Annotated in this window: 46 protein-coding genes; 32 read left to right on the top strand and 14 right to left on the bottom strand. The window is 67.4% G+C overall.

The features are described 5' to 3' along the window. Window positions 1-121: 121 nt before the first annotated feature. Window positions 122-991, top strand: coding sequence for a hypothetical protein (locus ACK4ZD_RS11230; protein WP_409661853.1), 870 nt, complete (start codon window positions 122-124; stop codon window positions 989-991). A gap of 14 nt (window positions 992-1005) precedes the next feature. Here ACK4ZD_RS11230 and ACK4ZD_RS11225 read toward each other — a convergent pair whose 3' ends face one another. Further along, window positions 1006-1845, bottom strand: coding sequence for an HDOD domain-containing protein (locus ACK4ZD_RS11225; protein WP_409661851.1), 840 nt, complete (start codon window positions 1843-1845; stop codon window positions 1006-1008). 162 nt (window positions 1846-2007) lie between these two features. Between ACK4ZD_RS11225 and ACK4ZD_RS11220 the strand changes: the two genes are divergently transcribed. Beyond that, a complete protein-coding gene (locus ACK4ZD_RS11220; protein ID WP_409661849.1) occupies window positions 2008-2724 on the top strand; it encodes a hypothetical protein in 717 nt (238 codons plus the stop codon). Between the two features lie 25 nt (window positions 2725-2749). Continuing rightward, window positions 2750-3928 carry an MFS transporter gene (locus tag ACK4ZD_RS11215; protein ID WP_409661846.1) on the top strand — a complete coding sequence of 393 codons (1179 nt, stop codon included), beginning with the start codon at window positions 2750-2752 and terminating at the stop codon, window positions 3926-3928. A 146-nt stretch (window positions 3929-4074) separates the two neighbouring features. Here ACK4ZD_RS11215 and fusA read toward each other — a convergent pair whose 3' ends face one another. The 7 genes from fusA to ACK4ZD_RS11180 all read right to left on the bottom strand — a co-directional run bounded on the left by fusA (window position 4075) and on the right by ACK4ZD_RS11180 (window position 11845). After that, window positions 4075-6126 (bottom strand): elongation factor G, encoded by a 2052-nt coding sequence (gene fusA, locus ACK4ZD_RS11210; protein ID WP_409661856.1) that lies wholly within the window; start codon window positions 6124-6126, stop codon window positions 4075-4077. A gap of 130 nt (window positions 6127-6256) precedes the next feature. Then, complete coding sequence (locus tag ACK4ZD_RS11205; protein ID WP_409661843.1) at window positions 6257-7510, bottom strand: acyl-CoA dehydrogenase family protein; 1254 nt, start codon at window positions 7508-7510, stop codon at window positions 6257-6259. Between the two features lie 74 nt (window positions 7511-7584). Beyond that, complete coding sequence (locus tag ACK4ZD_RS11200; RefSeq protein ID WP_409661841.1) at window positions 7585-9132, bottom strand: acyl CoA:acetate/3-ketoacid CoA transferase; 1548 nt, start codon at window positions 9130-9132, stop codon at window positions 7585-7587. Window positions 9133-9197: 65 nt separating this feature from the next. Continuing rightward, the gene (locus ACK4ZD_RS11195) at window positions 9198-10322 is read right to left on the bottom strand and encodes a MupA/Atu3671 family FMN-dependent luciferase-like monooxygenase (protein WP_409661838.1); all 1125 of its coding nucleotides are present in this window, start codon (window positions 10320-10322) and stop codon (window positions 9198-9200) included. Between the two features lie 125 nt (window positions 10323-10447). Then, entirely contained in the window at window positions 10448-10954 is a 507-nt protein-coding gene (locus ACK4ZD_RS11190; RefSeq protein WP_409661835.1) for an Hsp20/alpha crystallin family protein, read from the bottom strand. A 34-nt stretch (window positions 10955-10988) separates the two neighbouring features. Next, entirely contained in the window at window positions 10989-11390 is a 402-nt protein-coding gene (locus tag ACK4ZD_RS11185) for an Hsp20/alpha crystallin family protein (RefSeq protein WP_409661833.1), read from the bottom strand. A 17-nt stretch (window positions 11391-11407) separates the two neighbouring features. Continuing rightward, window positions 11408-11845, bottom strand: a complete 438-nt coding sequence (locus ACK4ZD_RS11180) for an Hsp20/alpha crystallin family protein (protein WP_409661830.1) — start codon at window positions 11843-11845, stop codon at window positions 11408-11410. A 135-nt stretch (window positions 11846-11980) separates the two neighbouring features. On the opposite strand from ACK4ZD_RS11180, the gene ACK4ZD_RS11175 reads away from it, so the two are divergent. From ACK4ZD_RS11175 to ACK4ZD_RS11135, 9 genes are all read left to right on the top strand, one after another. Next, window positions 11981-13525: a sigma-54 interaction domain-containing protein gene (locus tag ACK4ZD_RS11175; protein WP_409661827.1), complete on the top strand. Its 1545-nt coding sequence runs from the start codon at window positions 11981-11983 to the stop codon at window positions 13523-13525. Between the two features lie 222 nt (window positions 13526-13747). Then, window positions 13748-14950, top strand: coding sequence for a substrate-binding domain-containing protein (locus ACK4ZD_RS11170; RefSeq protein WP_409661824.1), 1203 nt, complete (start codon window positions 13748-13750; stop codon window positions 14948-14950). Between the two features lie 127 nt (window positions 14951-15077). Then, the gene (locus tag ACK4ZD_RS11165; protein WP_409661821.1) at window positions 15078-16565 is read left to right on the top strand and encodes a fibronectin type III domain-containing protein; all 1488 of its coding nucleotides are present in this window, start codon (window positions 15078-15080) and stop codon (window positions 16563-16565) included. A 48-nt stretch (window positions 16566-16613) separates the two neighbouring features. Next, window positions 16614-17372, top strand: a complete 759-nt coding sequence (locus tag ACK4ZD_RS11160; protein ID WP_211286905.1) for an ABC transporter ATP-binding protein — start codon at window positions 16614-16616, stop codon at window positions 17370-17372. After that, a complete protein-coding gene (locus ACK4ZD_RS11155) occupies window positions 17369-18124 on the top strand; it encodes an ABC transporter ATP-binding protein (RefSeq protein ID WP_409661818.1) in 756 nt (251 codons plus the stop codon). The genes ACK4ZD_RS11160 and ACK4ZD_RS11155 overlap by 4 nt, the downstream gene beginning before the upstream one ends. A 14-nt stretch (window positions 18125-18138) precedes the next feature. Then, complete coding sequence (locus tag ACK4ZD_RS11150) at window positions 18139-19179, top strand: branched-chain amino acid ABC transporter permease (RefSeq protein ID WP_409661815.1); 1041 nt, start codon at window positions 18139-18141, stop codon at window positions 19177-19179. 10 nt (window positions 19180-19189) lie between these two features. After that, the gene (locus ACK4ZD_RS11145; protein WP_409661812.1) at window positions 19190-20269 is read left to right on the top strand and encodes a branched-chain amino acid ABC transporter permease; all 1080 of its coding nucleotides are present in this window, start codon (window positions 19190-19192) and stop codon (window positions 20267-20269) included. Window positions 20270-20293: 24 nt separating this feature from the next. Continuing rightward, window positions 20294-21154, top strand: a complete 861-nt coding sequence (locus tag ACK4ZD_RS11140) for an alpha/beta fold hydrolase (RefSeq protein WP_409661809.1) — start codon at window positions 20294-20296, stop codon at window positions 21152-21154. Between the two features lie 40 nt (window positions 21155-21194). After that, window positions 21195-21467, top strand: coding sequence for a hypothetical protein (locus tag ACK4ZD_RS11135; RefSeq protein ID WP_409661807.1), 273 nt, complete (start codon window positions 21195-21197; stop codon window positions 21465-21467). Window position 21468: 1 nt separating this feature from the next. Here the strand turns inward: ACK4ZD_RS11135 and ACK4ZD_RS11130 are convergent, their stop codons facing one another. The 3 genes from ACK4ZD_RS11130 to ACK4ZD_RS11120 are packed head-to-tail and all read right to left on the bottom strand — an operon-like array spanning window position 21469 to window position 23784. After that, window positions 21469-22290 carry a glycosyl transferase gene (locus tag ACK4ZD_RS11130; protein WP_409661804.1) on the bottom strand — a complete coding sequence of 274 codons (822 nt, stop codon included), beginning with the start codon at window positions 22288-22290 and terminating at the stop codon, window positions 21469-21471. A gap of 50 nt (window positions 22291-22340) precedes the next feature. Further along, window positions 22341-23114 (bottom strand): hypothetical protein, encoded by a 774-nt coding sequence (locus tag ACK4ZD_RS11125; RefSeq protein ID WP_409661802.1) that lies wholly within the window; start codon window positions 23112-23114, stop codon window positions 22341-22343. Between the two features lie 13 nt (window positions 23115-23127). Further along, the gene (locus ACK4ZD_RS11120; protein WP_409661799.1) at window positions 23128-23784 is read right to left on the bottom strand and encodes a TetR/AcrR family transcriptional regulator; all 657 of its coding nucleotides are present in this window, start codon (window positions 23782-23784) and stop codon (window positions 23128-23130) included. Window positions 23785-23918: 134 nt separating this feature from the next. On the opposite strand from ACK4ZD_RS11120, the gene ACK4ZD_RS11115 reads away from it, so the two are divergent. The 19 genes from ACK4ZD_RS11115 (at window position 23919) to ACK4ZD_RS11025 (ending at window position 37858) form a co-directional block, all read left to right on the top strand. Beyond that, window positions 23919-24872: an ABC transporter ATP-binding protein gene (locus ACK4ZD_RS11115; RefSeq protein ID WP_409661797.1), complete on the top strand. Its 954-nt coding sequence runs from the start codon at window positions 23919-23921 to the stop codon at window positions 24870-24872. After that, window positions 24869-25657, top strand: a complete 789-nt coding sequence (locus tag ACK4ZD_RS11110; RefSeq protein WP_409661794.1) for an ABC transporter permease — start codon at window positions 24869-24871, stop codon at window positions 25655-25657. Before ACK4ZD_RS11115 ends, ACK4ZD_RS11110 begins: the two co-directional genes overlap by 4 nt. A gap of 24 nt (window positions 25658-25681) precedes the next feature. Further along, complete coding sequence (locus ACK4ZD_RS11105) at window positions 25682-25945, top strand: BolA family protein (RefSeq protein ID WP_409661791.1); 264 nt, start codon at window positions 25682-25684, stop codon at window positions 25943-25945. A gap of 107 nt (window positions 25946-26052) precedes the next feature. Beyond that, window positions 26053-27318, top strand: coding sequence for a UDP-N-acetylglucosamine 1-carboxyvinyltransferase (gene murA, locus ACK4ZD_RS11100; RefSeq protein WP_409661788.1), 1266 nt, complete (start codon window positions 26053-26055; stop codon window positions 27316-27318). A 14-nt stretch (window positions 27319-27332) separates the two neighbouring features. Further along, entirely contained in the window at window positions 27333-27974 is a 642-nt protein-coding gene (gene hisG / locus ACK4ZD_RS11095; RefSeq protein ID WP_409661785.1) for an ATP phosphoribosyltransferase, read from the top strand. A 3-nt stretch (window positions 27975-27977) separates the two neighbouring features. Beyond that, window positions 27978-29300 (top strand): histidinol dehydrogenase, encoded by a 1323-nt coding sequence (gene hisD / locus ACK4ZD_RS11090; RefSeq protein ID WP_409661782.1) that lies wholly within the window; start codon window positions 27978-27980, stop codon window positions 29298-29300. Next, window positions 29297-30373, top strand: a complete 1077-nt coding sequence (gene hisC, locus ACK4ZD_RS11085; protein WP_409661780.1) for a histidinol-phosphate transaminase — start codon at window positions 29297-29299, stop codon at window positions 30371-30373. The genes hisD and hisC overlap by 4 nt, the downstream gene beginning before the upstream one ends. Before the next feature lie 3 nt (window positions 30374-30376). After that, a complete protein-coding gene (hisB, locus tag ACK4ZD_RS11080; protein WP_409661777.1) occupies window positions 30377-30982 on the top strand; it encodes an imidazoleglycerol-phosphate dehydratase HisB in 606 nt (201 codons plus the stop codon). 11 nt (window positions 30983-30993) lie between these two features. Then, the gene (hisH, locus tag ACK4ZD_RS11075) at window positions 30994-31638 is read left to right on the top strand and encodes an imidazole glycerol phosphate synthase subunit HisH (RefSeq protein WP_409661774.1); all 645 of its coding nucleotides are present in this window, start codon (window positions 30994-30996) and stop codon (window positions 31636-31638) included. A 98-nt stretch (window positions 31639-31736) separates the two neighbouring features. After that, the gene (gene hisA, locus ACK4ZD_RS11070) at window positions 31737-32483 is read left to right on the top strand and encodes a 1-(5-phosphoribosyl)-5-[(5-phosphoribosylamino)methylideneamino]imidazole-4-carboxamide isomerase (protein WP_409661771.1); all 747 of its coding nucleotides are present in this window, start codon (window positions 31737-31739) and stop codon (window positions 32481-32483) included. A 9-nt stretch (window positions 32484-32492) separates the two neighbouring features. Then, window positions 32493-33254, top strand: a complete 762-nt coding sequence (gene hisF / locus ACK4ZD_RS11065) for an imidazole glycerol phosphate synthase subunit HisF (RefSeq protein ID WP_409661769.1) — start codon at window positions 32493-32495, stop codon at window positions 33252-33254. Between the two features lie 41 nt (window positions 33255-33295). Beyond that, entirely contained in the window at window positions 33296-33685 is a 390-nt protein-coding gene (hisI, locus tag ACK4ZD_RS11060; RefSeq protein ID WP_409661766.1) for a phosphoribosyl-AMP cyclohydrolase, read from the top strand. 5 nt (window positions 33686-33690) lie between these two features. Beyond that, the gene (locus ACK4ZD_RS11055) at window positions 33691-34056 is read left to right on the top strand and encodes a phosphoribosyl-ATP diphosphatase (protein ID WP_409661763.1); all 366 of its coding nucleotides are present in this window, start codon (window positions 33691-33693) and stop codon (window positions 34054-34056) included. After that, a complete protein-coding gene (locus tag ACK4ZD_RS11050; protein WP_409661760.1) occupies window positions 34053-34475 on the top strand; it encodes a DUF4870 family protein in 423 nt (140 codons plus the stop codon). The genes ACK4ZD_RS11055 and ACK4ZD_RS11050 overlap by 4 nt, the downstream gene beginning before the upstream one ends. Window positions 34476-34479: 4 nt before the next feature. Beyond that, window positions 34480-34827, top strand: a complete 348-nt coding sequence (locus ACK4ZD_RS11045) for a histidine triad nucleotide-binding protein (RefSeq protein WP_409661757.1) — start codon at window positions 34480-34482, stop codon at window positions 34825-34827. A gap of 65 nt (window positions 34828-34892) precedes the next feature. Then, window positions 34893-35132 carry a Sec-independent protein translocase subunit TatA gene (gene tatA / locus ACK4ZD_RS11040; RefSeq protein ID WP_409661754.1) on the top strand — a complete coding sequence of 80 codons (240 nt, stop codon included), beginning with the start codon at window positions 34893-34895 and terminating at the stop codon, window positions 35130-35132. A 37-nt stretch (window positions 35133-35169) separates the two neighbouring features. After that, complete coding sequence (gene tatB, locus ACK4ZD_RS11035) at window positions 35170-35661, top strand: Sec-independent protein translocase protein TatB (RefSeq protein ID WP_409661752.1); 492 nt, start codon at window positions 35170-35172, stop codon at window positions 35659-35661. Then, window positions 35658-36455, top strand: a complete 798-nt coding sequence (gene tatC / locus ACK4ZD_RS11030) for a twin-arginine translocase subunit TatC (protein ID WP_409661749.1) — start codon at window positions 35658-35660, stop codon at window positions 36453-36455. Before tatB ends, tatC begins: the two co-directional genes overlap by 4 nt. A gap of 200 nt (window positions 36456-36655) precedes the next feature. Continuing rightward, window positions 36656-37858: a maltoporin gene (locus ACK4ZD_RS11025; RefSeq protein ID WP_409661747.1), complete on the top strand. Its 1203-nt coding sequence runs from the start codon at window positions 36656-36658 to the stop codon at window positions 37856-37858. A 137-nt stretch (window positions 37859-37995) separates the two neighbouring features. On the opposite strand, the gene ACK4ZD_RS11020 is transcribed toward ACK4ZD_RS11025, so the two are convergent. After that, window positions 37996-39150, bottom strand: a complete 1155-nt coding sequence (locus tag ACK4ZD_RS11020; protein ID WP_409661745.1) for a trypsin-like peptidase domain-containing protein — start codon at window positions 39148-39150, stop codon at window positions 37996-37998. A gap of 109 nt (window positions 39151-39259) precedes the next feature. Here ACK4ZD_RS11020 and ACK4ZD_RS11015 point away from each other — a divergent pair, with 109 nt between their 5' ends. After that, on the top strand, window positions 39260-40009 hold the full coding sequence (locus ACK4ZD_RS11015) for a Nif3-like dinuclear metal center hexameric protein (RefSeq protein WP_409661742.1): 750 nt from the start codon (window positions 39260-39262) through the stop codon (window positions 40007-40009). A 42-nt stretch (window positions 40010-40051) separates the two neighbouring features. On the opposite strand, the gene ACK4ZD_RS11010 is transcribed toward ACK4ZD_RS11015, so the two are convergent. Both ACK4ZD_RS11010 and ACK4ZD_RS11005 read right to left on the bottom strand, forming a co-directional pair. After that, window positions 40052-40462 carry an SET domain-containing protein gene (locus ACK4ZD_RS11010; RefSeq protein WP_409661740.1) on the bottom strand — a complete coding sequence of 137 codons (411 nt, stop codon included), beginning with the start codon at window positions 40460-40462 and terminating at the stop codon, window positions 40052-40054. Between the two features lie 5 nt (window positions 40463-40467). Further along, the coding region (locus ACK4ZD_RS11005; protein ID WP_409661737.1) for an MFS transporter at window positions 40468-40649 on the bottom strand (182 nt) is incomplete at its 5' end.

Raw genomic sequence — 40649 nt, 5'->3', positions numbered from 1 at the left:
GACCTGAACCCGGCGCTCATGCCGCGCTTCGCGGCTCAACGATCTCATGTCAGTTGCTTGCATGAATCCGAGTTGGGGGCGGTGCAGATAAATTCAAGTGCACAAGGGCCGAATCAATAAGGTGCGTTATCACGGCGCCGTGCCGATGTGCGGCGTGATGGGCGATACCGAGCTGTTCGACTACTTCTCGGCGTATCAGGCGGCAGCGCAGTATTTCGCCGGCGTGCCGCGCTACCCGACCACCTACTGGGCCGACATCAACGCGATGGTGCGCAGCCGGCTTTTCACGACGTTCAATCAGACCCAGATCGTCCCCACGGCCGATGGCGAGAAGCTCAAGGGGGTGGTGATGAATCTCACGGGAGGCAACCGACCCATCTTCGAGCAGGGCTTCGCCAACGCGGGCTTGCAGCAGGTGGTCTGGGGCACCTTCGGCGGCGATGGCACGATCAACGGCATCCTCAATGCCAGTGTGCTGGACACGCGCAATATGGTCTTGCAGATCGACAGCGACCCGGCGCTGAGCACGGAGGAAACCCAGCTCAATGACACCTTGCTGCGCGCAACGCCGGCGCCCGAGGCCAACCGGTTGCGCCGCGACGGGCTGCGCTGGATCCCGAAGGTCAACGGCCAGTTCAGCATCCCGGTGGTGTCGCTGCATACGCTGGGTGACATGTACGTGCCGTTCAGCATGCAGCAGATCTACAAGCGCCGTGCCGACGCCAATGGCTCGGGGGGCTGGTTGGTGCAGCGCGCCATCCGAGCCCCCAGCCACTGTGATTTCACGGTGGCCGAACAGGTCGCCGCCTTCGACGACATGGTGGCCTGGGAGCAGAACGGCACGCGGCCCCAGGGGGATGAGGTGCTGGACGCGACGGTCGTGGCCGACCCGGCCTATGGATGCCGCTTCACGATCAATGCCGGTGGGCCGTATGACAATCCCACCACTGTGGCCGTGCGCACGCTGATGCCCGCCTGCCCGACCCCTTGAGCGGCCCCGCGTTCTCAGACCTCGTCCAGGTCACGCACCTTGCGCAGCGTGGCCTCGGGCGAGAGGTTGAGCAAGGCGGCGATATCGGCGATGTCGTCCGGCAGGGCGGCGTTGTCCCAGCCCTGCTGGGTGTGGCGGGCCAGGCGGATCGCCAGTGTCACGGTGCGGGCCTGCAGGTCGTGGGCGGCAGCGTGTTCGTCGGTGAGCCGGCGCCACACGCGCGGCAGGCGCCAGGCGCGCATCAGGGCTTGCTCGAGATCGGCCAGGTGGATGTGCAGCACGTCCATCTGCGCCCGCGCCGAGCGCAAGGTCGGGTCGTGCCGCTGGCGGCGGCGGATCTCCAGCGCCAGGTCGGGGGCATGGCACCACAGCAGCATTTCGGCGAAATCGTGCAGCAAGGCAGCGTGATAGAGCGCCGGCGCGTCGCTGTCCATGCGGTGCACGGCAAAGCCGAGGGCAAATACTGCTGCGCGAGCGGCGCGACGCAGTACTTCGTGCAGACCGTCCAGGGCGTGCGGTCGGCTCGCCAGCAGTTCATCGGTGGTGATCAGCTGCTCAAACCCTGCGAAAAACGGACCCACGCCCAAGTAGACCAGGGCTGCGGTGACGCTCTCGGCACCGATCTCCCCGTCGTCGTCGTCGGTCTGTGGGCTCACGGCGGCCAAACGGCGAAAAATCTTGAGGGTCATGAGCGGGTCACCGGCCAAGAATTCGGCGATACGGTGGGCATCGAGGTCGTCTTGTCGATCCTTCAGCCAGTCCATGGCGTCGGCCGTGCGGGGCAGCACGGGGACTGGCGCCTGGGCGAAATGTGCGGTCCAGGCCTCCAGGGAGGGTAAGGCGGTGGTGATCATGGAAGGCCTCCTGCTCGGGATATCGGCCAGCGATGGCGGATCTTGAGCCTAGGGATGGCGCTGTCTCTCAAGTGTCACAGGATGGCGTTCGAGCGCGGACAATGGGTACGAAAGGCCGATGGCGAGGTCCATGTGGCGAGCCGTCGATCGTGGAGTGGGGGTATGAGGTTCAAATCATGGGGATGGGTCTTGGCGGCGATGGGGGCGGCGGTGATGCTGGCCGCCGTGCAGGGGCTTGTCTCGAAAGAGGGCATCGCGCCTGTAGGCGAGCCGGTGGTGTCGGGGCTGTCGCCGTCGCAGCTGCAGCAGTGGCAGCAGGCCAGAGAGCGCATCGCGCAGGCCGTGGCGGACATGGAAGCGGCCTCGGCGCGTCAAGACCCGCAGGCGATGGCGCAGGCGCGCTCGGCCATGAATGCGGCCATGGGCATCGGAGTGCGCCCGACCTTGGCCCCCAGTCGGATCGAAGCGCTGTTGCCGGAGCGTCTGGGTGAACTGCCGCGGCAGCCGGCCGATGTGTTCGGGGACGACACCTTGGGCGCTTCCAGTGTCTCGGTCAGTGTGCGCTATGGCTCGACGGCCGAACGACGTCTCGATTTGTCATTGAGTGATACGGGGGGCTTGTCGTCTTGGGCGGCTTTGGTGGAATGGGAGCGTGCTGCGCGGACGGCCATCGCGGCGGGGCGGCGCGAGTCCGTGCGATGGGAGGATCGCCGCGTCATCCGGGAGGTCTTTGGCGCGCCCGATGTGTCGCCGCAAGTGAATGTGGTGCTGGCCAATGGGTTGGTGATCGAGGCGATTGGCGACGGCTTGACGCTGGCTGAGCTGAGGGCCGCTCTGGAGGATCTGGATCTGGCGGCGTTGGAGGGGCTGCAGCCCTGAGCCGTTTCGGCGTATCGTGCGGGTCATGCCCGCACCTGCCCTGCCTGGGGCCGCGCCGGCCCATGTGCTGCCCGTCATCGTGCTGGCCCAATGGGCCGGCACCTCGCTGTGGTTCGCTGTCAATGCCGTGATGCCCGAGCTGCAGCGCGACTGGGGGCTCGGGAGCGCGGCGGTGGGCGCACTCACCTCGGCGGTGCAGCTGGGCTTCATCATGGGCACCCTGGTGTTCGCGGTGCTGTCGGTGGCCGACCGTTTCTCTCCGCGGTGGGTTTTCCTGGCCTGCGCGGTGGCGGGGGCCGCCTGCAACGCCCTGGGGGCGCATGTCGCCGGCTCGCTCGAGGCCCTGCTGGTGCTGCGCTTTGCCACGGGCTTTTTCCTCGCGGGCATCTACCCCGTGGGCATGAAGATCGCCGCCAGCTGGTACCCACAGGGCCTCGGCGCGGCCCTGGGCTGGCTGGTGGGTGCGCTGGTGCTGGGTACGGCCAGTCCCCACTTGCTGCGTGCGCTGGGAACCGATTGGCCCTGGCAGCAGGTGATGGACGTGGTGTCGCTGCTGGCACTGGGCGGAGGGCTGCTGCTGGCCGCCACCGTACCCGACGGCCCCCATCTGCCGCGCGCTGCGCGGCTGCAATGGCGTGCCCTGGGGGCGCTGTGGACGCACCGGCCCGTGCGGGCCTCGGCCTTCGGCTACTTCGGCCACATGTGGGAGCTGTACACGTTCTGGGTGCTGGTGCCGGCCATCGTCGGCACCCGGCTGGCGGGGGCACCCGCCTCGGCCGCGGCCTTCGCCGTGATCGCGCTGGGCACCCTGGGCTGCGTGGCCGGCGGCCTGCTGGTGCGCCATGTCGGCAGTGCCCGCGTGGCCAATGTGCAGCTCGCCGCCAGCGGCCTGTGCTGCCTGCTGGCGCCCTGGATGCTGCATGCCCCGGATCTCGTCTTTGCCCTGTGGCTGGCCGTGTGGGGCACCACCGTGGTGGGCGATTCCCCCCAGTTCTCGACGCTGACCGCCCAGAACGCCCCCCGCGAAGCCGTGGGCAGCCTGCTCACGCTGGTCAACAGCATCGGCTTTGCGGTCTCCATCGTCAGCATCCAGCTCTTTGCGATGCTGGCCGCGCGCTTCGACCTGGCCACGCTGCTGCCCTGGCTGGCCGTCGGGCCGGTGCTGGGTTTGTGGATGATGCGGGGGTTGGAGCGTCTCCGCTGAAGACGCCCGTGTCGAAAGCGTTGGCCTGTTTTCGGCGCGTGAGGGCCGACCCGCGGTTGTCGTCCGAAGCCCACCCCATGCCCTTTGACGGGGGCGGCTGATCTACGGCGGATTCGACGTCGTCTTGAACGCTTGACCTGGTGCGTTCATTCCTCGTCGCGAGGCCGGAACTGGCCGACGAGCTGGTGTTGCACCGAGGGGGGCACGGGCTCGTAGTGCGAGAACTCGACGATGTAGCTGCCGTGGCCTGCGGTGAGGGCGTGCAGTCGGGTTTGGTAGCCGTTGAGCTCGGACAACGGGGCCTGGCCCAGCACGACCAGGGTGCCGGGTGAGAGGGCGCGCGTGCCGTTGATCTGGCCGCGCTTGGCGGCCAGGTCGCCGGTGATGTCGCCGATGTGAGCCTCGGGCGCCGCCACCTCGAGCTTGACGATGGGCTCCAGCACGATGGGGCTGGCCTTGAGCATTGCATCGACGAAGGCCTTGCGGCCGGCGGTGATGAAGGCGATCTCCTTGGAATCGACCGAGTGGTGCTTGCCGTCGTAGACGACGACGCGCACGTCCTGGACCGGGTAGCCGGCGATGACGCCGCCGTCCAGGGCCTGGCGCACGCCCTTCTCGACCGCCGGGATGAAGACGCTGGGGATGGCCCCTCCCTTGACCTCGTCGATGAACTCGAAGCCCGCTCCGCGCGGCAGGGGTTCGATGCGCAGGAAGACTTCGCCGAACTGGCCGGCCCCGCCGGTCTGCTTTTTGTGGCGGTGGTGGCCCTCGGCGGCCTGGGTGATGGTTTCGCGGTAGGCGATGCGTGGCGGCCGCGTGACCACCTCGCATTTGTAAAGATCGGTCATGCGCTCGAGCAGGATGCGCAGGTGCATCTCGCCCAGGCCGTACACCACGGTCTCGTTGGTGGCGGCCACGTGCTCCACCTTCAGGCAGGGGTCCTCCTCGACGAGCTTTTGCAGCACCTCCCACATGCGCTGCTCGTCGCCGCGTCGTCTGGGTTCGATGGCCAGACCATGCACGGGCACCGGGAAGGGCAGGGGCTCGAGGTGGATGTGGCTGTCTTCGGCGGCGTCGTGCAGCACCGCGTCGTAGTGGATCTCGTCGACCTTGGCCACGGCGGCGATCTCGCCCGGGCCGGCGCTGGGGATCTCGACATGGTCCTTGCCGTGCACGGCAAAGAGGTGGCCCACCTTGAAGGGCTTGCGGCCGTCGCCCACGTAGAGCAGGCTGTCCTTGGTGACGGTGCCCTGGTGCACGCGGAAGAGGCCGAGTTTGCCCACGTAGGGGTCGCTGACGACCTTGAACACATGGGCCAGCACATGCCGGCCGGCGTCGGGCTCGGCCAGCACGCGCCGGGCCTGCGGCCCTTCGCCTTCGAGGAAGTGCGGCGGGTTGCCCTCGCCGGGGTGCGGCATCAAGGCGGCCATCACGTCGAGCAGCTCGGCCACGCCGGCGCCGTTGCGCGCCGAGGTGAAGCACACCGGAACGAGGTGGCCTTCCCGCAGGGCCTGTTCCAGCGGGGCGTGCAGTTCGCGCGGGTCGACGTCGCCGTCGTTGAGGTAGCGCTCGACGAAGTCGGGGTCGACCTCCACCACCTGCTCGACCAGTGCGCGATGTGCGGTCTCCACCGACGAAAAATCCGCCTGGCCGGACGGATTGAAGAAGCAGTCGACCACCCGGGTGCCGCCGCCGGCCGGCAGGTTGAGCGGCAGGCACTCCTTGCCGAAGGCTTCCTGGATCTGCGCGAGCAGCCCGGGCAGGTCGAGGCGTTCGGCGTCGATCTTGTTGACGACGATCAGTCGGCACAGGTCGCGCTGGCGAGCCCAGTCCATCATGCGGATGGCCAGGGGCTCGATGCCGGCGGCGGCGTTGAGGACGATCGCGGCGGTCTCCACCGCCTCGAGGGCGGGCAGCGCCTGGCCGAGGAAGTCGGGCAGCCCCGGAGTGTCGAGCAACTGGATCAGCGCCCCGCCGTGCTCGAGCCTGACGATGCTGGTGTTGAGGGAGTGCTGGAACTTGCGCTCCAGCGGGTCGAAGTCGGACACGGTGGTTCCGCGTTCCAGGCTGCCGGGGGCATTGATGCGGCCGGCGCGGTGCAGCAGGGCTTCGACGAGGCTGGTTTTGCCCGACGCGCTTTGCCCCACCAGGGCCAGGTTGCGGATCGTGGCGGTCCGGGAGGACGGTGGGGTGGACATGGCGCTGTCCTCCTGGGGCAGGACGCCCGCGGTGAGAGCTGGGTCGGCCACAGGCCGCCCCGTGATCTCGAAAGGGTAAGGCATCGGCTCGTGGCCGGCAAGTGGCGGTCGTGTGGTTTCCTGGGCGGGCTCAAGCCGGGGGACACCAGCGGCGCAGGTGCGCCGCATTGGCGCCGCGTCGCGTCTGGGCCTGCCGCAGTTCCTCGCGGGCCAGGCTGCGCAGATGCACCTCGTCTGGGCCATCGAGCAGGTGCAGCGCCCGGCCCCAGGCCCAGGCGCGGGCGAGCGGGGTGTCGGGCGATAGTCCCATGGCACCGAAGACCTGGATGGCCCGGTCGAGCACCTGGGTCTGCAGTTGGGCCGTCACCACCTTGAGGGCTGCGATCGGGCCGCGCGTTGCGCGGGGGTCGTCCTGATCCAGGCACCAGGCGGCATGCAAGGCCAACCATCGGGCCTGGTCGATCTCGATGCGGCTGCGGGCGATCCATTCCTGGATGTTGGCCTGATCGGCCAGCCGCGCGCCGAAGCTGCGGCGCTCCAGTGCGCGCTCGCACATCAGCTCCAGCGCCAGCTCGCACTGTCCGATGGCGCGCAGGCCGTGGTGCAGGCGCCCCGGCCCGAGGCGGGCCTGGGCCAGTGCAAAGCCTGCGCCGGGTTCGCCCAGGATCTGGTCGGGGTGGACGATCACGTTGCGCAGCACGAGTTCGGCGTGACCCTCGGGAGCCAGATGGTCCATCACCGGGATGTTGCGCTCGATGTGCAGGCCCGGGGTGTCCCGCGGCAGCAGCACGATGGAATGCCGGCGGTGGGCGTCGCCGCTCCCATCGTGTCGGGCCATGACCATCACCAGTCGGCACAGCGGGTGCGTGGCGCCGGTGATGAACCACTTGCGGCCGTTGAGCACCAGGTGCTCCCCCTCGGGCCGCAGGGAGGTCTCGAGCTGGGTGGGGTCTGACGAGGCCACATCGGGCTCGCTCATCGCAAAGCACGAGCGGATCGTGCCGGCCAGCAGCGGATCGAGCCATTGCTCGCGCTGCGCAGGGTTCGCAAAGCGCATCAGCAGTTCCATGTTGCCGCTGTCGGGCGCATTGCAGTTGAAGACCTCGGCCGACCACGGCACGCGCCCCATCGCTTCGGCCAGCGCAGCGTAGTCGAGGTTGCTCAGTCGGGTGCCCGGCTGGCGGTCGTCCAGGCTGGGCAGGCACAGGTTCCACAGGCCAGCTCGTCGGGCCTGCGCCTTCAGCGGCTCCAGCACGTCCAGCGGATGCACGCCGGCGTCGGCGTAGCGATGCCAGTCAGCCATCGACGGCAGCACGAGGTCGTCCATGAAGCGCTGCAGGCGCTGCAGCCACTCCTGGCTGCGGGGGCTGGGTGCGAAGTCCATGGGGCATTCTGGGACGCACCGGCCGGCCTCGCCTGTCGCGGGGGCGACGCGGCGCGTGCCGTGCTTGCGCCAGATCAAGCCTGGCACATCGGGGCGTCGGTGAAGATGCGCGGGTCCATGATGCGCAGGTCTTCGGCCACGGCCACCTCGGCGCCGCAGGCATCGAGCACGTCGCGTTGAAGGTCCAGCCCCGGGGCCACCTCGGTGAGCGTGAGCCCGGCCTCCCGCAGTTCGAAAACGGCGCGTTCGGTGATGTAGAGAATCTGGCGCCCCAGACTGCGCACATAGGGGCCGTTGAAGCTGAGGTGGCCCACCTTGGGCACCAGCTTCCTCACACGCCCTTCGCGCACGATGCGCAGCCGCCCGCCGCCGGCTTCGACCTCCAGTCCCTCGGCGGTGAGCGTGCCCATCAGCACCACGCGGCGGGCGGTCTGGGTGATGTTGATGAAGCCGCCCACGCCCGCGATGCGGCTGCCAAAGCGGCTGACATTGACGTTGCCTTGCGGGTCGAGTTCGGCCAAGCCCAGGAAGGCGATGTCGATGCCGCCGCCGTCGTAGAAGTCGAACATGGCGGCGTGGTCGATGATGGCCTCGGGGTTGGTGCTGGCGCCGAAGCTCAGGAGCTGCGCCGGCGTGCCGCCCACAGGGCCGGCTTCCACCGTGAGGGTGAAGTCGCTGTGGCCTTCCTCGCGGGCGATCACGCCCAGGCCGGCCGGCATGCCCACGCCCAGGTTGACCACGGGGTGGCGCAGCTTCTTCAGTTCGAGGAAGGCGCGGCGCTGCACGATCTTGCGCAGATCCAGCGGCGCGGGCTCGAAGGCGCGCTCGGGCTCGCGCACCTCGCCGGTGTAGGCGGGGTTGTAGGCCTCGCCGAAGGTCATCCAGTGGTCGGCGGGGTCTTCGGTGATCACGACATAGTCCACCAGGATGCCGGGCACGCGCACGAGGTTGGGGTTCATGCTGCCCGCACGGGTGAGGCGCTTGACCTGGGCGATCACGATGCCGCCCGAATTGCGAGCAGCCTGGGCGATGGCCAGCAGATCCTGATGGAAGGGCTCGTGCTCGGTGGTGAGGTTGCCGTGTTCGTCGGCGGTGGTGGCGCGGATGAGGCCGCAGTGGATGGGAAAGCTGGGGTAGAGCAGCTGCTCCTGGCCATTGAGGGTGAGCAGCTGCACGAGGTTCTCGGTGGTACGCGGCGTGAGCCGGCCGCCGTCGTGGCGCGGGTCGACGAAGGTGTGCAGGCCGATGCGCGTGATCACGCCCGGCTTGCCGCCGGCAATCGCTCGGAAGAGGTGGGCGATCACCCCCTGGGGCCAGTTGTAGGCCTCGATTTCGTTGCGCTCGACCAGCTCGCCCAGGCGGGGGGCCGAGATCCAGTGCCCGCCGATCACGCGCTTGACCAGGCCGGCATGGCCGAAGTGGTTGACGCCGCGTCGGCTGCGATCGCCCTGGCCGGCGGCGTACACCAGCGTGAGGTCGCGTGGTGCGGCCTCGGCCTCGAAGCGGCGCTCGATCGCCGCGGTCACCGCTTCGGCGTGACCGGCGCCGACGAAACCGGCGGTGGCGACCGTCCAGCGGTCTTGGATCAGGGCGGCGGCCTGGGCTGCAGTGATGACTTGCATGGCGGACGGAGTCGGGAGGCAGCAAAGCCCCCAAGTATCACGCTACCCGGCCTGCGCGACCTCACCTAGACGGCCGCCAGCTCCGCCTCGCTGACGTTGGCCAGCTCGAAGAGCTCGGCCAGCCGGGGCAGGGCCGCCAGCACCTCGTCAGCGGGGAGGCCGAAGTCGATCAGGCAGGCGATCTCGTCCACGCCGATGGATCGCATGCGGTCCAGGCGGTCGAGGCAGTCGTCCACCGTGCCCAGCAAGGAGCTGGTCTGGTAGTAGCGCTCGAAGGAAAAGGCCAGCGCATCGTCCACGTCCTGAGCTGTGAGGGCGCCTGCGTCCACGGCGCAGCGCTGTTGGAAAAAGGGGACGGCGCCGGTGTAGCGGCCCACGAGCTGGGCCGAACTCGCCAGGTAGTGCAGCATGGGGGCGCGCACCGTGCGGCGCACGGCGTCGTCGTCGTCGCCCACGTAGGCATGTAGCATCAGCGCGACTTCGCCGTGCCCGGGGTGGCCGGCCTCGGCCCAGGCCCGCCGGTAGACGGCGATCTTCCCGGCCAGGGCATCCAGGCTCTGGCCCAGCAGATGGGTCAGCACGTTCATGCCGAGGCGGCCTGCACGTGCGAAGGTGTCGGGGTTGCCGGCCGCCGTGATCCACACGGGCAGCTCGGGCTGCACGGGCCGCGGCAGGGTGCGCAGGCTCACGGTATCGCCTAGCGGGTTCACCGCCTCGAAGGGGTCGCCGCGCCACAGGCTGCGCAGTGCTTCCAGGCGCTCGAACAGCAGTTCGCCGCGGCGTTCGTAGGTGCCCGGCGGGGCCAGCACGAAATCGTTGGGGAACCAGCCCGAGGCGACGCCCAGATCCACGCGGCCGCCCGAGAGCACGTCCACCAGCGCCCATTCCTCGGCCACGCGGGCCACGGGATGCAGCGGCAGCACGACACTGCCCGAACGGATGCGCACGTTCGAGGTGAGAGCAGCGAGCGCAGCCGCTGTCACCGAGGGGTTGGGCGACAGCCCGCCGAAGGCATGGAAGTGACGCTCGGGCGCCCACACGGCGCAAAAGCCGTTGCGGTCGGCAAAGCGGGCGCTGTCGAAGAGCAGGCGGCGCTTGTCGGCCGCGCTGGCGCCGCCTTCGTCGCTGGCGAAGTAGTACAGGCTGCACTTGAGCGGGCGATCGGCCGTTTCGGGATCGGTGGGGGGCATGGCAGCGGCTCCGAGGAATCGGTGAGCGCGATCACACCAGCGCGGCCACACCCCGGGTTTGATGCAGGGCAAAGTGCGCCGCCCCGCCCCCCGATTCGTGTGGGGCAGGCGGGGCGCCGCCGCCCTCAGCTCACCTTGAGCTGGATGCGCCGGGCCGCGCCAGGACGGGCCTTGGGCAGCTCGATGCGCAGCACGCCGTCGCGATAGCGCGCTTGGGCCTGATCGGCCTTGACCGGCACGGGCAGCGGCACCGTACGCTCGAAGCTGCCGTAGGCACACTGCAGCACGCGCCAGCGGCCATCGCTGGACTCCTGCTCGAAGCGCTTCTCGCCGCGCACGACGAGCACGTCGTCACGCACCTCGATGTCGAAGTCCTTTTTGTCCATGCCGGGCACCTCCAGGCGCACGACCAGGCGGCGCTCGTCCTCGAAGACGTCGCCACCAATCAGCGCCCAGCCGTGCGAGGCGATGAAGCTGGCGTCGTCCACGCGGCTGCGATCGGGCAGATGGGCTTCGTCGCCGGCGCGGAACCGGGTGAGGGCGCCACGTGCAGAGTCGCGCAGGCGCGACCACCCCTCGGAAAGACTGTCCCACAGCGAGTCGAAGCCTTCACGAAGGTCTTTCATCGTCATGTCGGGCCTCCATTCGATGTCGGACGCTCAGGGGTCAGGCCACGCGCACCTCGACGCGGCGCGGCTGGGCGTGCTCGGCCTTGGGGATGCGCACCCGCAACACCCCGTGAGTGAGCTCGGCGCTGACCTTGTCGGGGTCGAGCTCCTTGCTCAGCGTGAAGGTGCGGCGGAAGCGCGAGAGCTGTACCTCGGCATGGCTGGGCGTCATCCCCTGAGGCAGGGCCAGCTGCATCTCGCCTTCCAGGCTGAGGGTGTCACCCTCCACCCGCAGGTTCAGGCGATCCCTGGGCACGCCCGGCAGGTCGGCGTACAGCGTGATGCCGGTGCTGTCCTCGATCACATCCACCGGCGGCACGAGCGCAGGCTCACTGCGGTCGTTGCCAACGTTGCGCACGGCGGTGTCGCCGGGGGTGGTCACGGCAGTGGTCGTGTTCATGGCGTCACTCCTTGCGTTCATTGAACTTCGATGCGCCGCGGCTGGGCGCTGGCCTTGCGTGGGATGCTCACCTGCAGCACGCCATCACGGTAGCTGGCATTCACGCCAGCCGGGTCGATGTCGTCAGGCAGGCTGATCACGCGGCGGAAGCGTCCTGCGAAGCGCTCGTTGATGTGCAGCGTCTGTTTCTCGTCGTTGGCGTCGGCCAGGGGTGCGCGCTCGCCGGCCAGCGTCAGCACGCCGCGGTCGAGGTTGACCTCGATGCGCGCCGGATCCAGGCCGGGCGCGAAGGCATAGACCTCCACTGACGTGGGCGTGCTGCCGATATTGAGCGCAGGAAAGCCCCCACGGCCGAAACCGCGGATGCTGGGCGACAGATCGAAGACCTGCTGCATCTCACGCTGCAGGCGATCCAACTCGGCGAACAGGTCGCGTGGAAAGAGCGAGCGATACATGGTATGTCCTCCGTCGATCGGAATCGGCCTTGAGGCCTTGCCTCCGATGTAGGGATGGCACCGGGGCGTTTCAAGGGCGTCGGGGATGCGGCCCCGGCAAAGCCCGCAGCCGCAGGGCCGGCCCGAGCGGGTAGCATGCGCGTGATGTCTGCCTCCCGAGTGCTCGATCCCCTGGACGCCGCCAGCGACCTGCCGCGCGATGCCCGCAGCGTGCTGGAGATGGCCGCACGCTCGATGTTCCAGCTCTTTGCCGAGACGGCCGAGGGCATGATGGTCGTGGACCGCAGTGGCCGTGTGGTCTGGATCAGCGAAGGCTACAAGCAGTTCCTGCCGGCCCTGGGTCTGAAGGACGAAGCCGAATTCGTTGGGCATCCCGTCGAGGAGGTGGTGCCCAACACCTTGATGCACGAGGTGATCGCCACGGGGCGACCGATTCTCGTGGACCTGCTCACCAACAAGGCGGGCACCTTCCTCGTCAGCCGCATCCCGTTGCGCGACGAGGCGGGCGAGGTGATCGGTGCGCTCGGCCTCGTGCTGATGGCCCATCCCGAGAGCACGATGCAGCCGCTGATGAAGAAGTTCGCGATGCTGCAGCGCGAGCTCGACGATGCACGCAAACAACTGGCCGAGCAGCGGCGGCCCAAGTACACCTTTGCCAGCTTCATCGGCACCAGCCCCGAGGCCATGGAGGTCAAGCGCCAGGCCCGCCGCGTGGCCAGCACCGACAGCACCGTGCTGCTCCTGGGCGAAACCGGCACTGGCAAGGAGCTGCTGGCGCATGCGATTCACGCCGCCTCGTCACGGGCGGCTCGGCCTTTCATTGGCGTGAACATCGCAGCGGTGCCCGAAACCCTGCTGGAGGCCGAGTTCTTCGGCGTGGCCCCGGGTGCCTATACCGGTGCCGACCGCAAGGGCCGCGACGGCAAGTTCAAGCTCGCCGACGGCGGTACGCTCTTTCTCGATGAGATCGGCGACATGCCTGCCCCCCTGCAAGCCAAGCTGCTGCGCGCGCTGCAAGAGCAAGAGATCGAACCCCTGGGCTCCAACCAGGTGATCAAGATCGACGTGCGGGTCATCGCCGCCACCAGCCGCGACCTGCCGGCACTGGTGGCCCAGGGCCGGTTCCGCGAGGATCTCTACTACCGGCTCAACGTGGTGCCCATCCGCATCCCGCCCCTGCGCGAGCGCCTGGGCGATCTGGAGGCCTTGGTCGAAGCTCTCGAGGAGGACATCGCCCGGCGCAGCGGCATGCCCCACCGGGAGGTGACGCCTGCCGCCCTGGCCATCCTGCGTCGCCACCCCTGGCGGGGCAATATCCGAGAGCTGCGCAATGTGCTCGAGCAGGTCAGCCTGCTTACCGACGACCTGCGTTTGGAGGCGCGCCACTTCATGCACCTGCTGTCCCCCGGCGAGGCAGCGGCCCAGTCCGCGCCGACCGCCGAGGGTGGGGGCGAGCCCCGCGTCTCCACCCGCGAGCCGGGCGGGTCTGGCGTGCGCCCGCTGGCCGAGGCCGTGGCCGAGCTCGAACGCCGCGCCATCGCCGAGGCCCTGCGCGCCACCGATGGCAACAAGCTCGCGGCGGCCCGCCTGCTACGCATCTCGCGGGCCACGCTGTACGAAAAGCTGGCCGCCTGGCCCGAGTTGCGCGCACCGTCTTGGAATCAGACACTGTCTGAATAGTAGACAAGCCGGGCCGAAACCACTGTCTGGGTCTCGGACACTTTGGTTTCTCAGCGGTTTCGGGTTAACCCTGATTTCGATTGGAAAAACCAATGGCGACAAGGGCTTGAAGACGGGGGGTGCGCAGGCACGCGCCTTGCAAAAGGGGGGTGTCCGGCCCGAATCCCCCGGGGCGGTGGCTAGGTGGCGGAGGGATCCGCCCCGACAACTTCAGGAGACACCATGACTGCGCATCCCATCCGTCGCGCCCTTCTCAGTTGGGCCGTCACAGCGCTGGCCGCGCTCGGCCCGGGCCTTGCCCAGGCCCAGGGCAAGGACATCCGCATCGCCCATGTCTACAGCAAGACCGGCCCGCTGGAGGCCTACGGCAAGCAGACCCAGACCGGCTTGATGCTGGGGCTGGAGTACGCCACTGGCGGCACCATGCAGGTGGCGGGTCGCAAGATCGTGGTGATCGAAAAAGATGACCAGGGCAAGCCCGACGTGGGCAAATCGCTGCTCGCTGCGGCCTATGCCGACGACAAGGTCGATCTGGCCGTGGGGCCGACCTCCTCCGGCGTGGCCCTGGCCATGCTGCCCGTGGCCGAGGAGTACAAGAAGATCCTGCTGGTCGAGCCGGCCGTGGCCGACTCCATCACCGGTGAGAAGTGGAACAAGTACATCTTCCGCACCGGCCGCAACAGCTCGCAAGACGCCATCTCCAACGCCGTGGCGCTGGACAAGGAAGGCACCGTGATCGCCACGCTGGCCCAGGACTACGCCTTTGGCCGCGACGGCGTGGCCGCCTTCAGGGGGGCGATCCGCAAGGCCAAGATCGTCCATGAGGAGTACCTGCCGACCAACACCACCGACTTCACCGCCGGGGCGCAGCGCCTGATCGACAAACTCAAGGACCAGCCGGGCCGTAAAGTGATCTTCATCATCTGGGCCGGTGCCGGCAATCCCTTCAAGATCGCCGACCTCGACCTCAAGCGCTACGGCATCGAGATCGCCACCGGTGGCAACATCCTGCCGGCGATGGCCGCCTACAAGCAGTTCCCGGGCATGGAAGGCGCCACCTACTACTATTTCGGCATCCCGAAGAACCCGGTCAACGAGTGGCTGGTGGCCAACCACTACAGCAAGTTCAAGAGCCCGCCCGACTTCTTCACCGCCGGGGGTTTCTCGGCTGCCATGGCCATCGTCACCGCACTGAAGAAGACCAACGGCGACACCAACACCAACAAGCTCATCGCCACGATGGAAGGTATGAGCTTCGACACGCCCAAGGGCCAGATGACCTTCCGCAAGGAAGATCACCAGGCCATGCAGAGCATGTACCACTTCCGCATCAAGGACGATCCGGCCTTCGCTTGGGGCGTGCCTGAGCTCGTGCGCGAGATCAAGCCTGGCGAGATGGACGTGCCGATCCGTAACAAGCGTTGAGCCCATGCGGGCTGCGGCTCCGCCGCAGCCCGCCCCCAGAGGCAGCTCCACCGTTTCGAGCAACCCCGGACACACGGGGCAGGGGGGGGAATTCACCCACCCACACCCACAACGAGGAGACACAACGATGACGTCCAGGACGATGGCCTGGTTGGTGGCGACGGCCGCCTTCGCCTGCGGCCCGGCGCTGGCCCAACAGGCTCTGCCGAGACTCAACATCGACAAGAGCAAGATCAGCGTGTCCGGCTTGTCCTCCGGCGGCTTCATGGCCCACCAGCTCGGTGTGGCGCACTCGTCCACCTTCATGGGCGTGGGCGTGTTCGCCGGTGGTCCCTACATGTGCGCGGGGCACAACCACTACACCGCCTGCATGTACAACGCCACGATCAGCGACAGCCAGCTCTCTGCGATGCAGTCGAGCATCAACAACTGGAGCGGCTCGCAGATCGATCCCAAGGCCGGCATCGCCAGCCAGAGGATCTACATGTTCGTGGGCACGAGCGACAGCGTCGTCGGGCCCAACCCCATGGACGCCTTGCGCAAGCAATACACGAACAACGCCGTGCCGTCGGGCAACGTCGAGTACGTCAAGCGCAGCGGCGCGGCCCATGTCTTCCCCACCGACTTCGACGCCCCCGGCAACAACAGTTGCGGCAGCTCGTCATCGCCCTACGTCAGCAATTGCGGCTATGACGGGGCCAAGGCCGTGCTGACCCGCATCTATGGCACTCTCAACCCCCGCAACAACAGCCCGGCGGCCAGCAACTACATCGAGTTCAGCCAAAGCAGCTTCACCAGCAATCCCGGCATGGCGTCCACCGGCTGGGTCTACGTGCCTTCGGATTGCGCCAGCGGCGCCCAGTGCAAGCTGCACGTGGCCCTGCATGGGTGCTTGCAAAGCTACTCGCAAATCGGCGACAAGTTCATCACGAACACCGGCTACACCCGCTGGGCCGACACCAACCGCATCGTCGTGCTGTTCCCGCAGACGAAGGTGGACAACACCAGCCGCAGCACGGCCGCCAGCGGCTCGCTATCCAACCCCAATGCCTGCTGGGACTGGATCGGCTGGTACGGCAGCCACTTCGCCCACAAGGGCGGATCCCAGATCAGCGCCATCAAGGCCATGGTGGATCACCTCGCCAGCGGCGCCCCCAGTTCCTCGTTGCCGGCGCCCACCGGCGTGAGCACCTCGGGCGCGACCGAAACGTCCATGGTGATCTCCTGGGCCTCGGTGCAAGGAGCAGCGGGCTACCACGTCTATCGCAACGGCGCGAAGAAGACCACCAGTGCCGTCACCGGCACCAGCTACACCGACACCGGACTGAGCGCGGCCACCACCTACCAGTGGACGGTCACGGCCGTCGATGGCAACGGGGCTGAAAGCGCCCAATCCGCGCCGGCCAGTGGCACCACCACCGGCACGGCCCCGCCCCCGGCCACCTGCTACACGGCCAGCAATTACGCCCACACCACCGCGGGCCGGGCTTATGCGGCCTGGGGATACACCTATGCGAACGGCTCCAACCAGTACATGGGCTTGTGGAACATCTACACCACCACGACCCTGAAGCAGACTGGACCCAACCACTACGTCATCGGCACCTGCCCTTGAGGGCCGATTCGATCCATCGACACAGAAAGTGAAGCAGCAATGAGCGGCGTGCTCGAAACGCAGGATCTCACGATCCGCTTCGGCGGACACGTGGCCGTGGACCGCGTCAGCTGTGCCTTCCAGCCCGGCACGCTGACGGCCATCGTCGGGCCCAACGGCGCGGGCAAAACGACCTATTTCAACCTCATATCCGGGCAGCTCAAGGCGACAAGCGGCAGCGTGCGGCTCGATGGGGAGGAGATCGGTCACCTGCCCGCGCCGTTGCGCACCCGGCGCGGGCTCGGACGCGCCTTCCAGCTCACCCAGTTGTTTCCCAACCTCACGGTGCTGGAGAACGTGCGCCTGGCCGTGCAGTCGCGCCACGGCGGCGCGCTGCAGCTGCTGCGCGTGTGGCTCGACCAGAAGGGCTACATCGATGAGGCCTATGCCCGGCTGGAGGCGGTGCGTCTGGCCGACAAGGCCCATGCCACCGCGTCCAGCCTGCCGCATGGCGACCAGCGCAAGCTGGAAGTGGCGCTGATGATGGCACTGGACCCCAAGGTCTACATGTTCGACGAGCCCACGGCTGGCATGAGCGTGGACGAAGTGCCGGTGGTGCTCGAACTCATCCGCTCGCTCAAGGAGCGGCGCGACAAAACCATCTTGCTGGTCGAACACAAGATGGACGTGGTGCGCGAGCTGGCCGACCGCATCATCGTGCTGCACAACGGCCAACTCCTGGCCGACGGCGAGCCGGCCCATGTGATGAACCTGCCCATCGTGCAAAGCGCGTACATGGGCACTGCCGACGTGGCGGAGGCCGCATGAACCCGAACGACATCGTGCTCAGCCTGTCGGGCGTGCACACCCACATCGGCGCTTATCACATCCTGCACGGCGTGGACTTCGACGTGCCGGCCGGGCAGGTCACCATGTTGCTGGGCCGCAATGGCGCGGGCAAGACCACCACGCTGCGCACCATCATGGGCCTGTGGGCCGCGCAGCAGGGCAGCATCCGGTTCAAGGGCGAAGCCATCGGCGGGCCCGGCGTGAAGCTGGGCACCCCCGACATCGCGCAGCGCGGCATCGCCTACGTTCCCGAGAGCATGGGCATCTTCAGCGACCTCACGGTCAAGGAGAACCTGCTGCTGGCTGCGCGTGGCGCCCAGACGGTCGACGATCTCGACACACAGCGTCTGGATTGGATCTTCGGGCTCTTCCCCGCGCTGAAGAAGTTCTGGCTCTACCCTGCGGGCAAGCTCTCGGGTGGCCAAAAGCAGATGCTGGCCGTGGCACGCGCCATCGTCGAGCCGCGCGAGCTGCTGCTCATCGACGAGCCCAGCAAGGGCCTGGCGCCGGCCATCATCCAGAACCTCATCGGTGCCCTGCGCGAGCTGAAGTCCACACAGACCACCATCTTGCTCGTCGAGCAGAACTTCGCGATGGCCAAGGCCCTGGGCGACCAGGTGGCGGTGATGGACGACGGCCGCGTCGTGCACCGTGGCGCCATGGCCGAACTCGCCCAGGACGAAGCACTCCAGCGGCGCCTGCTGGGCCTGTCGCTGGCAGCCCATCAGTGAACACGAGGCTAGCGATGACCACCACCACTCCTGCAGTCGGCGCCACGGTGGGCGCCACCGACGCTGCGGCCGTGCCGCGCGCCCGCTTCGACCTCATCCCCTTGGCCCTGGTGCTGGCGCTGGCCGGTGTGGCCCTGCCGCTCATCGGCTCCGTGCCCACCTGGCTCACGCTCACGATTGCTGGCCTGGCCATGGGCATGATCATCTTCATCATTGCCTCGGGCCTCACGCTCGTCTTCGGCCTGATGGACGTGCTGAACTTCGGCCATGGCGTCTTCATTGCTCTGGGGGCCTTCGTGGCCACCTCGGTGCTGGGTGGCATGGGCGACTGGACGGCCAGCGACTCCCTGTTTCGCAACCTCACGGCCATCTTCCTTGCCATGGTGGTGGCCATGAGCGTGGCCGGCGCCGTGGGCTATGCCTTCGAGCGCTTGGTCGTGCGGCCGGTGTACGGCCAGCACCTGAAGCAGATCCTCATCACGATGGGCGGCATGATCATCGGCGAGGAAATCATCAAGGTGATCTGGGGGCCGCTGCAGATTCCGTTGCCGCTGCCCGAAGGCTTGCGCGGCTCGGTGCTGCTGGGCGATGCGGCCATCGAGAAGTACCGTCTGTTTGCGGTGGTCATCGGTGCCGTCGTCCTGGGGGCCATGCTCTTCGTGCTCAACCGCACCAAGATCGGCCTGCTCATCCGCGCCGGCGTGCAAGACCGCGAGATGGTCGAGAGCCTGGGCTACCGCATCCGGCGCCTCTTCATCGGGGTGTTCGTCGTGGGTTCGGCCCTGGCCGGACTGGGCGGCGTGCTGTGGGGCCTGTACCAGCAGATGGTGATCCCGCAGATGGGCGCGCAGATCAACGTGCTGCTCTTCATCGTGATCATCATCGGCGGCCTGGGCTCCACGCTGGGCTGCTTCGTGGGGGCGTTGCTCGTGGGGCTGATGGCCAACTACACCGGCTTCCTGGCGCCCAAGGTCGCGCTCTTCTCCAACATCGGCCTGATGGTCGCCATCCTGCTGTGGCGCCCCCAGGGCCTGTACCCGGTCACGAACCGCTGAGAGGCCGACCATGCTCAAACGCCTGCTCTCCCATGACCTGCCGCGCAGCCGCTGGCTGGCCCTGGCTCTGGTGGTCATCCTGCTTGCGCTCTTCCTCACCCCCTTCATCTTCCCGGGCAGTAAGTCGCTCAACGTGGCGGCCAAGATCCTCATCTTCATGGTGCTGGTGGCCAGCTACGACCTGCTGCTGGGCTATACCGGCATCGTGAGCTTCGCCCACACGATGTTCTTCGGCATCGGCGCCTACGGCGTGGCCATTGCCTCCAGCCGCATGGGTGCCGGCTGGGATGCGCTGGCCGTGGGCATCGTCTGCGCGCTGGTTCTGTCATTGGTCCTGTCGTTCGTGATCGGCCTGTTCAGCCTGCGCGTGAAGGCCATCTTCTACGCGATGATCACGCTCGCCGTGGCCTCGGCCTTCCAGACCCTGGCCTCGCAGCTCTCGGAAATCACCGGCGGCGAGGACGGCCTGACCTTCCGCATGCCCGAGTGGCTGAGCCCAAGCTTCGAGCCCTTCGAGAACGAGTTCTTCGGGGTGCTCATCGACGGGCGCATCATCAGCTATTACGGTCTCTTCCTTCTCACCCTGGTGCTGCTGGGCCTGATGCTGCGCATCGTCAACTCGCCCTTCGGCCGCGTGCTGCAGGCCATCCGCGAGAACGACTTCCGCGCCGAGGCCATCGGCTACCGCACAGTGGTCTATCGCACGCTGTCGAACGTGCTGTCGGCTCTGTTTGCCACCTTGGCCGGGGCCATGCTGGCCATCTGGCTGCGCTACAACGGCCCTGACACCTCGCTGAGCTTCGAGATCATGCTCGACATCCTGCTCATCGTCGTGATCGGTGGCATGGGCACGATCTACGGCGCGGTGATCGGCGCGGTGCTCTTCGTGCTGGCCCAGAACTACCTGCAGGATCTGATGCGTCTGGGCGAGGGGGCGGTGGGCGGCCTCCCGCTCGTCTCCGAACTCGTCTCGCCCGATCGCTGGCTGCTATGGCTGGGCGTGCTGTTCGTGCTGTGTGTCTACCACTTCCCCTCCGGCATCGTGGGCAGGCTGCGTCAGCGCGCCCTGCAGCAGGCCCCACGCGCCTGATTCCCTGAAGCAAGCGAGATCCCCATGCCGTTCACATCCCACTACCTGAACTGCGCCGGCCGTGAGATCCACTACACCGAGTGGGGCTCGCAGCACCGCGAGACCGTGATCGCCTGGCATGGCCTGGCGCGCACTGGCCGCGACATGGACGAGGTGGCCGAGCACCTGTCTTCGCGCTACCGTGTCATCTGCCCCGACACCCTGGGCCGTGGGCTCTCGCAATGGAGCCCCGATCCGGTCAACGAGTACAAACTCTCGTTCTACGTGGAGATCGCCACGGCGCTGGTCGACCAGCTCGGCCTGGAGCGTTTCCACTGGCTGGGCACCTCGATGGGGGGGGCGATTGGCACGCTGGCGGCGGCCACCACGCTGCGGGGGCGCATCCGGCGCCTGATCCTCAACGACAACGGTCCCCAGCTGGCCGCGCCGGCCCTCGAGCGCATCCGCGCCTATGCCGGCCAGCCACCGGCCTTCGAGCGCGTGACCGACCTCGAAGCCTTCCTGCGGGTGGTCTACCAGCCCTATGGCTGGCTGTCCGATGCGCAGTGGCGGCGCATGGCCGAGACTTCGGCACGCCGCTTGCCTGATGGCCGCATCACGACCCACTACGACCCGGCCATGGCCCAGCAGTTCGTGCACCACCCGAACGACTATGACCTGTGGGAGGCCTACGACAGCCTGGATCTCCCCGTGTTGTGCCTGCGGGGCGAAAGCTCCGACCTGCTGCTGCCCGAGACGGCCGAAGAGATGCGCACCCGCGGCCCGCGCGCCGTCGTCGTCACCATCCCTGGCTGTGGCCACGCGCCAGCTCTGAACGTCCCTGAGCAGTGGGAATTGGTCGAACGCTTCTTTGCGGCCGGCGATCCGCAGGCCAGCGCAGCCTGAACCGCCCTCCTTGGGGTATCCTGGGGGACCGGAGGAGCCCATGAAACGACGCATCCAACGTCTGTCCCCCCACCAAAACGGCAAGGTGGCCGCGATCACGATGGCGCTCGTGTCGTTGATCGTCTTGGTGCCGCTGACCCTGCTCTTCTGGGGCGGCATGCCGCATGGCGGCCGCCCCCCCTTGATGATGGTCGTGTGGATGCCGCTGTTCTATCTGGTGATCGGCTATCTCGGCACGGCGCTGGCGTGCTGGGTCTACAACCTGGTGGCCGGCTGGGTAGGCGGTATCGAGTACGAAACGCAGGACGTCTGAATCACTCTCGCCAGTACTCCGCGATCCAGGGCACGGGCTTGACGTAGCGGGTGGCATGGCGCCATCGCTGCTTCAGGCTCAGGCCGGGGCGCAGAGCCCCGCGCAAATGTTCCAGTGGGGAGGGGTATTCCGGGGCGTCGGCCGTCCAGCGGCCCACGGCCACGTCGCCAGGGTTGGGGCCGCCGGGGAAGGTCACGATGCGCGCCCCCCGGGGCAACCGGGCCGGCATGACATAGCGCAGCGGGAAGGGCGGCAGGCAATGCAGGCGGAAATGCCGCGTCCAGCCTTCCGGCCAGAGCTTGATGCCGCCGGGCACGGAACTGGTGATGTAGTGCTGCTCGAAGCGATGGCGGTCGGCCACGCCTTGCGGGTCGGCGCGGAAGTTGGCCAGGATGTGCGGGTAGCGGCCCACGGGGAAGCGGAACACCGAGGTCTGGCCCAGGCGCTGCAGAGGCTTGGCCCAGTTGCGCGCCAGGATCACGTCATCGGGGTCGCCGTAGCTGAAGTAGTCGTCCAGTGAGCCGACGATCACGGAATCGAGATCCACAAAGAGGGCCGGGCCGCTCAGGTCGCCCAGGGTTTCGCCCCACAGCACCACCTTGCGCCACTTGCCCATCGTGTGCTGGGGATGGGGACAGCCCAGCTCGGGCAGGTCGAAGGCCTCGACCTCGGGCCGCAGCCCGCGCTTGTCGTCAGTGAAGCACACCACGCGGAAGGGGCCGGTGATGTGTCGCGACACCATGCCGTAGAGCCGGTTGACGTATTCCGGCCCATAGAGGGTGCCCCACTTCACACAAATGATTTGTTTGGGCGTGGACGTCATGGACGGGAGTTTGAAGGAAGGCCGAGCATCTTAACGGGGCGGCCGCCGGCTCACTCTTCGAGCTCGGCCTTGGCCATCTCCACGTCGAGCCGCTCCATGGCGTCCATGGGCTCGCAGGCGGCAGCTTCGGCATAGAGCTTCTCGGCTTCCTTCATCTTCTTGTCGCCTTCGAGCATGACCAGGCCGTTGGCGTATTCCACCCGCGCAATGGCCGAGTGCGGGTTGAGTTTCAGGCCTTCCTTGAACATCTTCAGGCCCACGTCTTTGCTGGCGCCTTGCGTGCGGGCCAGCAGGCTGCCCACCTTGTCGATGACCTCGGCATGGAAGGTGCCCAGAGCAATGTGGGCGTCTGCGTGCTTGGGCTGCAACTGAAGAGTGGTCTCCAGCGCTGTCTTGACCTTCACGCCCAGGCCCTGCGCCAGCGCCTTGGCCACACTGATGCCTTGGCCGTAGCGGCCCAGGGCATAGGCCTGCCAGTACCAGCCCGCCGGGTTGTCGGGCTCGGCTGCTTGCTGGGCCTCGGCGCGTTCGGCCACTTCCATGAACAGGGCCAGGCGGGTTTTCTCGTGCTTCTCTAGATAAGTCGCGTAGATGGCCTGGGCCTTGTTGGCCACCGTGATGCCGGCGCCACCGGCTTTCAGGCCGGCATCGCGGGCCTTTTGGAACTCTCCGGCGTGGTACAGCGCCCACGCCTCCTGAACGGCTTCGTCCTTAGGCCAGGGTTCCGCATCGCCCGCATGCAGCCGCGCCCAGAGCTTCTTCAGCGCCGTCAAGCCGTAGGTGTAGGCGGCGTTGTCATAGGGAAAGGCGGTCCATTTGGCCATGGGGTGTCTCCGGTCAGGGGGCTTGGTAGCGGCCCACCAGGCCCAGCAGGTGGGTCTTCTGGTCGGGCTCGAGGTAGGGCAGCAGCAGGCTCAGCACATGGAAGGCCCCGCGCAGCAAAGCCGCGCCGGCGCTTTCGGGCTCCAGCGCGTGGCGCGGGTCGCGCACGTATTCGTAGCTGAGCCAATAGGTGAGCACCACCACCATCGCGGTGGACACCGACTCGGCCTCGCGGCCGTCCATGCGCAGGGACTGGTGGCGCGACAGCGCATCGAGCACCGTGCGCACCGCGCGCGACTTGTTCTTCAGCACGAACTGGAAGTGCGTCTCGAGCCGGCGGTTCTTGCTCAAGAGGTCGTTGAGGTCGCGGTAGAGGAAGCGGTACTGCCAGATCAGCTCGAACAGCATGTGGAAGAAGAGCCAGGCATCTTCCACGTTGCGCACGTTGTCGGCTGCATGCAGCAGCTCGTGGAGGGCGCGTTCGTAGCGGTCGAACAGGGCATTGATCAGCTCGTCCTTGGCCGGGTAGTGGTAATAGAGGTTGCCCGGGCTGATGTTCAGTTCGGCCGAGATCAGCGTGGTCGAGACATTGGGCTCGCCGAAGCGGTTGAAGAGATCGAGCGTGACTTCCAGGATGCGCTCGGCCGTGCGGCGCGGCTTTTTGGCTTGCATGGTGGCTCCGGGGCATGGGACGCCCCTGCGCCTGCATGCCCGCCGCCAATCTAGCAAATCCGGGCGGGGCCGCAAGCGGGGTCTGTCCGCACGGCCTGCACGCGAAGGCAGCCCTGCCTACAATCGATCAACTTATGTCCGCCGTCAGTTTCCAGCAAGTCAGCAAGACCTACCGCACCGCCCGGGGCCCTGTGCAGGCCCTGCGCGAGGTGAGCTTCGACATCGAGCCCGGCGAGTTCTTCGGCCTGCTGGGGCCCAATGGCGCCGGCAAGACCACCCTGATCAGCATCCTTGCGGGCCTGAGCCGGGCCAGCAGCGGGCGCGTCACCGTGCATGGCCACGATGTGGTGGATGACTACGCGATGGCGCGCCGCCAGCTGGGCATCGTGCCGCAGGAACTGGTCTTCGACCCTTTCTTCAGCGTGCGCGAGGCCTTGCGCATCCAGTCGGGCTACTTCGGCGTGCGCCGCAACGACGACTGGATCGACGAGCTGCTGGACAACCTGGGCCTGGCCGACAAGGCCCATGCCAACATGCGCCAGCTCTCCGGCGGCATGAAGCGCCGCGTGCTGGTGGCCCAGGCCCTGGTGCACCGCCCGCCGGTGATCGTGCTCGACGAGCCCACCGCCGGTGTGGACGTGGAGCTGCGCCAGACGCTGTGGCAGTTCATCGCGCGGCTGAACCGCGAAGGCCACACGGTGCTCCTGACCACGCACTACCTGGAAGAGGCCGAGGCTCTGTGCCACCGCATCGCCATGCTCAAGGCGGGGCAGGTGGTGGCGCTGGACCGCACTTCGGCCCTGTTGTCGGGCCGGGCCAGCACCATGCTGCGTTTCAAGACCGACGACCCCCTGCCGCCTTCGCTGGCCGACGTGGCGCGCGTGACCGGCCGCGTCGCCCAGATCAAAGCCCACGATGCCTTGGAGGTCGAGGAGATTTTGTCCACCTTGCGCCTGCATGGCGTGGCCGTGGAGGATCTCGAGATCGGCCGGGCCGATCTCGAGGACGTGTTCCTGGAGATCATGCAGGCCGACACTGCACCGGTCTTCCTCGACCATCCAAGCCCGCTCGAGGAGGTGCCCGCTTGAAGCCGCTCGACCCCTCGGCCGTCACGCCGACCGCCGGTGTGCGTACGCTGCTCTACAAGGAAGTGCTGCGCTTTTGGAAGGTCAGCTTCCAGACGGTGGCCGCGCCCGTGCTCACGGCGGTGCTGTACCTGCTGATTTTCGGCCACGTGCTCGAGGAGCATGTGCAGGTGTATGACGGCGTCAGCTATACCGCCTTCTTGGTGCCGGGACTGGTGATGATGAGCGTGCTGCAAAACGCCTTTGCCAACAGTTCCTCGTCCTTGATCCAAAGCAAGATCACCGGCAACCTCGTCTTCCTGCTGGTCACACCGCTGTCGCACCGCGACTGGTTCCTTGCCTATGTCGGCGCCTCGGTGATCCGCGGTCTGCTGGTGGGGCTGGGGGTCTTCGTGGTCACGCTGGGCTTTGCCGTGCCGCCCTTTGCGCAGCCCGGCTGGATCCTGGTGTTTGCCGTGCTGGGGGCGGGCATGCTGGGCTCGCTGGGTCTGATCGCCGGCCTGTGGGCCGAGAAGTTCGACCAGATGGCGGCCTTCCAGAACTTCCTGATCATGCCGATGACCTTTCTGGCCGGGGTGTTCTATTCGGTGCATTCCCTGCCGGCCTTCTGGCAGGCAGTGAGCCACCTCAACCCCTTTTTCTACATGATCGACGGCTTCCGCCGGGGCTTTTTCGGTGTCAGCGACGTCTCACCGTGGCTCAGCCTGGCGGTCGTTGGAGTCAGCTTTGCGGCGGTGGCGGCCGTGGCCCTGCATCTGCTCAAGACCGGGTACAAGATCCGGCATTGAGGAATACGGGATAATTCTTCAACCATGGCCGACCCGACCCCTCAGGAAGTGCGCACCTACATCGCCCAGGGGCTCGCCTGCGAGCACCTGGAGGTGGACGGTGACGGCCGCCATTTCTTCGCCACCATCGTGTCGGCCGAATTCGAAGGGCTGTCCCGCGTGGCACGTCACCAGCGCGTCTATCGCGCGCTGGGCGATAGAATGCGCGAGCAAATCCACGCCCTGTCGATGAAGACGCTCACTCCGGCCGAGTGGTCCGCCACCTCGGCTTCCACCCACCACCATTGATCGGCAACCCGCTGCCGCGGCACGGGTTGCAGGCCCCTGGGCGCGGCTGGCGTGCAAACGGGGACTGCCGGGACCGGCGCGGCGCGGGGGCCTGAAGAAGCCCACGCATGGACAAACTCCTCATCCGCGGCGGCCGCCCTCTGTCGGGCGAGATCACCATCTCGGGCGCCAAGAACGCCGCCCTGCCCGAACTGTGCGCGGCCTTGCTCACGGCAGAACCCGTCACGCTGGACAATGTGCCGGCGCTGCAGGACGTGGCCACCATGCTCAAACTGCTGCGCAACATGGGGGTGAGGGCCGAGCGCGATGCCGACTGCCCGGACCGTGTCTGGCTCGACGCCAGCACCGTCACCTCTCCCGAGGCCCCCTACGACCTGGTCAAGACCATGCGGGCGTCCATTTTGGCCCTGGGGCCGCTGCTGGCACGCTTCGGCGAGGCCACGGTCTCGCTGCCCGGCGGCTGCGCGATCGGCTCGCGCCCGGTGGACCAGCACATCAAGGGCCTGCAGGCCATGGGCGCCGACATCCGCGTCGAGCATGGCTACATCCTGGCCAAGGCGCCGGCCGGCGGCCTGCGCGGTGCGCGCATCACCACCGACATGGTCACCGTCACCGGCACTGAAAACCTTCTGATGGCCGCAGTGCTGGCGCGGGGCGAGACGGTGCTGGAAAACGCCGCCCAGGAGCCCGAGATTCCCGACCTGGCCGAGATGCTCATCGCCATGGGCGCGAAAATCGAGGGTCACGGCACGAGCAAGATCCGCATCCAGGGCGTCGAACGCCTGCACGGTGTGACCCACCGCACCATCCCCGACCGCATCGAGACGGGCACCTTCCTGTGTGCCGTCGCCGCCGCCGGCGGTGAGGTGCTGCTGCGCCGGGCGCGCGCCGACCACCTCGACGCCGTGATCGACAAGCTGCGTGAGGCCGGCGCCCGCATCGAGGCTGGAGCCGACTGGATCCGCGTGGCCGCCTCGGGGCGCCTGAAGGCCCAGTCCTTCCGCACCAGCGAATACCCCGCTTTCCCCACCGACATGCAGGCCCAGTTCATGGCGCTGGACTGCGTGGCCGAGGGCACGGCCCGGATCACCGAGACCATCTTCGAGAACCGCTTCATGCACGTCAACGAACTCGTGCGCCTGGGCGCGCGCATCGAGGTGGACGGCCATACGGCCGTGGTGCATGGGGTCGAGAAGCTCTCGGGCGCCACCGTGATGGCCACCGACCTGCGCGCCTCGGCCAGCCTGGTGATCGCCGGCCTGGTGGCCGAGGGCGAGACGGTGGTCGACCGCATCTACCACCTCGACCGCGGCTATGACCACATGGAAGCCAAGCTGCGTGCCGTGGGCGCCGACATCGAAAGAATCCAATGACCCAGGACGCTTCCATGATCACCCTGGCGCTGTCGAAGGGCCGCATCTTCGACGAGACCCTGCCGCTGCTGAAGGCCGCGGGCATCGAGGTCGGGGAAGACCCCGAGAAATCGCGCAAGCTCATCCTGAGCACCAACCGGCCCGACGTACGCGTGGTGCTGGTGCGTGCCACCGACGTGCCCACCTACGTGCAGTACGGCGGCGCCGACCTGGGTGTGGCGGGCAAGGACGTGCTGCTCGAGCATGGCGGCCAGGGCCTGTACCAGCCGCTGGACCTGAACATCGCCCGCTGCCGCATGAGCGTGGCCGTGCGTGACGACTTCGACTACGCCGCCGCCGTGAAGCAGGGCTCGCGCATCCGCGTGGCCACCAAGTACACCACGGTGGCGCGCCAGCACTTCGCCGACAAGGGCGTGCACGTCGATCTCATCAAGCTCTACGGCTCGATGGAGTTGGCGCCGCTCACGGGCCTGGCCGACGCCATCGTCGACCTGGTCTCCACCGGCAGCACCCTCAAGGCCAACCACCTCGTCGAGGTCGAGCACATCATGCCGATTTCCTCGCGCCTCGTTGTCAACCAGGCCGCGCTCAAGCTCAAGCGCGCAACCCTGAGCCCCCTCATCGACGCCTTTGCCACCGCCATTCCCAAGGAGTGAATGATGTCCGTCCAGATCCGCCAGCTCGCCACCACCACGCCGGACTTCGAAGCCGAGTTCCAGCGCGTGCTGCATTGGGCGGCGCAGACGGATCATGCGATCGAGACCCGCGTGGCCGAGATCCTGGCCGACGTGCGCCAGCGCGGCGACGCGGCCGTGCTGGAGTACACCGCCCGCTTCGACGGCCTGAACGCGGCGTCGGTGGCCGCGCTGGAGCTCAGCCCGGCCGAGCTGAAGGCGGCCTTCGAGGCCATCCCGGCCTCGCAGCGCGAGGCCCTGCAGGCCGCCGCGCAGCGCGTGCGGGCCTATCACGAGCGCCAGCTCGAGGCCTGCGGCCGCTCCTGGTCCTACCGCGACGAGGACGGCACCCTGCTGGGCCAGAAGGTCACGCCGCTCGACCGCGTCGGCATCTACGTGCCCGGCGGCAAGGCGGCCTATCCGTCGTCGGTGCTGATGAACGCCATTCCCGCCCACGTGGCCGGGGTGGGCGAGATCATCATGGTGGTGCCCACGCCGAAAGGTGAAAAGAACCTGCTCGTGCTGGCCGCTGCCCACGTGGCCGGTGTGAACCGCGCCTTCACCGTCGGCGGGGCCCAGGCCGTGGCCGCCCTGGCCTACGGCACGGCCACCATCCCGAAGGTGGACAAGATCACCGGCCCGGGCAATGCCTACGTGGCCAGCGCCAAGAAGCATGTCTTCGGCACCGTGGGCATCGACATGATCGCCGGGCCCAGCGAGATCCTGGTGCTGGCCGACGGCAGCACGCCGGCCGACTGGGTGGCCATGGACCTCTTCAGCCAGGCCGAACACGACGAACTGGCACAGAGCATCCTGCTGTGCCCCGACGCCGGCTACATCGCGCAGGTGAAGGCCGCGATCGACCGCTTGCTGCCCGGCATGCCGCGCCGGGACATCATCCGCGCCTCGCTGGAAGGCCGCGGCGCCTTGATCCTCACGCGCAGCATGGAAGAAGCCTGCGAGATCAGCAACCGCATCGCGCCCGAGCACCTGGAGGTGTCGTCGCGGGAGCCCGGCCGCTGGGAGCCGCTGCTGCGCCACGCCGGGGCCATCTTCCTGGGGGCCTACACCAGCGAAAGCCTGGGCGACTACTGTGCCGGGCCCAACCACGTGCTGCCCACCTCGGGCACGGCGCGCTTTTCGTCGCCGCTGGGCGTGTACGACTTCCAGAAGCGTTCCAGCCTGATCGAGGTGAGCGAGCAGGGCGCCCAGGTGCTGGGGACCATCGCCGCCGAACTGGCCTACGGTGAGGGGCTGCAGGCCCACGCCCGGGCGGCCGAGTTCCGACTGAAGGGGGGTGTGCGATGAGCCGCCTCGACACCGTGATGGCGCGCTGGCTGCGCCAGGACGTGCAGGGCATGCATGCCTATGCGGTGCAGGACAGCACCGGCATGATCAAGCTCGATGCGATGGAGAACCCCTTCCGTTTGCCGCTGGCGCTGCAGCAGGCGCTGGGCGAACGTCTGGGCGCCGTGGCGATCAATCGCTACCCCGGCGCGCGCATCGACACGCTGCGCGAGGCATTGGCACGCCATGCCGGTCTGCCGGAAGGCTGTGCGTTGATGCTGGGCAATGGCTCGGACGAGCTCATCAGCCTGCTGGCCATGGCCTGCGACGTGCCTGGCGCCACCATCGTGGCCCCCGTGCCCGGCTTTGTGATGTACCAGATGTCGGCGCAGCTGCAAGGTCTGAAGTTCGTGGGCGTGCCGCTTTCGGCCGACTTCGAACTCGACGAGGCGGCGATGCTGGCGGCACTGGAAGAACACCAACCGGCGCTGCTCTACATCGCCTACCCGAACAACCCCACGGCCAACCTCTTCGATGACCGCATCGTCGAGCGGTTGATTGAGGCCGCGCCGGGTCTGGTGATCATCGACGAGGCCTACCAGCCCTTTGCCAGCCGCAGCTACATCGACCGCCTGGCCCGCCATGAGCACGTGCTGCTGATGCGCACGATGAGCAAGTTCGGCCTGGCCGGCGTGCGCATCGGCTACATGATGGGGGCGGCCCGGCTGATCACCCAGATCGACAAGGTGCGCCCGCCCTACAACGTGAGCGTGCTCAACGCCGAGGCGGCGCTGTTTGCGCTGGAGCATGCCGACGAGTTCGCTCGCCAGGCGGCTGTGCTTCGCGAGGAGCGCGCCCGGCTGATCGAAGCGCTGAAGGCTCTGCCCGGTGTGACCCCCTTCCCCAGCGAGGCCAACATGGTGCTCGTGCGCGTGCCCGACGCCGACCGCGCCTTTGCCGGCCTGAAGCAGCGCGGCGTGCTGGTGAAGAACGTTTCTAGAATGCATCCCTTGCTTGCCGCTTGCCTGCGCCTGACCGTGGGCACGCCCGACGAGAACCAGCGCCTGATCGCCGCCCTGCGGGAAAGCCTGTAAACCATGAGCACTACTGCCATGCCGCGCGTCGCCGACGTCACGCGCAACACCAACGAAACGAAGATCCGCGTGGCCGTCAACCTCGACGGCAGCGGCCAGGCCAAGCTGCACACCGGCATCGGCTTTTTCGACCACATGCTCGACCAGATCGCCCGTCACGGGCTGATCGACCTGGAGATCGAGTGCCAGGGCGACCTGCACATCGACGGCCACCACACGGTGGAGGACGTGGGCATCACCCTGGGCCAGGCCGTCGCCAAGGCCGTGGGCGACAAGAAGGGCATCCGCCGCTATGGTCATGCCTATGTGCCGCTGGACGAGGCGCTGTCGCGGGTGGTGATCGACTTCTCCGGTCGGCCGGGCCTGCACATGCACGTGCCTTTCACGGCCGGCATGATCGGCGGCTTCGACACCCAGCTCGCCTTCGAGTTCTTCCAGGGCTTTGCCAATCACGCCCTGGTGACGCTGCACATCGACAACCTCAAGGGCGTGAACGCGCACCACCAGTGTGAGACGGTCTTCAAAGCCTTTGCACGTGCCTTGCGGGCCGCGCTCGAACTCGACCCACGCAGCGCCGGCGTCATCCCTTCCACCAAAGGCTCGCTCTGAGTAAGCGCACCATGAGCACCGTGGCTGTCGTCGACTACGGCATGGGCAATCTGCGATCGGTGTCGCAGGCCGTGCTCCATGTGGCGCAGGGTTCGGGCCTGGAGGTGATCGTCACCTCGCGCCCCGAGGAGGTGTACGCCGCCGAGCGCGTCGTGCTGCCCGGCCAGGGCGCCATGCCTGATTGCATGCGCGAGCTGCGTGATTCCGGACTGCAGGAGGCCGTGCTGCATGCAGCCGCCCACAAGCCGCTGATGGGTGTGTGCGTGGGCATGCAGATGCTGCTGTCGCGCAGCGAGGAGGGGCCCACCGACGGCTTGGGCTTGATTCCCGGCGAGGTGGTGCGCTTCCAGCTCGAAGGTCAGATCCAGCCCGATGGCAGCCGCTACAAGGTGCCGCAGATGGGCTGGAACCAGGTCTGGCAGGCCCGGCCGCACCCGATGTGGGCCGACGTGCCCGATGGCGCCTGGTTTTACTTCGTGCACAGCTTCTACGCGCGCCCGGCCGATGCGGCCCACAGTACCGGGGAAACCGAGTACGGCGTGCGCTTTACCTGTGCGGTGGCCCGGGATAATATTTTTGCGACGCAATTCCACCCCGAGAAAAGCGCCGATCACGGCTTGGCCCTGTATCGCAACTTCCTGAGCTGGAAGCCCTGACATCGCCCGAGACCGTCGCCCCTTCCCCGAGCGCCGCTGCGGTGCCCGAGCCCTCTTCCGTCATCCCGCCTCCACCCCACCCCCACTCGACTTCGGCTATGTTGCTGATCCCCGCCATCGATCTCAAAGACGGCCAATGTGTGCGCCTCAAGCAGGGCGACATGAATGATTCCACCACCTTCGGCGAAGACCCGGCGGCGATGGCACGCCGCTGGGTCGATGCCGGGGCGCGCCGCTTGCACCTTGTGGATCTCAACGGGGCCTTTGCGGGCAAGCCGGTGAACGAACCGGCGATCAAGGCCATTCTGGCCGAGGTCGGGGACGAGATCCCCGTGCAACTGGGTGGCGGCATTCGCGACCTCGACACCATCGAGCGCTACCTCGACGATGGCCTGAGCTACATCATCATCGGCACCGCGGCGGTGAAGAACCCTGGCTTCTTGAAGGACGCCTGCACCGCCTTCGGCGGCCACATCATCGTGGGCCTGGACGCCAAGGACGGCAAGGTGGCCACCGACGGCTGGTCCAAGCTCTCGGGCCATGAGGTCGTCGACCTGGCCAAGAAATTCGAGGACTACGGCGTCGAGGCCGTGATCTACACCGACATCGGCCGCGACGGCATGCTCACCGGCATCAACATCGACGCTACCGTGAAGCTGGCCCAGGCCCTGAGCATCCCGGTGATCGCCTCAGGTGGCTTGAGCAGCCTGGCCGACATCGAAAAGCTGTGTGCGGTCGAGGACGAGGGGGTCGAGGGCGTGATCTGTGGCCGCGCCATCTACACCGGCGCGCTCGACTTCGCCCAGGCCCAGAAGCGCGCCGACGAACTCAACGGCGGCGCCTGAAGCAGATCCATGCTGGCCAAACGCATCATCCCCTGCCTGGACGTCACCGGTGGCCGTGTCGTCAAGGGCGTCAACTTCGTCGAGCTGCGCGATGCCGGCGATCCGGTCGAGATCGCCGCGCGTTACAACGAGCAGGGCGCCGACGAGCTCACCTTCCTGGACATCACGGCCACCAGCGACGGGCGTGACCTGATCCTGCCCATCATCGAGGCGGTGGCCTCCCAGGTTTTCATCCCGCTCACCGTGGGCGGCGGCGTGCGCACCGTGGACGACGTGCGCCGCCTGCTCAACGCCGGGGCCGACAAGGTCAGCTTCAACTCGGCCGCTGTGGCCAACCCGCAGGTGATCCGCGAGGCCTCGGCCAAGTACGGGGCGCAATGCATCGTGGTGGCCATCGATGCCAAGGCCCGCGCCGACGGCAGCGGCTGGGACGTCTACACCCATGGCGGACGAAAGAACACCGGCCTGGACGCCGTGGCCTGGGCCCGGCAGATGGCCGAGTATGGTGCTGGCGAGATCCTGCTCACCAGCATGGACCGCGACGGCACCAAGAGCGGCTTCGACCTGGCGCTGACCCGGGCTGTGAGCGATGCGGTGAGCGTGCCAGTGATCGCCTCGGGCGGCGTGGGCCATCTTGAGCACCTGGCCGACGGCATCCAAAAGGGTGGAGCCGACGCCGTGCTGGCCGCCAGCATCTTCCATTACGGTGAATACACCGTCGAGCAGGCCAAGGCCCTGATGGCTTCAAGGGGAATCCCGGTGCGGACTTGATGCCGCGTGGGGCTGTCACCCATGGTTGCTACACTGTGCCGATGAGCTGGCTCGACGACGTGAAATGGAACCAGGACGGCCTGGTGCCGGTGATCGCCCAGGAGGCGCACACCAAGGACGTTCTGATGTTCGCCTACATGAACCGAGAGGCCCTGGCCGAGACGGCCCGCCGCGGCGAGGCCGTCTACTGGAGCCGCTCGCGCGGCCGCCTGTGGCACAAAGGTGAGGAGTCCGGTCACATCCAGAAGGTGCACGAGATCCGCCTGGATTGCGACGCCGACGTGGTGCTGCTCAGCGTCACCCAGCTCGGCCATGAGCCGGGCATCGCCTGCCACACGGGCCGGCATTCCTGTTTTTTCCAGGTTCTGCGCGATGGACAGTGGGTCACGGTCGATCCGGTCCTGAAAGATCCGCAGAGCATCTACCGGTGAAGGTCATGGGGGCTGCGCACTCTGTCTCGTCCCAAGACGTCCTGGCCCGCCTGGCCGAGGTCATCGAGTCGCGCAAGGGCGGCGACCCGCAGGCTTCCTACGTGGCTCGGCTCTTCCACAAGGGCACCGACGCCATCTTGAAGAAGGTGGGCGAGGAAGCCACCGAGACCGTGATGGCTGCCAAGGACGGGGACCGGCAGAAGATCGTCTACGAGGTGGCCGACCTGTGGTTCCACTCGATGGTCGCGCTGGCGCAGTTCGGGCTCAAGCCGTCGGACGTGCTGGCCGAACTGCAGCGCCGCGAGGGCCTGTCCGGGCTGGAGGAGTTCGCCGCCCGAACGGCCCGTGAACGTCGGGAGTCCGGTGCATGAGCGCCCCGTCCGACCCCGGTGAACATTCGCCGGTGAGCGAGATCTTCGGCCCGGGCGGCCGCCGCGACGACTCGCTGCGCACCCTCGGCCACCTCAGCTATGCCCTGCACGCCATCGTCGCCGTGGGGGCGGTGATCCCGTCGTTCCAGCCCAGCGTGCTGCTGCTGGTGGCGGCCTTCATCCTCGACCTGATCAAGCGCAACGAAGCGGCCGGCACCTGGCAGGCCTCTCACTTCCGCTGGCGCATCCGCAGCGTGCTGTGGGCCGCTGGCCTGTATCTCCTCACGCTGCCGCTGTGGTTCCTGCTCATCGTGCCGGGCTGGATCGCCTGGTGTGTGATCTCCATCTGGTTCCTCTACCGCGTGGTGCGCGGCTGGCTGGCCCTGAACGACCGCAAACCCATGCCTTTGCCGACCTGACCCCATGAGCCAAGATCCGAACTGCATCTTCTGCAAGATCGTTGCCGGCCAGATCCCCTCGAAGAAGGTCTACGAGGACGAGGAACTGCTGGCCTTCCATGACATCCGGCCGCATGCGCCCGTTCATTTCCTGATCATCCCCAAGCTGCACGTGCCCTCCCTGTGGGAGGTGGGGCCCGAGCACCAGGCCCTGCTGGGGCGCATGCTCACGCTGGCCCCGCGCCTGGCCCAGGAACAAGGCGCGGGCAACGGGTTCAAAACCCTGATCAACACCGGGCCCGACGGCGGTCAGGAGGTCTACCACCTCCATGTCCATGTCATCGGAGGCCCACGCCCCTGGCGCGTGGGATGAGGCCCCGGCCCCGCGAGGGGGCAGGGCAAAGCCGTAGAATCGTCAGACCTTCCTAGGAGTACATCATGGGTACCTTCAGCATCTGGCACTGGTTGGTCGTGCTGTTGATCGTCGTGCTGGTGTTTGGCACCAAGAAGCTCAAGAACATCGGCTCGGACCTCGGCAGCGCCGTCAAGGGCTTCAAGGACGGCATGCGCGACGGCTCCAGCAGCGGCGAGGCTACCGCCCCGGCGCAGCAGGTCACCGCCGAGAAAACCCAGAACGCCGGCACCACGATCGACGTCGAAGCCAAGACCAAGTCCTGAGCTGCAGTCGCCGCAGGCTTCGTGAGGGCACGCGTCCATGATTGATTTCGGCTTCGACAAGCTGGCCCTGATCGGGGCGGTGGCGCTCATCGTCATCGGCCCCGAGCGGCTGCCCAAGGTCGCCCGCACGGTGGGCCACCTGCTGGGCAAGGCGCAGCGCTACGTGGCCGACGTCAAGGCTGAGGTCAACCGCTCCATCGAGCTCGAAGAGCTCAAGAAAATGAAAACCGAGTTCGAGGACGCTGCCCGCAATGTCGAGCAGACGGTCTCGCAGGAGGTCCACGCCGTCTCCAGCGACTTCGACAAGGCCTGGTCGGAGGCCACCGCAGGCCTGTCTTCGTCCTCCGGCAGCCCTTGGGAGCCCTCGCCCCCGGTGTACAAGCCTCCCCGTAAAAATTGGCGCATCAAGCGCAGCGCCGTGCCCCAGTGGTACCGCCAGCGCCACGGCGTGCGCTCCAGGGTGCAGTCCGGGGCCGCGCGGGTGGCACGTTTTCGGCCTCCGAGAGTCTCCTCCAAGGCAGGTCCGTGAGCCAGGATCCCCAGCAAGACCGTCCCGACGAACTGGACGGCACCGAGCAGCCCTTCGTCTCCCACCTGATCGAGTTGCGTGACCGCCTGATCCGGTCGCTGATCGCGGTGGGCATCGTCTTTGGCCTGCTGTTCCTGTGGCCCAGCCCCTCGGGCCTGTACGACCTGCTGGCCGCGCCCCTGGTGGCCCACCTGCCGCAGGGCTCGACGATGATCGCCACCAACGTGATCTCGCCCTTCATCGTGCCGCTGAAGATCACGATGATGACGGCCTTCCTGATCGCCTTGCCCTATGTGCTTTACCAAGTCTGGGCCTTCGTTGCGCCGGGGCTGTACTCGCACGAGAAGAAGCTCGTGCTGCCGCTGGTCATCTCCAGCACCATCTTGTTCCTGCTGGGGGTGGCCTTTTGCTACTTCTTCGTCTTTGGCCAGGTCTTCAGCTTCATCCAGAGCTTTGCGCCCAAGAGCATCACGGCGGCGCCCGACATCGAGGCCTACCTCAGTTTCGTGCTGACGATGTTCTTGGCCTTCGGCCTGACCTTCGAAGTACCCATCGTCGTGGTGGTGCTGGTGCGCATGGGGGTGGTCGGCATCGACAAGCTGCGCAGCTTCCGCAGCTACTTCATCGTGCTGGCCTTCATCATCGCCGCCATCGTCACGCCGCCCGATGTGATCTCCCAGCTGGCCCTGGCCATCCCGATGTGTTTGCTCTACGAGGCCGGCCTGTGGGCCGCCCAGGTGTTCGTCAAACACACCCGCGCCCCCGACGCAGAAGAAGACCTCGCGGCCAAGTAGCGCTGCACCTCCTTCAAAACCCCGTCTGTCCTGGCGACCCGCATCCCGCCGCAGCGGTCGTTCGGGCGCGCCTGCCCGCCCTCAGTGTTAACCATGTATTAAGACTTTAAGAATAATTAAATAATCGTGCCGGCCTTCAGGGCGATCCTGTCCGGAAGGTTCCCCAACCAGAGCAACCAGAAGCACGAGGAGTCTTAACAATGGATAAACAAGTTCGCCGTCTCGCGGGATGCATGGCCTTGGCCGCAGCAGCCGGCTTCGTGGCCCCCCAGGCCCTGGCCCTGGAGAGTCACGGCTATTTCCGCGCCGGCCCTGGGGCCACGAAGAAGGATGCCGCCCGCGCCTGTTACGGCCTGCAGGGCCCGGGCCTGAAGTACCGGCTGGGCAATGAGTGTGATTTTTACGGGGAGTTCTTCCTCAGCGAAAGCTTCAAGGTCGGCGATGTCGACACCAAGATCCAGTTCACGCCCAATCTCTACAACGCCGGTACCGACACCAACGATGCGAAGTTGGGGCTGGCCGAGATGTTCGTCGAGGGCAAGGGCTTCGACATCGCGCCGCAAGCCAGTTTCTGGGTGGGTAAGCGCTACCATGCCCGTGCCGACGTGCATATCGTCGATACCTTCTTCACCCTCCAAGATGGGGTGGGGGCCGGCATGCGAGGCCTCTCCGCGGGACCGGGCAAGTTTTCACTGGCCTACTTCCGCACCGACGACGGTGTGGGCGGCACGGCGGGCGACCAGCCGGGCCACCGTGTGAGCGCCGAGTGGTATGAGCTGCCCGTCAATGCCGGCGGCAAGCTGCGCCTGGTGGGGACCTACACCAAGGGCAGCTTTTCGGGCGGCCAGGACGGTGTGGCGCTGACGGTGCAGCACAACCAGGAGAACTTTCTGGGCCTGGGCGGGGGCAACACCCTGTGGCTGCAGTATGCGCAGGGCTCGGCCAACCTCAACACCGGCTTCGGCGATCTGTCGGCGGGCTCGGGCCGCAAGGGTTTCCGGATCGTTGACGCCATCACCTGGCAGCGCGGCGCCTTCGGCGGGCAGGCGATGGCGCTGTGGCAGACCGACCGCCTCGAGGGCGGCGACAAGGTCAACAGCCTCTCGCTGGGCGGCCGGGCCTCCTATGCCCTGACCCGGCACTTCAAGATGGTGGCCGAGCTGGGGCATTCCCAGCGCAAGCCCGATGGGGGGGCAGCCCAGAAGCTCACCAAGTTCACGCTGGCGCCCACCCTGAGCACCGGCCCTGGGTTCTGGACCCGTCCGGAGCTGCGCCTGTATGTCACTACCGCCAAGTGGAATGATGCGGCCAATGCAGCGGCCGGAGCCGGCGGTGTGACAGGCATCGGGGATGGCAAGACCTCAGGCACTAGCTTTGGCGCTCAGGTCGAGGTGTGGTGGTGATGGATGGAACCCGGATCCGGCAATCCGACCGCTCGCGTGCGCGTGCGCGTGCGCGTGCGCGTGCAGCGGCGTGTGGGCGCTGCCCCGATCGAGCCGCCCGCGGGCGCGCTCAACTGCCGGACCTAGGTTGAAGCGGCTCAGCGGCTCCGCGCAGCAGGCGCGACGCTTGGCCGCTGACCGACCCGCACTTGCACCGTCGTGCGTTGCTCGCCGCGCTGGATCGAGAGGGTCGCCAGGCTGTCCGGGCGCAGCGCGGCAACGGCGTTGAGCAGCTGAGCCGTGTTGCCGACCGCTTGGTCCGCCACGGCCAAGACCACGTCGCCGGGCCGGATGCCCGCTTGCTGCGCCGGGCCTCCTTGGAGCACGCCGGTGATCAGCACCCCCTCGCGGATCGGCAGGTTGAAGGTCTGGGCGAGTTCAGGCGTGAGATCCTGGGGTTCCACGCCGATCCAGCCCCGCGTCACGCGGCCGTCGCGGATGAGGCTTTCCATCACCTGCCGCGCCGTGTTGGCGGGGATCGCAAAGCCGATGCCCATGCTGCCGCCCGAGCGCGAGTAAATGGCGGTGTTGATCCCCATCAGGTTACCCGCCACGTCGACCAAGGCGCCGCCGGAGTTGCCGGGGTTGATGGCCGCATCGGTCTGGATGAAGTTCTCGAAGGTGTTGATGCCCAGCTGGTTGCGGCCCAGGGCACTGACGATGCCCGAGGTGACGGTCTGGCCCACGCCGAAGGGATTGCCGATGGCCAACACGACGTCGCCGACCTGCAGTGCCGCGACGTTGCCGAAGCTGATGGCAGGCAGGTCGGGCAGGTCGATCTTGAGCACGGCCAGATCGGTCTCGGGGTCGGTGCCCACGACTTGGGCGCTGGCCTTGCGGCCGTCCACCAGACTGACCTCGATGTCGTCGGCGCCCTCGATGACGTGGTTGTTGGTGAGCAGGTAGCCCTCGGGCGCCACGATGACACCCGAGCCCAAGCCGGTCTGGGGCTGGTCATCCGCCGGGTCGCCGAAGAAGAAGCGGAACCAGGGGTCGTTCAAATGGGGGTTGCCCACCGGGGCCTTGCTGGTGGCGATGTTGACCACCGAGGGCGAAGCTCGCTTGGCCGCTGGCGCCAGGCTGCCAGGCGCGTGGTCCTGATTGAGCAGGACGGGCGTCTCGGTGATCGTGATGGTGGGGATCACGCTGCCGGGGGGCCGACGCAGCCATTCGGGCTTGAGCGTGGCCACGACGAAGAGCACCGCCACCGCCACCGTGACGGCTTGCGAGAAAATCAGCCAGGTTCTGCGCATACAGTGAATGAAAGGACGCCCGATGAGCTGCCTGCAATCCGGCACGGGCCCCACCGGGGGCCTGCACGCTGCAAGCCTGGTCCCGGGCGGCAGGGGGGAGGCCTGAGGCATGATCCACCGCGATGAATTCGGCGCGCAGGTGCACGCCTTGCTGGAGGCGGATCGTTTCCGTGATTATGGGCCGAACGGTCTGCAAGTCGAGGGCCGCCCCGAGATTCGCAAGCTCGTCAGCGGCGTGACGGCCAGCCTGGCCCTGATCGAGGCGGCGGCCCGGGAAGGAGCCGATGCGATCCTCGTGCACCATGGTCTGTTCTGGCGCGGTCAGGATGGACGGGTGACGGGCTGGATGAAACGACGCTTGCAGGTGCTGCTAGGCCATGAGATCAACCTCTACGCCTACCATTTGCCGCTGGATGCCCATCCGCAATGGGGCAACAACGCCCAACTGGGGCTGAAACTCAAGCTGTCGGTGCAGGGGCGCTTCGGTGAGCAGGATCTGGGCTTTCTGGGGGTGCCGGCCCAGCCGCTCACCGTGGCCGCCCTCTCGGCCTTGTTGCAGTACCGGCTGGGTCGCGCGCCGGTGGTGGTGGAGGGGGACGGCCGACCCATCCGCCGGGTGGCCTGGTGCACCGGCGGGGCCCAGGGCTATTTCGAGGCGGCGATCGCGGCTGGCGCCGACGCCTTCCTGACCGGCGAAATCTCCGAGCCCCAGGCTCACTACGCCCGCGAGACCGGGGTGGCCTACTTCGCTTGCGGCCATCATGCCACCGAACGCTTCGGGGCGGCCGCGCTAGGGAGCCATTTGGCCGAGCGCTTCGGCCTGGAGCACCAGTTCATCGACATCGACAACCCAGCCTGAGATCCGATGCCCGAGCGTTGCCCCGGCGGTCGAGGGCCTGGCCTACAGGCGCCCGATGCAGCCGGGCGCCCCACAGCGGCAGACCATGCCGCCTGGGTGATGGGTTTCGCCGTAGTGAGCGGTGAGTTCCTCGCCCGGTGCGATGGCGCGCAGGGCATAGAACTCCACCCGGCCCTGGCGGATGCGCAGCACGGTGTTGGGCCGGCACGAATGGTTCGTGTAGCGCATCGGGTCGGTGGACCTTGACGCATCGATGGCTTTGCGGTCGGACACCTCCACCATCATGATGCGCTGCAGGCCGCGCACACGGCGCCGCGCTTCCGACACGCTGATGGACTCGCCGCGCAACTCACCGATTTTCTTGTAGGCCGGGATGGGTTCAGCGGCAAAGACGCCGCGGCCGTCGATGCGGCTGGCCGCGACGATCACGGCGAATTTCAGGGCGTTGTGCACGGCTGTCAGCGGGGCTCCAAGGTCTCGGCGATGCGTCGCGTGACCCGTGGGGGCTCTTGCCCCAGATGGAAGGCCAGGCGGCGCTCACGCAGGTGCACGTCGGCAGCGGTCACGCGGTCGAAGCGCCGCAGGTGCTCGACCCAGGACTCGTCGATGAAGTACTCGGTGTACAGGCCCGGGTCGTTGA

This window comes from Caldimonas sp. (assembly GCF_046291045.1).
Lineage (GTDB): Bacteria > Pseudomonadota > Gammaproteobacteria > Burkholderiales > Burkholderiaceae_C > Caldimonas.
The sequence above is the reverse complement of the archived record's forward strand: the minus strand, read 5'-3'. Positions and strand labels throughout refer to the sequence as shown.

Bases quoted from the DNA above. Each gene is read 5' to 3' on its own strand.
- ACK4ZD_RS11205 (WP_409661843.1), bottom strand. From the start codon at position 7,510: ATGGACTTCGCACCCAGCCCCCGCAGCCAGGAGTGGCTGCAGCGCCTG.
- ACK4ZD_RS11215 (WP_409661846.1), top strand. From the start codon at position 2,750: ATGCCCGCACCTGCCCTGCCTGGGGCCGCGCCGGCCCATGTGCTGCCC.
- ACK4ZD_RS11105 (WP_409661791.1), top strand. From the start codon at position 25,682: ATGGCCGACCCGACCCCTCAGGAAGTGCGCACCTACATCGCCCAGGGG.
- ACK4ZD_RS11185 (WP_409661833.1), bottom strand. From the start codon at position 11,390: ATGAACACGACCACTGCCGTGACCACCCCCGGCGACACCGCCGTGCGC.
- ACK4ZD_RS11050 (WP_409661760.1), top strand. From the start codon at position 34,053: ATGAGCGCCCCGTCCGACCCCGGTGAACATTCGCCGGTGAGCGAGATC.
- ACK4ZD_RS11150 (WP_409661815.1), top strand. From the start codon at position 18,139: ATGACCACCACCACTCCTGCAGTCGGCGCCACGGTGGGCGCCACCGAC.
- ACK4ZD_RS11135 (WP_409661807.1), top strand. From the start codon at position 21,195: ATGAAACGACGCATCCAACGTCTGTCCCCCCACCAAAACGGCAAGGTG.
- ACK4ZD_RS11225 (WP_409661851.1), bottom strand. From the start codon at position 1,845: ATGATCACCACCGCCTTACCCTCCCTGGAGGCCTGGACCGCACATTTC.
- hisH (WP_409661774.1), top strand. From the start codon at position 30,994: ATGAGCACCGTGGCTGTCGTCGACTACGGCATGGGCAATCTGCGATCG.
- hisA (WP_409661771.1), top strand. From the start codon at position 31,737: ATGTTGCTGATCCCCGCCATCGATCTCAAAGACGGCCAATGTGTGCGC.
- hisC (WP_409661780.1), top strand. From the start codon at position 29,297: ATGAGCCGCCTCGACACCGTGATGGCGCGCTGGCTGCGCCAGGACGTG.
- tatA (WP_409661754.1), top strand. From the start codon at position 34,893: ATGGGTACCTTCAGCATCTGGCACTGGTTGGTCGTGCTGTTGATCGTC.
- ACK4ZD_RS11195 (WP_409661838.1), bottom strand. From the start codon at position 10,322: ATGCCCCCCACCGATCCCGAAACGGCCGATCGCCCGCTCAAGTGCAGC.
- hisD (WP_409661782.1), top strand. From the start codon at position 27,978: ATGTCCGTCCAGATCCGCCAGCTCGCCACCACCACGCCGGACTTCGAA.
- tatB (WP_409661752.1), top strand. From the start codon at position 35,170: ATGATTGATTTCGGCTTCGACAAGCTGGCCCTGATCGGGGCGGTGGCG.
- ACK4ZD_RS11125 (WP_409661802.1), bottom strand. From the start codon at position 23,114: ATGGCCAAATGGACCGCCTTTCCCTATGACAACGCCGCCTACACCTAC.
- hisF (WP_409661769.1), top strand. From the start codon at position 32,493: ATGCTGGCCAAACGCATCATCCCCTGCCTGGACGTCACCGGTGGCCGT.
- ACK4ZD_RS11220 (WP_409661849.1), top strand. From the start codon at position 2,008: ATGAGGTTCAAATCATGGGGATGGGTCTTGGCGGCGATGGGGGCGGCG.
- ACK4ZD_RS11145 (WP_409661812.1), top strand. From the start codon at position 19,190: ATGCTCAAACGCCTGCTCTCCCATGACCTGCCGCGCAGCCGCTGGCTG.
- ACK4ZD_RS11155 (WP_409661818.1), top strand. From the start codon at position 17,369: ATGAACCCGAACGACATCGTGCTCAGCCTGTCGGGCGTGCACACCCAC.
- ACK4ZD_RS11180 (WP_409661830.1), bottom strand. From the start codon at position 11,845: ATGTATCGCTCGCTCTTTCCACGCGACCTGTTCGCCGAGTTGGATCGC.
- hisB (WP_409661777.1), top strand. From the start codon at position 30,377: ATGAGCACTACTGCCATGCCGCGCGTCGCCGACGTCACGCGCAACACC.
- ACK4ZD_RS11170 (WP_409661824.1), top strand. From the start codon at position 13,748: ATGACTGCGCATCCCATCCGTCGCGCCCTTCTCAGTTGGGCCGTCACA.
- ACK4ZD_RS11015 (WP_409661742.1), top strand. From the start codon at position 39,260: ATGATCCACCGCGATGAATTCGGCGCGCAGGTGCACGCCTTGCTGGAG.
- ACK4ZD_RS11020 (WP_409661745.1), bottom strand. From the start codon at position 39,150: ATGCGCAGAACCTGGCTGATTTTCTCGCAAGCCGTCACGGTGGCGGTG.
- fusA (WP_409661856.1), bottom strand. From the start codon at position 6,126: ATGTCCACCCCACCGTCCTCCCGGACCGCCACGATCCGCAACCTGGCC.
- ACK4ZD_RS11165 (WP_409661821.1), top strand. From the start codon at position 15,078: ATGACGTCCAGGACGATGGCCTGGTTGGTGGCGACGGCCGCCTTCGCC.
- ACK4ZD_RS11200 (WP_409661841.1), bottom strand. From the start codon at position 9,132: ATGCAAGTCATCACTGCAGCCCAGGCCGCCGCCCTGATCCAAGACCGC.
- ACK4ZD_RS11190 (WP_409661835.1), bottom strand. From the start codon at position 10,954: ATGACGATGAAAGACCTTCGTGAAGGCTTCGACTCGCTGTGGGACAGT.
- ACK4ZD_RS11025 (WP_409661747.1), top strand. From the start codon at position 36,656: ATGGATAAACAAGTTCGCCGTCTCGCGGGATGCATGGCCTTGGCCGCA.
- murA (WP_409661788.1), top strand. From the start codon at position 26,053: ATGGACAAACTCCTCATCCGCGGCGGCCGCCCTCTGTCGGGCGAGATC.
- ACK4ZD_RS11130 (WP_409661804.1), bottom strand. From the start codon at position 22,290: ATGACGTCCACGCCCAAACAAATCATTTGTGTGAAGTGGGGCACCCTC.
- hisI (WP_409661766.1), top strand. From the start codon at position 33,296: ATGAGCTGGCTCGACGACGTGAAATGGAACCAGGACGGCCTGGTGCCG.
- ACK4ZD_RS11140 (WP_409661809.1), top strand. From the start codon at position 20,294: ATGCCGTTCACATCCCACTACCTGAACTGCGCCGGCCGTGAGATCCAC.
- ACK4ZD_RS11055 (WP_409661763.1), top strand. From the start codon at position 33,691: ATGGGGGCTGCGCACTCTGTCTCGTCCCAAGACGTCCTGGCCCGCCTG.
- ACK4ZD_RS11045 (WP_409661757.1), top strand. From the start codon at position 34,480: ATGAGCCAAGATCCGAACTGCATCTTCTGCAAGATCGTTGCCGGCCAG.
- ACK4ZD_RS11115 (WP_409661797.1), top strand. From the start codon at position 23,919: ATGTCCGCCGTCAGTTTCCAGCAAGTCAGCAAGACCTACCGCACCGCC.
- ACK4ZD_RS11120 (WP_409661799.1), bottom strand. From the start codon at position 23,784: ATGCAAGCCAAAAAGCCGCGCCGCACGGCCGAGCGCATCCTGGAAGTC.
- ACK4ZD_RS11175 (WP_409661827.1), top strand. From the start codon at position 11,981: ATGCGCGTGATGTCTGCCTCCCGAGTGCTCGATCCCCTGGACGCCGCC.
- hisG (WP_409661785.1), top strand. From the start codon at position 27,333: ATGATCACCCTGGCGCTGTCGAAGGGCCGCATCTTCGACGAGACCCTG.